Here is a 57,671-nt window from a genome sequence, read left to right on the forward strand (position 1 = left end):
GGCTGCCGATCCGGGCATTGGCATTCGCATTGCTGCCAGATCCCGCATCGAGAAGCGCCTGCAGCCGGGAACGCTCGTTTTCGGATGCGGCAAGGGTGGATTGCAGGCTCGCGAGCGCGTCCTCAATATCCTGCTTGTTGCCTTTTTCCATGGCCAGAAGTTCGGTCAGCTCGGCGATCTGGCTGTTGAGGCGTGTCAGCACCTCGTCCTTGCCGGTGATTTCCCGCGACAGCACGAATTGCGCCAGCACGAAGACCGTGAGCAGAAACATGATGGCCATGAGCAGCGTCGACAGCGCATCGACGAAACCCGGCCAATAATCCACACCCCTGTCGCGGCGGCGGTTGCGCGCAAGCGCCATGGCTACTCGCTCCCGTTATCGTGCCGGGTGCGTCCGGAAGATTTCGTGTCGCTGTCGATCCGCGCCGACAGCCGGTCGAGCGTGCGGCGGAGCGATTTCGATTCTTCCTGCTGCGCTTCGATCCAGTCTCGCAACATCTGCTGTTCGCTGCGCATGTTCTTGACCAGACCCTGAATGCCTTCGGCAAGGCTGGTCATGGCCGCAAGCGAACGCTCGGTGCTGACCACGGCGCCGGGTTCGCCCTTGAACTCCCTCGGCCCTTCCGTCGTATCCGTCACCGAGGAAAGCCAGTTTTCAAGCTGGGTATAGAAACGGTTCTGGGCGCGACCGGCCTGAAGATCGAGGAAGCCGAGAATCAGCGAACCCGAAAGACCGAGCAGCGACGAGGAAAAGGCCGTTCCCATGCCCGCCAGCGGCGCGGTCAGGCCGGCCTTGAGGGAGCCGAGAATATCGTTGCTGTCGCCGGCGCTCGGATCGAGCGACTGGATGACATTGCTGATGGCGCCAATGGTGCCGATCAGGCCCCAGAAGGTGCCGAGCAGGCCGAGAAACACCAGCAGACCGACGAGATAACGCGATGTGTCACGCGTCTCATCGAGGCGCGTCGCGATGGAATCGAGGATCGTCCGCTGCGTAACGGCAGAAAGCCGGACTTCGCCGCGCTTGCCGATCAGCGTGCTCATCGGCGCAAGCAGCTTGGGCGCACGGCCGACCTTTTCGACGCTGCCGGCAGCGCGAAAGGCATTGAACCAGCGAACTTCGGAACGCAGGCTCATCGTCTGCGTGAACACCAGAATGATGCCGATGGCCAGCACGCCGAGAATGAAGCCGTTGAGCCCCGGATTGGTCATGAAGGCGGTGTGGGCCTGCCGGTAAAGAATGGCCGCCAGGAAGCCCACGAGGATCAGAAACAGAACCATCGTCCAGAGAAACGGTGTCGGGCTGGACAGCTTGTGACTGTATTGCCGTGTGGTCACCGGTTTCTCGACGCCAAGATCGAGCAGCTCCGAATCCGCCATAACGTTCGCATTCCCTCTGGTCAGCTATCCAGCGGAAGCTATTTGAAAATTGCGACGATTTGAAGCGAAAAGCCGGTCTTTCGTCACAGGCGTTTCACGAAAACAGCCTTGAACCGGGTGACGGAAAAGAAAAACACCCGGCGAATATTCGCCGGGCGTCTAAAACTTGCAGAAAACGGCAGGTTTTCCGCCGAAAACCAATCAGCGGCCCGGAATGGGACGGTTGGCGACCTCAACGAGCGCCTTGTGGATATATTCATTGCCGGCAGCGACGGAGCTGCTGCCGAAGATATCCGTGCCGCCCTTGATGTCGGAGGCGAAACCGCCGGCTTCACGAATCAGCACCAGACCTGCCGCCATGTCCCAGGGCGAAAGATCGGCTTCCCAGAAACCGTCGAGACGACCAGCGGCGACATAAGCGAGGTCGAGCGAAGCCGCACCCATGCGGCGGATGCCGGCTGCCTCACCCATGACGTGGCGAAGTTCGACCAGGAACTTGCCATGATTGCCCCGGCCGAGATGCGGCACCCCGCAGCCGATGACGCAATCGGTCAGCGCCTTGCGCGCAGCGACGCGGATGCGGCGATCGTTGAGGAACGCACCGCCGCCGCGCTCGGCAGTGTAGAGTTCGTCGGTGGCCGGATTGAAGATCACGCCGGCGACGACTTCACCGTTACGCTCGAGCGCGATGGAAACCGCGAAATGCGGAATGCCGTGCAGGAAGTTGGTGGTGCCATCCAGCGGATCGACGATCCAGCGATGTGCGCCGTCCGTGCCCTTTTCCTCGCCGCCTTCTTCACCCAGGAAGTCATAGGTCGGGCGGGCCTTCATCAGCTCATCGCGCACGATCTTCTCTGCTTTCAGGTCCGCCTGCGAGACGAAATCGCTCGGTCCCTTGACCGAGACCTGAAGGTTCTGCACTTCACCGAAGTCACGCGACAAAGACTTACCCGCCTTGATGGCGGCCTGAACCATGACATTGAGAAGGGCTGAACGGGCCATCGATGTTGTTTCCTGGAAAGCTTGCGAACCGCCCGGAAGCTCACCGGGCAGGCACGTCATTATTTTCTTGAATTGAAAGTTTGCGGTTCAAGACCACAAAACGCGCGGAAATTCAAGGCAAAAAGCCCATGGGTCAGCGTCAGCGTGGCAAGGCCACCCTTCCATCACGTCGGGCGGAAACGATTTGCCGCCTCAATCGCCTTCTTCTGCTGCTCGTCGGTGATGCCGAGATAAAAGTCCTCGAGAGACGGATCCTTCAGCCCGGCGCGGCGGGAAAGCACATACCATTTGGCCGCTTCGACCGGATCGGGCCGGGTGCCGAGCGCCTGAATGTAAAGATGCGCCACCTTGTTCTGCGCCACGACATTGCCGCGCTGGGCCGCGCCGTAGAGCCAGCGGAAGCCTTCATCCAGATTGCGCTCGCCGCCGAAACCATTGACCAGCCAGATGCCGAGATCGACCTGCGCGGTATCGTATCCAGCCTTTGCGGCCCGTGTCAGCCAGTCCCGCGCCTTTGCCTTCTTCTCGGCCGGCACATCCTTGAGCGACCAGTAAATCTGCGACACCGCATATTGCGCATCGGCAATGCCCTGTTCCGCGGATTTCTCATAGAACGGCAAAGCCATCAACAGGCCCTTGGCGCCGGGATTTTCCGAAACCAGTATCTGACCCCAGTTGAACTGGGCAGAGGCGTTGCCGGCTTCCGCCGCACGGCGCATGAAGTCGTCGGCCTTCGCCTTGTCGCGGGTGACGAATTTGCCTTCCATCAGGATCAGGGCGAATTTGAACATGGCGACGGGATCGCCACCCTGAGCCGCCTGCTGGTACCAGAAAGCGGCGGTCTTCTCGTCACGGGCGATGCCCAGACCACGCGACATCATTTCCGCCACCAGCGTCTGGGCGGCTGCGTCACCGTTCTGCGCGCGATTCAGCGCCTTGTCGAGCGCCTGCACATATTCGCCGCGCTGGAAATGCCCGTAAGCTTCGTCCACCCGGCCCTTGAATTCCTTTTCAGGCGGCAGCGCCGGCAATTCCGCGCCCATGCGCTGATAGACATTCACGCCTGCCGATGGCTGCAAGTCCTTCTGCTCTTCGGATTGCACCCTGCCCTGACGGGTAGGCTGAGCCTCATTTTCCAGCTGGCGGGACAGCGCATTGCTTTCGCTCTGCGGCCCGGACTGGGCTAAAGCGACACCCACCGGCGCGCCGAAAGCGAGCGCCAGCAGCGAAACGGAAAGGCAGAGGTGAACCGAGCGCATGATCATCGCCTGTATCAACCGTCAAACCGTGGCGCTTTTTCGTCAAGCAGGGCGTTGATTTCAGAAACGGCCTGGGCAGCGCCAGTAGCATTATCGAAAACACCGCTGCGCATCGCCACGAACTCCACACCGGTTTCCGCCACGGCAACCACCGAGGAAATATCCGTACCACCCATGACGATCGCCGGGATTTCGATCATCGAGGCCCACCACTCGCCAAGCGCCAGGTTTTTGGGGTGCGCTTCCGGCTTGATGTCGCCTTCGAGCTTTCCGAAAAACACATAATCCGGATTGGCCTCGCCCTGCTCCAGCGCCTTGTGACGGTCATCCGCATTGCCGCCGCCGACGATGAGCTTCGGCGTGAATTTTTCCACGGCCTCGGCAAGCGCCTCGGCATTGCCAGCCACATGCAGACCGTCCGCCTTCACGCGACCGGCAACGCGGCTGTCACCGGCGATGAGCGCTGCCGCACCTGCCTTCTGGACAACCGGCACGATCAGCTCGGCGCGTTTCTGGAAAGCGGCGTCATCCAGACCATATTGCGGAATGATGACGGAAGCGACATCGCCGCCCCGCAATGCGTCTTCCACCTCTGTCGCCTGCTTTTGCGCGTCGTCCGATTGCGGAACGATCAGGACAAGGCGGCAACGATCTTCAACTAGGGTCATCGGTTCGTCCATTTCAGACAGAAGACGCTTACCGCGCAATCTGCACTCGTTTTCATATGACAAATCCGATAAACCGGACCGGCGAAAGGATCAACCGTCCATCCATGCTCACCGATTTTCATTTTTATCTCGTCGCCATCCCCGCAGTCGTGCTCGTCGGCCTTTCCAAGGGCGGGCTGGGCGGTGCTCTCGCCCTTATGGGCGTGCCGTTGATGGCGCTTGCGGTATCGCCGGTGCAGGCGGCGGCCATCTTCCTGCCGATCCTGATCGTCATGGATATCGTGGCGCTTTTTGCCTGGCGGCATCACAACCACCGGGAAACGCTCCTCATCATGCTGCCGGGCGCAATCGCCGGTATCGCGCTCGGCTGGGCGACCTCGAGCCTCATTTCCGCGGACGCCATGCGCCTCGTCGTCGCCTCTGTCACGATCCTGTTCGTGCTCCGTTATTTCCATGAGAGCTTCAAAAGCCGCAAAGGCCAGGAAATTCCGGCCAAGCCGCAAAGACCGGCGGCTGCGACCCTCTGGTCCAGCCTGTCGGGTTATGCCAGTTTCGTGGCACATGCGGGCGGTCCGCCCTTCCAGATCTATGTTCTGCCGCTGAAGCTCGATCCAAAGACCTATACCGGCATGAGCGTGCGCTTCTTCGCCATCATGAATGCGATCAAGCTCATTCCCTATTTCGCGCTCGGCGCGCTGGACGCCACCAACCTCAAGACATCGGCAAGCCTGCTGCCGGTGGCGATGCTGGCGACGCTTGCCGGCGCCAGGGTGGTGAAATATCTGAAACCGGCGGTGTTTTACCCACTCATGTATGCCATGGCGCTGATTGCGGCACTTAAACTGCTGTGGGATGGACTACCGTTCTAAATCCGACAATAAAAAAGCTCTGGCAGCAGGTTTTCGCCGCCAGAGCTCGAAAGGCTCAGACCGTCGACCCCTCATTCATCGAGGGTCGCGATCTGGCATAAATCAATGTCTTGTCGAGGCCTTGAGCCTCTGCAGTTCATCCTTCAGGCGCAGTTTTCGACGTTTAAGGTCCGCGATCTCTCTATCGTCAGACGACGGGGAAGCAAGAATACTTTCGAGCTCCTCCTCCAGAGCACCGTGTTTCTTTTCGAGCGATGCAATATGAGCCTGAATGGTCATGCGGCACGTCCTTCCTTTTTGAACCTACCTCCAGCTCTCCATCGCTGGAGTTTCAGGTTTGCGACGACAATGTGACACGGATCGACCGGCTTGTCGAAGGCGAAATGAAGGCAATAAGTGGGCAATTTGGTCGCAAGGGATAACTTCCCGTTACCGCGATTTGATGATAGAGCCTCCAGAACGGATGACATACGCGCCGGACACTCTCCGGCTGGCATAAAATGGGGATGACGAGATGCCCGATCAGGACCAGGCGGACATCAGGCTCACGCTGGCGCGGCTGCGCCAGGAGCATGAGGATTATGACGCGGCGATCAACGCGATGATCCAGACCAGCTGCGATGCGCTGAGAATACAGCGCATGAAAAAGAAGAAGCTGGCCGTCAAGGACAAGATGACCCAGCTCGAAGACCAGGTCATTCCCGATATCATCGCCTGAGCCCGGAGACATTACGTGACAGCAGAAACGCCCCCCGTCGCCATCATCATGGGCAGCCAGTCCGACTGGGAGACCATGAAGAACGCCGCCGATACGCTGGATGCGCTCGACATCGAATACGAAGCCCGCATCATTTCCGCCCACCGCACCCCGGACCGGCTTTATGACTTCGCCAATGGCGCGAAGGACGAAGGCTTCAAGGTCATCATCGCCGGTGCGGGCGGCGCCGCCCATCTGCCGGGCATGACGGCCGCCATGACACCGCTTCCGGTGTTTGGCGTTCCGGTTCAATCGAAGACGATGTCCGGTCAGGACAGCCTCTATTCCATCGTGCAGATGCCCGCCGGCATTCCGGTCGGCACGCTCGCCATCGGCAAGGCTGGCGCGATCAATGCGGCCCTTCTTGCCGCCGCGGTGCTGGCGCTGATCGACGAGGACCTCGCCGACCGGCTGGATGCCTGGCGTGCGCGCCAGTCGGCGGCTGTCGCGGAATATCCCATGGACAGCGCCCAGTGACGACAGAAGTGATGGCAAAGACGACCGACCTGACCATCGGCATCATCGGTGGCGGGCAGCTTGGGCGTATGCTGGCGATGGCCGCAGCCCGTCTCAACCACCGTACCATCGTACTGGAACCGCAGGCCGATTGTCCGGCTGCGCAGGCCTGCAACGAGCAGATCGTGGCGGAATATGACGATGAAAACGCGCTTGCGGAACTCGCAAGCCGTTGCGATGTCGTAACCTACGAATTCGAGAACGTACCTGTCGCGGCCGCCGAAAAGCTCAGCCTCTCCGTTCCCGTCTATCCGCCTCCGAAAGCGCTCAGCGCCTCACAGGACCGGTTGACGGAAAAACGCTTCCTCAACGGCTGTGGCATCCCAACTGCCGATTTCCGCGCCGTGGACAGCGAGGAAGAGCTGGAGGCCGCATTGGCCGCCTTCAGTGGCAAGGGCGTGCTGAAAACCCGCCGCATGGGTTATGACGGCAAGGGCCAGCGTCTTTTCCGCGGTGGGGAAGACCTCGCAGGCGCTTTTGCGGCGCTCGGCGGCGTGCCGCTGATTCTCGAGAGCTTCATCTCCTTCGAGCGGGAAATTTCGATCATTGCCGCCCGTTTCCTGGATGGGACCGTCACCTGTTACGATCCCGCCGAGAATGTCCATCTGAACGGCACTCTGCACACATCAACCGTTCCGGCAGCGCTCTCCAATGCCGCGAAAGCGGTCGCCGTGGAGTCGGCAGAGAAGCTTCTGGCGGCGCTCGATTACGTCGGCGTCATCGGCATAGAATTCTTTGTCCTGCCGGATGGTTCGCTGGTCGCCAATGAAATGGCGCCGCGCGTTCACAATACGGGCCACTGGACGGAAGCGGCCTGCGTGATCTCGCAATTCGAGCAGCATATACGGGCCGTATCGGGCCTCACGCCCGGCAGCACGGATCGCCATTCGGATTGCGTCATGACCAACCTGATCGGCGACGACATCGATGATGTGCCGGCATGGCTGTCGAAAAAAGACTGTCTCGTGCATCTCTACGGCAAGACGGAAGCACGGCCGGGCCGCAAGATGGGCCATGTGACCGAGCTTTTGCGCACAGGAAAAGCCTAGTCTTTTAAGGCAAAGACACGGGCAAGTGTTGACAGGCAGGGCTCAAACGGGTATCTGCCTGCCAACCGAAAAGAGCGCGCCCCGTTGCGCGCTTTTGATTGTTTGAATAAGCACGGCAGAAACCGTGCAAAACTGCGGACCAGTAAAATGAAGATCAAGAATTCGCTTAAAGCGCTTAAGGCCCGTCATCGCGATAACCGCCTGGTTCGCCGCAAGGGCCGCGTCTACATCATCAACAAGCAGAACCCGCGCTTCAAGGCTCGTCAGGGCTGATTGACTGCGACTGCGGTTCGCGATCAAGCTCGCGGATCACTTTGTTGACAGAGTAGAAGTTTGCATTTGATATTGGGCGCAGTCGGGTTAAGCTTTAACCCATGCGCCCAAATCGTTTTTGCACGGCTATCATCCTCGCCCAGGGCTTCCTGTTTTCAAGCCTCCCGCTTCCGGGAATGGCTGCCATTGCCCATGCGGCGGACGGGCAACCGCCTGCTGTTGCGGACGCCGCGCCTTCACCCGCCAAGACGATCGACACGCTTTTCGCATCGCTGAAAAAAGAACGGAATGCGGTCAAGGCGCGCAGCATCGCCAACCAGATCGCCTCGGAATGGAATGATTCCGGCAGCGCGACGGTCAACCTGCTGATGCAATGGGCGGGCGAAGCCGCAGACGAAAAGCGCAACGCCGCCGCTTACGATTTTCTCGACCAGGTCATTCTGCTCGATCCGGACTATGTGCAGGCGCCCTATCGCCGCGCCATGGTGCATTTTGCCGATGGCGACACCCGCAAAGCGATGGCGGATATCAACCTGACACTGGAAAGGGAACCGCGCTATTTCCCAGCGCTGGCAAGCCTCGCCAACATCCTCGAAGCCTCGGGCCGCGAGGAGCTGGCACTGAAGGCCTGGGAACGTTATCTGGCGCTTTACCCCGCCGACAAGGACGCCCGCAAGGAAGCCGTCGACCTTTCGGAAAAGCTGGCCGGCACGCGCGGCTGATATCGATACCAGTGATTTTATTTATTGGATTTAGCAGGGCTTTATTTTGGCAGAGCAGAATGAATTTAAAGCAGCCGAAAGTCTTTTAAACTCCATCGGAGACAATCCAAGTTTCGATATAAGCGAGTTCATAGATCGAATTTCCGTGACTGAGGATTGGGGGAAACTCATCGTCGCCCATATCTATCTGGATCACATAGTCACTGAAGTTTTGAACACGCATCTCGATCATCCCGCCTCATATTTCAACGGCCACAGATCATTCGCTGAGAAACTCAGCCTATGTCAGGCGCTGGGATATTTTCGTGATGAATTCGGCAATGTTCTAAGGGCAGTCAATAACTTACGGAACAGGTTTGCACACAAACTGGTATTCCACGTTTCGGACGAAGAGAAGCGCAATTTGTTTCGTACTCTCACGACGGAACGCGCCACATCCGAAGTGACCCGGTCAGGCGGTTTCGAGGAGTTTCTGTTTACAGTCGTTATGTTTGCAGAGATTTCGCGATCCGCGGAAGAGCGCCAAGCCGAATTGTCAAAAGAGCACAAATTCGTAAGTGAAAAAATCCTGGAGCTTCTTATCGCCAACAAGGACGTTTTGGACAATAAGATTTAGCTGCAGGGCGCACCCGGAAGGCGCCCCACAGCTTGCCGTTGATTATTCCATGCCAAGCGCAGCCATATACGTCTGAAGAATGGTTTCCTCCTCGATACGCTCGTTGGCGTCCTTCTTGCGCAAGCGGATAATGGTGCGGATCGCCTTGGTATCGTAACCACGGCCTTTGGCCTCACCGATTACGTCCTTGATATCGCCCTGAATGGCAGCCTTTTCTTCTTCCAGACGTTCAATCCGTTCAATAATCTGGCGCAGTTCTGCGGCGGCGACGGTTTCGGTGGTGCTGGTATCGTCCATCATATCATCCTTCATTGGCGGCCCGCATGCGAGCCTTGTTCATTATATCCGGGCGAAGCCTTCGCCGGTCGCTGCCGGCGGGCAGCAGAATTCCGGCCTGTGAACTGCCCACTGAAAGGCGTCGCGTCAAGTCGTTTCCGTCGATCGGGGTTATTCCCTGGGCCTGTTCTGCTCAAAGGCGGCTTTCTGGGCATCACTCGCCTCCGCCTGATATTTTTCCTTCCAGTCCTCATAGGGCATGCCGTAGACGATTTCCCGGGACTCTTCCTTGCTGAGCGGAACACCGGCCTCCTCGGCTGCCTCCCGGTACCAGTTGGACAGGCAGTTGCGGCAAAAGCCGGCGAGATTCATCAGGTCGATGTTCTGCACGTCGTGACGTTCGCGAAGGTGCTGCACGAGACGGCGAAATGCCGCCGCCTCGAATTCGACCTGCCGATTGTCGTTTTCATTCGTCATGGCAAAACTCCAGGCTCAATAGGGGCCGGTGCGGGAGGCGAACAGCTGATATTCATGCAGGACGGGATCGTCGTTCATTGCGGCGAAAATGGGAGCGAGCCGGTCCGACCATTCGGCGATTCCCTCTTCATTCGCGATCAGATCCTGCCGAACCTCGAGAAGCGCATGCGGTATGCCCTTCATCATGCAATGGCGATACATGGTGTCGCCCTTGAGTGCTCCGTCATAGGGTTCGTTGTCACCGACGAGGATGTCGCCCGTGGCCCGCAGATGCGCCAGAAGCGGATCGACCGCGCGATGATCCGTATCCCACAGAACCGCCGCATGCCACGGCCGCGGCGTTTCCTTCCAGAACGGCGTATAGGAATGCAGCGACAGAACCAGCGGCGCTTCTTCCGAGGCCTCGGCCACGCCGGTCAGCACACGGTCCACGGCATTGTGATAGGGCCGGTGAAAAATCTCGATCCGCCTCTGCCATTCCTCGTCCGAAATCGGATGGTTGCCGGGGATGATCGCCCCGTCCGAAATCTTCATGATGAGAGTGGGATCATCCTCGCCGCGATTCGGATCGATCAGCAGCCGGGAAAACCGCCCAAGCACTGCCGGCACGCCCAGGCGCGCGGCAAGTGAGCGCGTCAGCCCCTCTATACCGATATCAAATGCGATATGGCGATGAAAAGCGGTTTGCGGAAGGCCAAGTTTGCCGTAGTGTGCCGGCAGGAGGTTCATGGCATGGTCCGCCAGAAGAACCATGCCTTTGTCATAATCGCCTTCTATGATTTCATAGGGTATGAAGTCGTTCATCGATGATTTTCTGGGGCAGGATTGAGGAGAGAAGCTTGATGGCATGGCTTGAGGCCGGGCGCAAGTTGCGGCGAAAGAACAGCCATCTACCTTATCGCACTCACGATCCCACGAACAATATAATCGATTAAAATCGCGTTGACTTTCTTGGGCGGCCACGCCAAGAAGTGTGTTCATTATAACCATGGAATCCGGATGGAAGCCGTGACTCAGTCATCTCTCGCTCTTCCTCGCCACTTTCGGCATATCGCCCGTCTTTTTTCCGCAGCGGCATTGTTTCTGACCCCGTTCATGATCGCGGCACCCGCGCATGCGGATTTTCGCGTGTGCAACAGCACGCAGAACCTCGTGGGGGTCGCAATCGGCTACCGGGCACAGGAGGGCTGGGTCAGCGAAGGCTGGTGGCAGGTCCCCTCCTCGACCTGCGCGACGCTGATCGAGGGTGAGCTGCAGTCACGTTATTATTATCTCTATGCCGAAGACGCCGCCCATGGCGGCCGCTGGACCGGTGACGTCAACATGTGCGTGGCGGAAAACGAGTTCAAGATCAACGGCGTGGACGATTGTTTTGCCCGCAGCTTCCAGAGAATGGGTTTCAAGGAATATGACACGGGCAGACAGGGCAGCTGGATGGTCCAGCTCTCCGATACGCCAGGCACACAGGGAAATCAAAACTGATGAAGCGTAACCGCAAAGTCAAAATTCTTGCAACTCTCGGCCCGGCCTCTTCCGAAGAGGCGATGATCGAGAAGCTGCATCTTGCTGGCGCAGATCTTTTCCGGATCAACATGAGCCATGCGAGCCACGACGTGATGCGGACGCTCATTCAGCGTATCCGTTCCGTCGAGAGTCGTACCGGCCGTCCCATCGGCATTCTGGCCGACCTGCAGGGTCCCAAGCTGCGCGTCGGAAAATTCGCCGAAAGCAAGGTCGAACTCGTTCCAGGCCAGACCTTCACGCTGGACAATAACGAGACGCCCGGTGACAACACCCGCGTTTTCCTTCCCCATCCGGAAATTCTCGAAGCGGTCAAGCCCGGCCATCGCCTGCTGATCGACGACGGCAAGCTGCATCTGCGCGCTGAAAAGAGCGACGGCAAGAGCATCGTCACCACCGTCATTTCCGGCACCCGCATTTCCGACCGCAAGGGCATCAGCCTGCCGGATACGCTGCTCGGCGTCGGCGTTCTGACCGACAAGGACCGCGTCGATCTCGACGCCGTTCTCGCCACCGGTGAAGTCGACTGGGTGGCGCTTTCCTTCGTCCAGCGCCCGGAAGACCTTGCGGAAGTTCGCAAGATCGCACGTGGCCGCGTCGGCCTGATGTCCAAGATCGAAAAGCCGCAGGCTGTCGAGCGCATCGAGGAAATCATCGAGCTTTCCGACGCGCTGATGGTCGCCCGTGGCGATCTCGGCGTCGAAATGCCGCTGGAAGCCGTTCCGGGCATCCAGAAGCAGCTGACCCGCGCCTGCCGCCGCGCCGGCAAACCGGTCGTGGTCGCCACGCAGATGCTGGAATCGATGATCACCGCGCCTGTGCCGACCCGCGCCGAAGTCTCAGACGTCGCCACCGCCGTCTTCGAAGGCGCGGACGCCATCATGCTTTCTGCTGAATCCGCCTCCGGCGACTACCCGGTCGAAGCGGTTTCCACCATGGCCTCCATTGCGAGCACCGTGGAGCAGGACCCCTATTATTCCAATATCATCTATGCGCAGCGCGCCCAGCCGGAACCGACCGGCGCCGACGCCATTTCGCTTGCCGCGCGCCAGATCGCCGAAACGCTGAAGCTTGCGGCAATCGTCACCTATACGTCCTCGGGCACGACCGGCCTGCGCGCCGCGCGCGAACGGCCGCAGGTTCCGATCATCGCGCTGTCGCCGATCATCCAGACCGCCCGCCGGCTGTCGGTCGTCTGGGGCCTGCACTGCGTCGTCACCGGCGATGCAAGCGACCTCGACGACATGGTGAACCGCGCTTGTCGCATCGTGGTTTCCGAAGGCTTCGGCAAGCCGGGTGATCGTATCATCATCTCCGCAGGTGTGCCGCTCGGCACCCCCGGCGCAACCAATATGGTCCGCATCGCCTATATCGGCTCGGACGGCCAGAGCGGCGTCTAAAGCTTCAATATCCCGCATAAAAAAACCCGCCGGTAACGGCGGGTTTTTTGTTGGCCTCTCGGCCGTCTTATGAAAACAGGCTCAGTGCATCTTCACCGGTGTGCTGAAGCGGCTGGATTCGATGGCCACTGCACCGGGCTTGAAGCTCGCCGAGGTCGCGGAAGCCGACATGTCGTTGCTGAGCATGCGGTTGGCGACAACACGCGGCGCCTTTACCGAGCGTCCGGTCGTACCCTTGTTCTGGTTAAGCGCCCAATCCGAAATCAGATCCTGCGTCAGGCGTCCACCGCCCACCATGGCCTGCTGGGAAACGGCGGCATCCTGCCTGCTCGGGCGCGAACCCTTGGTCGGCATGCCGGCGCTGAGGCCGCCATTGATGGCGGGCTTCAGGTCGAAAGCATCACCGAAGCCAGCCTGCGGTTCGGCCTTGGCCGTTTCGGCGGGTGCGACGGTAACCTTGTGGTTGACGGCGGCCGGGAATGGCGCGGCTGTCGGCATGGCAGCCGACTGGACCTGCGAGCGGGCAGCCTGGCCGCTCTGTTCAAGAGCGGCAACCACCGTCGGCGAAAGCGTATCCTCCTGCGCCTCGGCGAGATCGTCCTCACCTTCAGGGTCGGCATTGGCCGCCGCCAGCAGGGCTTCCGCCACGGCCGGCCGATTGGCGGGAACCGGAACAGAGGCAAGTTCACCGCTCGCAGCCGGTGTCGCACCATCTGCGGAAGCCGTCAGGATCGATCCTTCCGCATCACCTCTCATGCCACGCGGCCCGAGAAGTGTAGGCACCGGCACGGATACTTCAGCCAGATCGGCAAATTGCTGGCGCTCGGCCGGCGCGGAAGCCGGGGTTGGCGTGGTCGCTGCCTGCAGGGCATCCTGTGCGGCATTGCGGGCCGGCGAATAAAGCGCGGTCGCAAGGCCTGTATTGGCCGGAGGCTGGTTACCGAAGGCGGGACGAGCCGTCGGCAGCGGCGCATCGTTCACGCCGGGAAGCGCCTGTGCCGAAGCAACTGCAATGGTGGGTTCAGGCTCGGGAGCCGCCTGCTGCGGCGCCGCCGGACGGGCGACGGCCGGGCGTTCCGCGGGCTCCGGCGCTGCGATGCTATCGGGATCTTCATCCTCGTCACCGCCACCGCCAAAGAGCGCCTGCAACAGGGTCTTGCGCTTGCCGCCGCCAGATGAGGCAGGGCCGGCACCGGCACTGGAAGCAACCTGAATGGAGGAGGAGCTGACGCGCTTCTTGTAATCGGCAAGCGCCTGCTCATAACCGGGAAGCGGCTTGCCGTCGGAAGGAAGATGCAGCGTATTGCCGTTCGGGAAGATGCGGACGAGTTCCTGACGGCTCATGCGCGGCCAGGCGCGAACGCCGCCGACATCCATGTGCACGAAGGGAGAGCCCGACGTCGGATAGAAACCGACGCCACCGATCTGCATCTGCATACCGATTTCACGAAGGCGGGCAAGCTTCACCCCGGGGATATAAAAATCCATGGCCTTACCGAGCATGTGCTGGCTTTTTTCCGCGACACCCTTGGTGCGCGTCCGCAGCAGACCGTTGGTCTCCGGCGAGCGGAAGGCCGAAACGACGTTGATATAGTCGGTCGCGCCGCTGCGGCGATAAACTTCCCAGACGAGATCGAAAAGGCGCGGGTCCATGCGTGTCGGCTGGTTACGACGCCAGTCGCGCAGGAACCGGTTCAGTTCCTGCAGACCTTTCTGGTCATATTTTCCATTGCGCTTGAAGGTGATGACCGCCTTCTCGCGTGTATGGATATAATACAGTTTGAGGCTGCGCGTCTCGGCGGCGGCTTCCGTCGCCGAAACACCTACGAAAGGCATTGCGGCGAGCATCAGGCAGGCAAAGGTGACAGCGCGTGCCGACAGCTTCGTGCATATATCCTTGATCAAGCCGCGCGCGATCTTGGTCGAAAGCGCGTTATTCCGATGCAGATATGGCAATTCGATCCCCGCCTGGAAGACAATTTCTGTCACATTGCCTCAAATGAACGTCAAATACGGTGACACGATGGCAAAATTGCCACACACATACAACCTTCCTCTACATAGTGAATCAGCCACTAACAAGAGGTTTATAGACGGTAAGCGGATATCCTTGCTCAGAAGTTAACGAATTTACGATCTGCCTTCGAATACGGGGTTTGTGCGTTCAGGCTGCATCTCGAAGGGGATCGTCGGGATCGATGCCATAATCCTTCAGCTTTCGGTAAAGAGTCGAACGGCCGATACCGAGCTTTCTGGCGACCTGACTCATCTGCCCGCGATAGAAGCGCAGGGCGAAGCGGATGAGCTCCTCCTCGATCTCGGCCAGTTTGCGGATATTGCCCGACTCGTCCATGCTGGATATCAGGTTTCCGCCCCGGTAGATGGTGGTGGAAATATCCGACGGTTCCTCGATCACAGCGTGGTTTTCAGCGGCCGGCGGCGGGGCCGGCGAATAGGCCGCAAGCTTCAGCGACGCCCCGGACGGCGAGCGAATGACATCGTCCGCATCGTCGCCGGTCGAAAATTCCGGCAACTGAAGCGCGATCTGCGGAAAATCGGAATCCGACAGTTCCTCGCCCTGGGAGAGCACCACGGCGCGGAAGACGGCGTTTTCGAGCTGGCGGATATTACCGGGCCAATCATAGGCCGTCAGCAGCGCCAGCGCGCTGGCGTTGAGGCCGACGGGATTGGGCAATTTCTGTTCCGCCGAAAAGCGCTCGGCGAAAACCCGCGCCAGATGGGGAATATCTTCCTTGCGGCGACGCAGCGCCGGAATGGTGATCGGGAAGACGTTGAGGCGATAATAAAGGTCTTCGCGGAAGCGGCCTTCCTTCACCTCTTCGATAAGGTTCTTGTTGGTGGCGGAAATCAGCCGCACATTCACCTTCTGCACCCGTGCGGAGCCGACGGTTTCGATTTCGCCCTGCTGGACCGCGCGGAGCAGCTTCACCTGCACGTCCAGCGGCAGATCGCCGATTTCATCGAGGAACAGCGTGCCGCCATCCGCCTCCATGAATTTGCCGACATGTTTTTCCGTCGCGCCTGTGAAGGCTCCCTTTTCGTGGCCGAAGAGAATGCTTTCCACGAGATTGTGGGGAATGGCGCCGCAATTGACGGTGATGAACGGCTTGCTCGCCCTGTCGCCGGCCGACTGGATGGCGCGGGCGACCATTTCCTTGCCCACACCGGATTCGCCTTCCAGCACCACGGGAATGCTGGACTGGGCGGCGCGCTGCGCGAGTTCAATGACCCTCAGCATTGCAGGGCTTGCGGAAACGATATCGGTAAAATTCACTGCATTGCTCCGTCCGCGCCGGCCCGTGCGGGCCTTTGCCTCTCTCCTGTCGAGCTTGAGCGCATTGGAGATGGCAGCGCCGATCCTTTCCGGCGAAACCGGCTTGACGACAAAGTCGAAAGCGCCGGCGCGCATGGCCTGCACAACGGTATCGATGCCGCCCTGCCCCGTCTGGACAATGACGGGAACATCGGTGCCGAGTTCGCCGATAGCTTTGAGAAAGGTAAGCCCGTCCATTTCAGGCATCATGAGGTCGAGGACGATGACATTGATCTCGCCGCTATATTGCTTGAGCAGTTCCAGCCCCGCCTTGCCGTTTTCGGCGAGCAAGGCGAGATGCCCATAACGTTCCACCGCATTTTTGAGCAGGCGGCGCTGGACGGGATCATCGTCTATCACGAGAACATGCGCGGTCATTTTTAGCTCCGGTTTCCGGTTTATGGACCTGCTTCATGCGGTCCCTTATTCCGCACTCTGGCATGGGAGACTTGAACATCCAGTTTTGAGAATTGCTTGCATTTTATCCATTGCCGCGAGAAACAAGGTCCCCATATGCTTCGCACGCATAATCAGAAGGACACGTTCGATGACCCTCAACCGCCCTACCCCGCAACCCGTCTTCTCCCTTGCCGAAACCGCCGGTCCGGCGCTTGGCGACCTGCCGGGCTGGAAGCTCTCGGACCTCTATCCGTCGGGCGATTCGCCGGAATACAAGGGCGATCTTGAGAAGGCCGCGTCAATGGCGGCGGCTTTCGAGAAGAAATGGAAGGGCAAGCTTGAAGCTGCTGCGAAGGCAACGGGCGAAAACGGCATCGGCGCTGCGCTCAAGAAATATGAAGCGCTGGACGATCTCATCGGCCGCATCGGCTCCTTTGCCGGGCTCACTTATTTTTCCGATACGTCGAACCCGGCAAACGGCAAGCTCTACGGCGATGCCCAGGCGAAGCTGACGGATATTTCCTCCCACCTCCTGTTCTTCACCCTTGAGCTCAACCGCATCGATGACGCCACGATGGACGCCTCCATGGCGAATGACGCCGCGGCGGGTCACTACCGCCCTTGGCTGGTGGATTTGCGCAAGGACAAGCCGCACCAGCTCGACGACCAGCTGGAGCAGCTGTTCCTCGAAAAATCGATGACCAGCGCGGCGGCCTTCAACCGCCTGTTCGACGAGACGATGGCCGATCTGCGTTTCGACATTGACGGCGCGAGCCTGCCGCTGGAAGTGACGCTCAACATGCTGCAGGAGCCGGAACCGGAAACCCGAAAGAAAGCGGCTCAGGCGCTGAGCGCCACCTTCAAGGACAATCTGCGGGTCTTCACGCTCATCACCAACACGCTCGCCAAGGACAAGGATATTTCCGACCGCTGGCGCAAATTCGAGGATATTGCCGATAGCCGTCATCTCGCCAACCGCGTCGAGCGCGAGGTGGTCGATGCCTTGGCGGCGGCGGTCAAGAAGGCCTATCCGCGCCTCTCGCATCGTTATTACGCCATGAAGGCGAAATGGCTCGGCATGGAGCAGATGAATTATTGGGACCGTAACGCGCCGCTTCCCGATACATCGAACACGATCATTCCCTGGGACGAGGCAAAGGATACCGTGCTTTCCGCCTATGGCAATTTCGCCCCCGAGATGGCCGATATTGCCCGCCGTTTCTTCGATGAAGAATGGATCGACGCGCCGGCCCGCCCCGGCAAGGCGCCGGGCGCCTTCGCGCATCCGACCGTTCCCTCGGCCCATCCGTATGTGCTGGTCAACTATCTCGGCAAACCGCGTGACGTGATGACGCTTGCCCACGAACTCGGCCACGGCGTTCATCAGGTTCTGGCCGGCGAACAGGGCGCCTTGATGTGCGCGACGCCGCTGACGCTTGCCGAGACCGCCTCCGTCTTCGGGGAAATGCTTACCTTCCGCAAGCTGCTCGACGACACGAAAGATATCCGGGAACGCAAGGCCATGCTCGCCCGCAAGGTCGAGGACATGATCAACACGGTCGTGCGCCAGATCGCTTTTTATGAATTCGAGCGCAAACTGCACACCGCCCGCAAACAGGGCGAACTGACCTCCGAGCAGATCGGCGACTTGTGGCTGTCCGTTCAGGCCGAGAGCCTGGGTCCGGCAATCCGGATTTCCGAAGGCTACGAGACATGGTGGACCTACATCCCCCATTTCATTCACTCGCCCTTTTATGTTTATGCCTATGCCTTCGGCGACTGCCTGGTGAACTCGCTCTATGCGGTTTACCAGAAGGCAGAGACCGGTTTTCAGGAGAAATATTTCGAGCTTCTGAAGGCGGGCGGCACCAAGCATCATTCGGAGCTTCTGAAACCCTTCGGCCTCGATGCGACCGATCCCTCCTTCTGGGACAAGGGGCTTTCGATGATCGAGGGGCTGATCGACGAGCTGGAAGCGCTGGATAACAAACAGGCTTAATCTCTTCCACCGGCAGGGCTATCCTATTTCGGACAAGCTTTGCCGGTTGATATTGCCGGCAGAAGACACCGGCAACAATTCAGGCGACGAGCACAGGCAATGAAACGCAAACCCGCCGATCTGACCTTGAGGGAAACCCTGCGCTGGGAGCCGCAGACCGGCTTTCAGCGCATCGACCAGCATATGCGCCGATTGCTGCGCTCCGCCGACGCGCTCGGTTTTCGCGCGCCGGTCAATGCGGTTCAGGTACTGGAAAAGAAGGTGGGCGGCGAAAAGCCGCTCTGCGTCAGGCTGGTGATGAACTACAAGGGCGAACTCGATATCGAAACCGCCGACTTCCAGCCCTTGCGGCAGGATGCCGTCTGGCGGGTTCGCATCGCCCGGCAAACCACGCTTGACTCCTCCGATACCTTCTATCGCCACAAGTCCTCACGCCGCGAGCCCTATGATGCCGCGCGGGCCGAGTTTTCAGCCGGGGAAGCCGACGAGGTGCTGCTGCTCAACGAGCGCGGCGAGTTGTGCGAGGGATCGTCGACCAGCATTTTCGTCGAAATGCCGGATGGGCAATTGCTGACGCCGCCGCTCGACAGCGGCATTCTGCCGGGTGTGCTGCGCGCCGATCTGATCCGCGAACGCAGGGCACGCGGACAGGCGCTGAAACCGGAAGACATTGCCGGTCGGAAACTCTTCGTCGGCAATTCGCTGCATGGGTTGATTGCGGCGGAACTCGTCTAAACAGTCACCGCCAGAAGCCGGTCGCGGCCTTTTTCCTTGGCCGCATAAAGGGCCTGATCGGCCCGCATGAAAACATCGTCGGCGCTTTCTGGCGCGCGATAGACCGTCAGCCCGGCCGAGCAGCTATAGGAAAAATCCGGGAACTCGGAGAGCGGCCTCGAAAGACGTACCTTCTGCAGCAGTCGTTCGACGATCTCCCGGCCCTCGGCCACCGTGCTGCGCGGCAGGATGAGCATGAATTCCTCGCCGCCGATCCTGCCGAAACAATCCACCCGCCGGATGACGGAATGGGCGATGCCGACGAAATCGCGAAGCACCGCATCCCCGCATTTATGACCGAAACGATCGTTGATCTGCTTGAAGAAATCGATATCGAGCGTGCACAGGCAAAAGGGCGCCTCAAGCTCCCTGGCAACCCGTTCCACCTGCAAAGCCAGCTTGGCGAAGACGAAACGGCGATTTGCCGTTCCCGTCAATTCATCCGTCTGCGAGGCGCGGACTGCCAGATCCCGGTCCTGCCGCAGCGTTCTGTAACTCTGGCGCAATTCGGTGACGTCGCTTGCAACGCACAGCATCCAGCCATCCTGCTGCACCGTTTCCGTCATCCAGAACCAGCGGCCGTCATGCATATCCATCTCAAAGGCGCGGTAAGGCAGCTTGCCGCGCCGGGACTGCGCCGACAGCAGCCATCCCTCGAAATCATTGTTGCGGACGACGACACCGGTGCGCAACCGGTGGTTCAGCCGCATGATATCCGCCCAGGTCGGGAAATCGCCGGCGGCGAGCTGAAAGCTTTCCCGAAACGACGGATTGGCATGGCGCAACCGGTCCTCGGAATCGTAAAGAGCAATAAGAACGGGGGTGGTACTCTGAAGCGCTGCGACACGCTCGATAAGATTATTCAACAGGCAACTCCCCCGTGATGGCGAAAATTCCCCCGTCGTCATCCGGCCAAAGCCCCCAAGCCTTTGGACATACAGAGGAAAAGAAGAACTTAATTATAAACGCACTCTCTAAAATGCGAAGAGGCAGAATGCGGTGGAAAGGGTGCGCGCGACCGTCGCGCCATCGCTATCGTCATATGTCCGTCATCCACCTGCCCTTTATTGTGGCACGCTTTTGTGATCTAGCTTACTTATTGGCTGAAAAAGGAAAATTGACGAATGACGGACGCAAACCACCCGATTTACGGCGATATTGACGGCCCCATCATCATGATCGGCTTCGGCTCCATCGGGCGCGGTACTCTTCCGTTGATCGAACGTCATTTCAATTTCGACAGGACCCGGCTCGTCGTCATCGACCCGCGCGAAGACATCGCCGCCTTTCTGGCCGAGAGGAACATCCGCCATATCCAGACGCATCTGACCAAGGAAAATTACCGCGAGATTCTCAAGCCGCTCCTCAAGGGCGTGCAAGGGCAGGGCTTCTGCGTCAATCTTTCGGTCGATGCGGCCTCCGTCGATCTGATGCGGATCTGTCGCAAGCATGGCATGCTTTACATCGACACCGTCGTCGAACCCTGGCCCGGTTTTTATTTCGACGCCGATGCCGACAATGCGGCCCGAACCAACTATTCGCTGCGCGAGACCATGTTGAAGGAAAGGGCGCGAAAGCCCGGCGGCACGACGGCGGTTTCCACCTGCGGCGCCAATCCGGGCATGGTGTCCTGGTTCGTGAAACAGGCACTCGTCAATCTCGCCAAGGATACCGGCCTCGACATCGAGGAGCCGCAGCCACATGACCGGGAGGGCTGGGCAAACTTGATGAAGCGGCTTGGCGTCAAGGGCGTGCATGTGGCCGAGCGCGATACCCAACGGGCGAAAGAGCCGAAACCCTTCGGCGCTTTCTGGAACACATGGTCGGTCGAAGGTTTTATCGCGGAAGGTTTTCAGCCTGCCGAACTCGGCTGGGGAACGCATGAAAACTGGATGCCGAAAAACGCGAAAAAGCAGAAAAAGGGAAGCAAGGCGGCGATCTATCTCGACCAGCCCGGCGCCAATACGCGGGTGCGCACCTGGTGCCCGGGGCTCGGGCCGCAATATGGGTTTCTTGTCACCCATAATGAAGCGATTTCGATTTCTGACTATTTCACTGTCCGAAACGATGATGGCGATGTGACCTATCGGCCCACCTGCCATTATGCCTATCACCCCTGCAACGACGCCATCTTGTCCCTGCATGAGCTGTTCGGCAATGGCGGTAACCCGCAGCCGATCCAGCATGTGCTTGGCGAAGACGAACTTGTCGACGGCGCCGACGAGCTGGGTGTCCTGCTCTACGGTCATGATAAGAACGCCTATTGGTTTGGTTCGCGGCTCACCCTGCAGGAGGCGCGTTCGCTTGCCCCCAGCCAGAATGCGACCGGATTGCAGGTCAGCTCCGCTGTGCTCGCGGGCATGGTCTGGGCGATTGAGAATCCGCAGGCCGGCATCGTCGAGGCGGATGAAATGGATTACCGCCGTTGCCTCGAGGTGCAGCGCCCCTATCTCGGACCCGTCGAGGGACATTACACCGACTGGAAGCCGACCGATGGCCGCCCCGGCCTGTTTCCCGACAATATCGATACGTCCGATCCCTGGCAGTTTCGCAACATCCTCGTGCGCTGACGGGACGGAGTCTCATATTTGTCACGCCGGGGCTTTCCTGCACGACATCAGGAACCGGGGAGAGCGAACAACGTTGCCTTGAAATAAGCAACGCTTCGCGGCATGGTCGAAGCACAAAAGGTTTCATCGAATCGCAGGAGAACAGGCTCATGAACTTCAAGACAAGCGCTGCTTTGCTTTCAGCCGCCATCGCGGTGTCTTCATGCGTCGCGCCGGGTCCCTCCCAGCAGACCTCGATGGCGCCTTCGCTTGCCCGCGGCCCGGCCGTCGACGGTCGCTGGATCGACCGCAACGGCATCGTATCGACATTCCAGAACGGCGCCTTCTCCACCCGTTCCACCGATACCAACACGCTTCTGGCCTCCGGCACCTATGTGACGATTTCACCGACGCTTTACGAAATCAACATGACCTCGCTGGTGCGCAACACGCAGTCGCGCGTCAACTGCGCCCTCGTCTCCCCGTCACAATTGAACTGCACGACAGACACGAACAGTCAGTTCTCGCTGACGCGCCAAGGCTGATAACGTCACCTTTTCAAGGGGATGATCTTCTGGAACGCACGCCTCAGGCGTGCGTTTTTGTTTATTGTGCGCCTGTCATAATTTCGCTTGCGGCGATTGCCGCTAAATGGAAACATCGTGCTTTGAAAGACTGACATGATTTCAGATTAGAAAATGAGCACGGCCGGAGGATGATCGACCCGCCCGGGCTTCCGCTTTGAACAGGAGAGAGGGACCATGAAGAAAATTTTGGGACTGGGCATGCTGAGCGTTTCGGCGATAACGCTTTCCGCCGGAGCGGCTCTGGCCGATTACGAGCTCAACATTCTTCACATCAACGATTTCCACTCCCGTATCGAATCGATCAACAAGTTCGACTCGACCTGCTCGGCGGAAGAAGAAGGCAAAAACGAGTGCTTCGGCGGCGCCGCCCGTCTTCTGACCGCAATCAATCAGACCCGTGATGCCCTGAAGGCTGAAGACAAGAACGTTCTGCTGCTCAATGCCGGCGACAATTTCCAGGGATCGCTGTTCTACACCACCTACAAGGGCACGGTGGAAGCGGAAGTGCTGAACGCCATGAAGTTCGACGCCATGACCGTCGGCAATCATGAGTTCGACGACAGCGAAGACGGGCTTGCCGGCTTCCTCGACAAGGTGCAGTTCCCCGTCGTGACCGCCAATGTGGTGGCCACCGCTGCCTCGAAAATCGGCGACCGCGTCAAGCCGTCCATCGTGCTTGAAGTCGGCGGACAGAAAATCGGTATCGTCGGCGCGGTCGCGAACGATACGGCGGAACTGGCAACGCCCGGTCCCAATATCACCATCGCCGAAGATGTCGCGAAAATCAGCGAGCAGGTGCAGAAGCTGAAGCAGGACGGCGTCGACAAGATCATTGCGCTGACCCATGTCGGCTATCCGCGCGATCTCGAATTCATCGCCAAAATCCCTGACGTCGACGTCGTGGTCGGCGGCCACACACATACGCTGCTTTCCAACACCGACCAGAAGGCCGAAGGCCCCTATCCGACCCTCGTCGACAATCCCGGCGGCTACAAGGTTCCGGTCGTTCAGGCCGGGCAGTACAGCAAATATCTGGGCGACCTCAAAGTGGTCTTCGACGACAATGGCGTGGTCAAGGAAAGCAAGGGCGATCCCATCCTGATCGACTCCTCTTTCAAACCGGATGAAGCCACGCTGAAACGCATCGATGAGCTGAAGGCGCCGATCGAGGCTCTGAAATCGAAGGTCGTCGGCTCGTCGGAAGGCCCGATCGAGGGAGACCGCAAGGTTTGCCGCGTGAAGGAATGCTCCATGGGCAATCTGGTGGCCGATGCGACACTGGCGCGCGTCAAGGATCAGGGCGTGACCATCGCTTTCGCCAATAGCGGCGGCCTGCGTTCCTCCATCGATGCCGGCGATGTCTCAATGGGTGAAGTGCTGACGGTTCTGCCGTTCCAGAACACCGTCGCGACCTTCCAGCTGAAGGGCGAGGATATTCGCGCCGCCCTCGAAAACGGCGTCAGCCAGATCGACGACGGCGCAGGTCGTTTCATGCAGGTCTCCGGCCTGAAATATTCCTTCGACCGCTCGAAGCCGGCCGGCGGCCGTGTCGTTTCGGTCGAGGTCAAGGAAGGCGACGCCTTCGTGCCTGTCGATCCCGCCAAGACCTATATTGTCGCGGCCAATAATTACGTTCGTACCGGCGGCGACGGCTTCAAGGTCTTTGCGACCAAGGCCATCAACGCCTATGACTTCGGCCCCAACCTCGAGGAAGCCGTTGCGGCCTATATCACCGCCAACAGCCCCTATAAGCCCTACACGGATGGCCGCATCAGCGAAGTGACGCCTGCCGGTTATGTCGCTCCTGCAAAGCCTGCGGCACCCGCGCCGGCCGCAACCGCACCTGCGCCGGCCGCCGCACCGGCCCCTGCTCCCGCAGCACCTGCTGCCACAGCACCGGCCGCCACGGCTCCGGCCACGACGACGCCTGCCGCAGCCGCTGCTGCCGCCAGCAAATATGTCGTTGAAAAGGGCGACTCTCTCTGGAAGATCGCAGCAGAGAAATATGGCGACGGCGCTCTCTGGAGCAGGATTGCCAAGGCAAACACGCTGAAGCATCCGAACCACATCGAGATTGGCGAGGAGCTGGAACTGCCGGCTCAATAAGCCGGACGGGAGCAGACAGGGCAATTTGCCGCAGACAGGAAGCCGGCCTTCGGAGATCGGGGCCGGCTTCTTATTTTCCTTTTGAAAACAAATCCTTACAGATCAAATTTTGGCAAAGGGCATCCTGCGGCTCCCTCCGCCCCGGAAATAGCCTCCGCCGGTGGTTTAATCCTGAAAAATTTCGTCTAGAACACGTGAACAAATTGACGGCACGAGCGTATAGCTCGGGCATTGCCGGCCCAACCCCGTCGCGGTTTGCGTTCGGCGCGCATAAACAGAAGATGGAGCGTTTCCGCCCTTGTCCGAAACGGAACCGCTCCTCACACAACCAGTCCGAGTTTCAGGGTGTCATTCATGGCGACAGAACTATCCGCACTCCCCGCAAACCATCCCCGCACGGCATTTGGCAAGGTCGGCGTCCTGCTCGTCAACCTCGGCACGCCTGACGGTACGGACTATTGGCCGATGCGCCGTTATCTGGCGGAATTCTTGAGCGACAAGCGGGTAATCGAATGGTCGCGTCTCTACTGGTATCCGATCCTTTACGGCATTGTCCTCAACAAGCGCCCGCAGAAAGTCGGTAAGGCCTATGAGGAAATCTGGAACCACGAGCGCAATGAAAGCTATCTGCGCACCTATACTCGCAGCCAGGGCGAACTGCTGGCGGAAGCGCTGAAGGACCTGCCCAATGTCGCTGTCGACTGGGGCATGCGTTACGGCCAGCCCTCCATCGCCTCGAAGATCGACGCGCTGAAGGAACAGGGTTGCGAAAAAATCCTGCTTTTCCCGCTTTACCCGCAATATGCCGCATCGACCACGGCAACCGTGAACGACAAGGCTTTCGAGCATCTGATGAAGCTGCGCTGGCAGCCCGCCATCCGCACCGTACCGCCCTATCACGACGATCCGGCCTATATTGAGGCGCTCGCCGCCTCCGTCAAAAACCATCTGGCGACGCTGGACTGGGAACCGGAGATGCTGATCACCTCTTTCCACGGCATTCCGCAATCCTATTTCAAAAAGGGCGATCCCTATTATTGCCACTGCCAGAAAACCGCCCGTCTGCTGCACGAGGCGCTGGGACGGACAGGGAAAAATTTCATGATCACCTTCCAGTCCCGTTTCGGGCCGGAAGAATGGTTGCAGCCCTATACCGACAAGACCGTGGAAAAGCTGGCGTTGGAAGGCATCAAGCGCATCGCCGTGATGAATCCCGGCTTCGTCTCGGATTGTCTTGAGACACTGGAAGAAATCGCCGGTGAAGCGGGCGAGATTTTCCTGCATAATGGCGGAGAGAAATTTACCCATATTCCCTGCCTGAACGACAGCGCCGAGGGCATGAATGTTCTCGAAAAGGTTGTGCGGCGGGAGTTGCAAGGATGGGTGTAATCTTGCCATAACGATGCCGGGGTAAAACCCGGACGGTTCTGATCAGGAGGAAAGTGATGATTGCATTGGGCGGTTTCGACATCGTCGTCATAGCAGCGGTGGTTCTCGTTATTCTGGTGCTGTTTGCCGGCATCAAGACCGTGCCGCAGGGGCATCGCTACACGGTTGAACGGTTCGGGCGCTACACCCGCACGCTCGAGCCGGGCCTGAACCTCATCGTGCCGTTCTTTGAAACCATCGGTTCGAAAATGAACGTGATGGAGCAGGTCCTTCATATACCGACACAGGAAGTCATCACCCGCGACAATGCCAGCGTCTCCGCCGACGCCGTCACCTTCTATCAGGTCCTCAATGCCGCGCAGGCCGCTTACCAGATCGCCAATCTGGAAATGGCCATCGAAAACCTCACCATGACCAATATCCGTTCGGTGATGGGCTCGATGGACCTCGATGAATTGCTGTCGAACCGCGACGCCATCAACGACCGCCTGCTGCGCGTGGTGGACGAGGCGGTGGGACCATGGGGCATCAAGGTCACCCGCATCGAAATCAAGGACATCGCGCCGCCGAAGGATCTCGTCGATTCCATGGCGCGGCAGATGAAGGCCGAGCGCGAAAAACGCGCGCAGGTGCTGGAAGCCGAAGGCGCCCGCAATGCCCAGATTCTGCGCGCGGAAGGCGCAAAGCAATCCGCCATTCTGGAGGCGGAAGGCCAGCGCGAAGCTGCATTCCGCGATGCCGAGGCGCGTGAGCGTCTGGCCGAGGCCGAGGCCAACGCAACCCGCATGGTCTCGGAAGCCATCGCCGCCGGCAATGTCCACGCCATCAACTATTTCGTCGCCCAGAAATATACCGAGGCTCTGGCGGAGATCGGCACGGCGAAGAATTCCAAGATCGTGCTGATGCCGATGGAGGCTTCGGCGCTGATCGGCTCCCTCGGCGGTATCGGGACGATTGCGAAAGAGGTTTTCGGCGACAGGGGCGATGCGCCGACTGCGCCTGCCGCCTCCACACCGTCCCGCTCCGTGCCGCCGACGCGGCCTTCCGGCCAGAGCATCAACGTCACGATCCCCGGCAATCCCTTCGGTTCCTCGTCGGAGAAGTGATGATGCTGCAACGGCTTGCCACTGAGCTGGGACCATGGAGCTGGTGGATCGTCGCCTTCGTGCTTCTGGCCGCCGAACTCATCGCTCCCGGCGTGTTCCTGATCTGGATCGGCCTCGCCGCGCTGGTTGTCGGCGCGGTCTCGCTGCTTTTGTGGGATGCGGCATTCTGGGCCTGGCAATTGCAGCTGGTGCTGTTTGCCGTGCTTTCCGTCGTCTTCGCCCTGCTCGGCCGAAAATATTTCGGCAGGAACCGGGCGGCGAGCGACGAGCCCTTCCTCAACCAGCGTGAGGCAAGCCTTGTCGGCCGCACCGCGACCCTTCAGGAACCGATTGTCGAAGGGCGTGGCCGGATCAGACTGGACGATACCTGGTGGCCGGTCAACGGCGAAGACCTGCCGGCCGGCACCCGGGTGAGGATCGCTTCCGCACGCGGACGAACGCTGACAATCGAGCCGTTAGATCGATAGGTTTTAGGATCAGCTTTGTCAGGATCGGCGGTGGCTTCAAGCCACGCCAATTCTCAAGAGATCGTGGAAATGCACCAGCCCTATGGGCCGGTTGTCGTCATCGATGACAATCAGCGCGCCAATGTGGAATTTTTCCAGCGTCGCCAGTGCGCTGGTCGCCAGCACCGATTTTTTGACGGTCTTCGGCGTGCGCGTCATGATATCGTCGACCGTCATCTCGGCGAGGTTGCGCGACAGGTTGCGCGCCATATCGCCCTCGGTGACGATGCCGCACAGGCGGCCATCCTCGTCCAGAATGCCGACGCAGCCGAAATGCTTGCGGGAGAGAACCCCGACCGCTTCCGGCATGGCCGTTCCCTTGTTGACCAGCGGCACACGATCGCCGGTATGCATGATATCGCTGACCAGCGTCAGGCTCGCCCCCAGCTTGCCGCCGGGATGAAACACCTTGAAATCGCCCGCGGTGAAATTGCGCGCCTCCAGCAGCGCAACGGCAAGGGCATCGCCCAGCGCAAGCTGCATCAACGTAGAGGTCGTGGGCGCAAGGCCGAGCGGGCAGGCTTCCTGTTCATTGGGAACCAGCAGCACGATGTCGGAAGCCTGTGCCAGCGATGAATTTTCCGAACAGGTGAGCGCGATCAGCGGAATGGAGAAACGGCGCGAATAGTTGATGATGCTGCGCAGTTCCGCGCTTTCGCCGCCCTTGGAAATGGCCAGCACCACATCATCGCCGCCGATCATGCCCAGATCGCCGTGATTGGCCTCCGCCGCATGCACAAAAAAGGCAGGCGTTCCCGTGGAGGCGAAGGTGGCGGCAAGCTTCGCGCCTATGTGGCCGCTTTTCCCAACCCCGGTAATGATAAGGCGACCATTCGACTGGCCGATGGTCTCGATCGCCTTGCAGAAGGGGTCGGAAAGACCGTTCCTCAGAGCATCCTCAAGGGCGGCAAGGCCAGCCCGCTCCATCGAAATCGTCCGCACGGCGGATTCGATGGCATTGTCTTCGACCAGTTTGACGGCGCGCGTAATCATGGCCGACTGTTACTCTTTCAGCCGGAATAAGTCCACTCTCCAGCCGACAGGCACCGGGTTTTAGTAGATGTCGCCCGAAAATGCTCAACGGTGTGGGTACAACGGCATGTCATCAATGACGCCGGTCCGGCGGAGAAATCTCCTCCATCGTTCCAAGCCGCTTGAAAGGGATGTTTTCCTCGTCGACCAGATATCGGCCGAGCGTCCTTACCCATGAGACCGAGCCGTCGCTGCGGCGCACGGCATATTCCTGATTATAAAAACTCGCGGCCTTCAGGGTAATCAATGCCGTTTCGATCACACGGTTTCGGTGATCCAGGTCGACTTTTTCAAGCATCTGAAAAATGCTGATGCCCTGCATAGCCTGCCGCAGTGGAATCCCGAAGAGTTCAGCACATACTTCGTCTAGATAGAAACGGTCATTGGTAATATCCCAACAATAAAAACCGACCTGCTTGGCGTTCAAAACGGGATTCATGAAACGACGCTGTCACACAAAATAAAATTCAATACCACTTGCTGAGCAATAGAAGATCAGCCCCTATAAACTATAGGGCGATTCCGTGCCAAATTGAAACGTTTTAATCTTCTCATATTAGAATTTTTTTGCATTTATGACTATTCTTCTCCAGTAATCGAGGTGAGTGAAATCGAGCCGCCCGATTCAGCGATGGATGTCGCTGCTTTTCCCTCGCCTGCCATAACACTGAAATCCCAGCGATCTTTATCAACTGTTAACCATAAAAACCTATTGTTAAAGCGATGTTAAAACTTGCGTCGCCTGTCTGGTCCCTGGTTTCTTCATGTCATTTCATCAGCCTGCCACTCATCGGGCCTGAGGAGATGTCTTGGTGGTCCTTCGATCCGGCATCGGCCAAACTCGCCGGGTGAAAAGGAATGAATGTGAAGGGCACCGCCACACGTCTGCCGACGTCGCGGAAAGCAGCAACCCTGCTGCTCGCCTGCACGATTTTTTACCCGCAGGGAAACACCTTCGCGCAGACTGCAACGACAGCCATACCCGTCTTGCCGGGCGCCGCTTCTGCCGTCGACGGAGCAGCTTCCTCCATACCGGCGACGGACAGTAGGGTGAGCACTGGCACTGGCACTGGCACTGTCCCGGCCACAGCTACGCCCACGCCCGCACCGCAACTGTGGCGTCCCTCCAACAATCCCGGCGATCCGATTTACGAACAGCAGGACGAAGCGGGCCAACCCTATGCCGAGGCCGAAAACCCCTATGAGCCGACAGTGGACGGGGGCGAAAATCCCCGGATAGCGACCGAACCCGGGCAGACGCCCGGCATCCGGCTCGGCACATTCCTGCTACGGCCTTCAATCAGCCAGACGATCAATACGGAAAAGCAGACGAATACCGGCGGTCCTTCCAGGCGGAATTATCTGACGACGGGCATACGCGGTACGCTCACCAGCGACTGGTCCCGTCACGCTTTGACGGTGACCGGCGACGGCGCCTGGGAGAGAAATTTCGGCAGCGACAAGGACGGCGAAGAACCCCGGGCCAGGATAGAGGCCGATCTGCGCCTTGATCTCGGCGAAGAAACGACGGCCAATCTCAAGGCCGGTTACGAATTCAGCCGCGAGGACACGACGGACCCCAATGCTCTCACCGGCGCTGCCGTGCAGGGCGGCGAACACCGCTTCACCAGCAGCGCGTCGATAGAGCGGGATTTCGGCAAGTTGCGCGGTCTGGCGGCGCTCGATCTGTCGCGCACGGTCTATACGGATGCGAAAGGCGTCGACGGCCAGCCGATCAGCCTCAGTGACCGCGATCAGAACGGCGCGAACCTGCGCGGGCGCATCGGCTATGAATTGTCGCCGGCGCTTATCCCCTTCCTCGAACTGAATGCCGGCACGACCAAATATGACAGGCGTCTCGACAATTCGGGCTATGCCCGCTCCTCCAATGCCTATGGGGCAAAGGTCGGCGCGGAAGTCGATCTTGGCGAGAAGACCCGCGGCGAGGCCGCCATCGGTTATCTGCGCAAGCAATATGACGACGATCGCCTCGCCTCGATCGGCGCATTGACGCTGGATGGCGAACTCAACTGGTCACCCCAGCGCGGCACCAATGTCAATCTCGGCCTGCGCACGACGATAGAGGACTTTGCCGGCGGACCGCAGGGTGGCTGGATTTCCTATCGGCTGGATGCCGGCCTGACCCACGAATTGCGCAGCAACCTCGTTGCCCGCCTGACGGGGCAGATCGTGCATCGCACATTCCCCTCTTCCGACATGGAAAATGCCGTTGAATATACCGCAGGCGCCGGCCTGACCTGGGGGCTGAACCGCTATCTCGACCTGACGGCGGACGTCAGCTACCAGTGGACACCGGTTTATGACAGCAGCGAGCTGCGCGTCGGCGCAGGACTTGTCCTCAAGCGATAGGCTTCGGCCAAAAAGAAATCCCGGCGCTGAGGCCGGGATTCCGTTGTTGTTCTGTTGGATTACTTCAGCCCGTCGATCAGCGACTTGATCGGTTCTTCGATCGCCGGGCGAATATCGCCACGCTCCAGCGCAAAGGCGACGTTGGCAAGGATGAAACCATCCTTGGCGCCGCAATCGAAGGTCTGGCCACGGAAATGATAGCCGGAGAACTGCTGCGACCTGGCAAGCGTCAGCATGCCGTCCGTCAGCTGGATTTCGTTGCCGGCGCCACGCTCCTGATTTTCGAGAATGTCGAAAATCTCGGGCTGAAGAATATAACGGCCGTTGATGTAGAAATTCGACGGCGCCGTACCCTTGGCAGGCTTTTCGACCATTTCAGTGATCTTGAAACCTTCACCCACGGCATCACCCACACCGACGATGCCATATTTATGCGTCTGGTCGGGAGCGCATTCCTGCACCGCGATGACGTTGCCCTGGGTCTGGTCGTAAAGTTCGACCATGCCCTTCAGGCAGCTTTTCTGCGAATGCATGATCATATCGGGCAAGAGCACCGCGAAAGGCTCGTCGCCGACGATATCACGGGCGCACCAGACCGCATGGCCAAGACCGAGCGGCACCTGCTGGCGCGTGAAGCTCGCGGTGCCCGCCTTGGGCAGAAGGCCGGCCAGCAATGTCAGCTCGGCATTCTTGTTGCGCTCGCGCAGCATCTGTTCAAGTTCAAATTGAATATCAAAATAATCTTCGATCACCGCCTTGCCGCGGCCGGTGACAAATACAAAATGCTCGATGCCCGCTTCCGCCGCCTCATCGACGACGTATTGAATGACCGGCTTGTCGACGACAGTGAGCATTTCTTTCGGAACCGCCTTGGTTGCGGGCAGGAAACGCGTGCCGAGACCTGCGACCGGAAATACGGCCTTCCGAATTTTCTTCTGTTCTACCACATATCCCTCCTGAGAGATAAAACTTGATCACAATCCCCGCACGCTGTTGTTATTTCAAAAATAACAACGTTTTGTAAAGGGTGACGCTACCATCTATTAATGGTAAAGAATTTGTTGACGTTCTTTTGTTATCCATGATGACGCCCGATGCGTTTTCGCAATCGAAATGACATTCGAGAGAACGAAAGACAGACGATGACAAAGATGATCCTTTCAGATGTCCGCAAATTCGGCTGCATGGTGGTTGCAGGCCTGGCAATCTCGCTGGCGCCCGTTTCGGCCCGCGCCGATCAGGGATTCCGTCAGTGGATCAACCAGTTCTATGCAACAGCCGCGAAAGAAGGCATTAGCAAGGCGACTTATCAGAAGGCCTTTGCCGGTGTCAGCGAGCCGGATCCGGATGCGCTGCGCAAGGCCACCTTCCAGCCGGAATTCACCACGCAGATCTGGGATTATCTCGATTCCCGCGTCAATCCGTACACGGTGCGGATCGGCCGCGAGATGAAGATGAAACACGCGACGACCCTCAACTGGATCGAGCGTAACTTCAATGTCGACAAGCACATCATTCTCGCCATCTGGTCGATGGAATCGAATTACGGCGCGGTTCTCGAAAAACCGGAGCGGCTGCACAATATCCCGCAGGCGCTGGCAACGCTCGCCTATTCCGATCCCAAACGCGCCAAATTCGCACGCACGCAATTGATCGCCGCTCTGAAGATTCTCCAGGCGGGCGATGTCACGCCGAAACAGCTGACAGGCTCCTGGGCGGGCGCGATGGGTCACACCCAGTTCATTCCCACCAGCTACCTGCTTTATGCGGTGGATGCGGATGGCAACGGCAAGCGCGACATCTGGCACTCCGTTCCGGACGCGCTGGCAACTGCTGCCAATCTTCTTTCCAAGAACGGCTGGGAGCCCGGCCGGACCTGGGGTTATGAAACCGCCGTTCCGCGCGGCGGCGCCCGTTATGAAGGGCAGACGAAGACCATTGCGGAATGGACGAAGCTCGGCTTCGCCCGCCCGAACGGCAAGAACTTCACGCGTGGCTCCGATCGCGCCATGCTGAAATTGCAGGGCGGAGCAAACGGCCCCGGCTTCCTGATGATGAAAAACTTCTTCACCATCAAGAAATACAACGCCTCCGACAGCTATGCGCTCGCCGTCGGCCTGCTTGCGGATGAGATCGCCGGTTATGGCGGCATGCAGCAGAAATGGCCGCGCCCCGATGGGACGCTGGACATTCGTGAAAAATTCGAGCTGCAGACCCGCATGAAAGAACTCGGCTATTATGACGGCGAAGTCGACGGGAATTTCGGTTCCGGCTCGAAGGCCGCCATCAGCGCCATCCAGTCGCGCATGGGTATGGAAACCGACGGCCAGCCGTCGCAGCGGTTGCTGAGAGCCCTTCGCAACTGATAATGTGCCGGCGAATTCGGCGGCTGTTAAGAAACGCCGCCGAAATATCCGGAAGGGTCGATGTCATGAGTAGGAAACCTGCGGAAAAAAACGGAAGAACCGGCTGGCGTTTCTGCGCCGTCCTTCTTTCCGCTGTCCTTGCCGTGCCGCTCGTTCCTTCCGAAAGCTTCGCCCAGGAGCAACGGCGCACCCTGTTTGAAATGCTCTTTGGCAGGCCGGTGGGCCGCGAAGGCGGATCCGGGCGCGAATACCAGCCCCGCAACCGCCGCGACTTTCCGTCTGCTCCCCGTGAAAGATCGGTCACCCGCCCGCAACCCGCCAGAAAAGCGCCCTCGGTGGTGCAGATGCGGACCGCAAAGCCGGAGCCTGCCGCCAAGCTTGAAAATGCGCGGCGCGTTCTGGTTATCGGCGATTTTCTTGCCGGCGGCATGGGGGAAGAACTGGTCAATGCCTTCGCCAGTTCGCCTGCAATCGCCGTCGATGTGCGTGCCAATGGTTCTTCCGGCCTCGTCCGTACCGATTATTACGACTGGTTCACCAACCTGCCGCAATTCATCAACGAGACCAAACCGGCCACCATCGTCATCATGATGGGATCGAACGATCGCCAGCAGATGCAGATCGGCGATATCAGGGAAAAATTCGGCACAGAGGTCTGGTTCAAGGAGTATGAGCGGCGGATCGACGAGCTTCTGGCCCTTGCCGGACGCCAAAAGGTGCCGCTCTTGTGGGTTGGCCTGCCCGCCTTCCAGTCGCCGTCGCTCTCGGCCGATCTCGTCGGTTTCAACCGGCTTTATCGCAGCCATGTCGAGAAATATGGCGGCGAATTCGTGGACGTCTGGGACGGTTTCGTCGATGAGGCGGGAAAATTCGTCATCACCGGTTACGACATGAACGGCCAGCAGGCGCGCCTGCGCGAGGCTGATGGCATAGGCATGACCCAGGCCGGCAAACGCAAGCTTGCATTCTACGTCGAAAAATTCGTGCGCCGGCACCTCGATAGTGCCGGGCCGGACCTCGTGAAACTGGACGGCAGCAATCTGCCGGCGCTCACCTCCCTGCCCGCACTTGGCATCGATGCCGGGCAGGTACGCACGCAGCCTATCAGTCTCACTGACCCCAATCTCGATGGCGGCGACAAGCTGCTGGGCGATGCCCCTTTGGCCGCCGGACCGACACGCGTATCCGTGGTGGAATCGCCACGCGAAAGGTTGACCAAGCGGGGCGAGATGGCCGATGCACCGGCAGGCCGCATCGATGACTATCGTGTGGCGCCCGATACCACACAGGCAAAACAATAAGCGCTTTCGCAGCGGCCTGACGGCCCGCAGCGGGCGTAATGTTTAGGCAATCCCCACATGACAGGATAGGTACAGCTTTGCAGGAATGCAGGGTTGGCCATCCACCATCCCCCGCTCCCCTTTTTGCATGGCGACATCTATTTGACGGCGACGCCTCGTTTGTTCGTAGCGTCAGCGGCGCCGTCGTTTTTTGCCTTTCGCCGCGCCCCTTTCCGGAAGGTACGCCGGACAATACCGAGATGAATTCATGCGCCTGCTGCTTGTTGAAGACGAACGCGAAATGGCAGCAGCCCTGTCCGCCGCGCTCCACCGGTTCGATATTATCGTGGATACGGTCGGCACGCTCGACCTTGCCCGTCACGCCATCATGGACGGCGTCCACGACCTTGTCGTGCTCGACCGGCAATTGCCAGATGGTGACGGCATCCAGCTTATCGAAGATTTGCGGCTCCTGCCTGTCACCCCGCCCGTCATCGTGCTGACGGCGCAGGGGGCGCTTGTGGATCGGGTGAATGGCCTGAACCTCGGTGCGGACGATTATCTGGCCAAGCCATTCGCGGTCGAGGAACTGCTTGCGCGCATCCGCGCCCTGATGCGCCGGCCGGCCGGTGCCGTGACGATGACGGCAAAACTGGGCAGGCTGGAATTCTGCTTCGAAACCCGCGAAGTGCGTATCAAGGGTGAATTCCTTCCGCTGACCAGACGCGAACTGCTGATCCTCGAAGCCCTGTTGCGGCGACAGGGCAGAACGGTGCTGCGCTCATTGCTCGAGGAAGCCGTTTATAATTTCGACGATGAGATCCAGTCCAATGCACTCGATTCCCATATTTCCCGCTTGCGCCGCAAATTGGCGGCAGCAGATGCGGGCCTTGAGGTCCACGGCATTCGCGGCGTCGGTTATCTGCTGAGGGCAACCTCGTGAGGCTGGCCAGAAGAAAATCGCTCAAGCGCCGGCTCACCATTCAACTGCTGCTGTTCCAGATCGGCAGCCTGTTCTTCGTCACCGCCGCCATTGTCACCTATATGTCGAGCGGTGGCGCAGGCAGCGCGCTGCTCAGCCCGGAGGCTGCCCAGATAACCGCCAACGCGATCATACGGAATGAGGACAATCGGCTGGTTCTCCAAGAAACGCCCGAATTCATCAACCTGCGCAGCAATACCTCCGATTTCTGGTTCGTCGCGGTCAGCGAAAAAGGTGAGATCGTGCAGGGTGGGCAGGTGCCCGAGGCATTCAGCAACATGGATCAGCAGCTGAGCGACATCAGGGTCTCCGACGTGCGCGACGCGGCGCTGTCCTATTCCTACCTCGCCGTGGTGCGCATTGCCGTCGTTCGCCGTGCTTCGGGACCGGCGGGAGAATTCGTCATGATCGGCAAAGGCGGGCCGTTCAGCATGACCTTCCCCGTTCTGATGTTCTCGAACATATTGATCATGCCTGTCCTCATTCTCATGTCCATCGTGACGGTCGTGACCATCCCCTGGATCATCCGCAGGGAATTTCGCGCCCTTTCCACCATTGCCCGCACGGCGGAAACCATCGATATCGACAGACGCGGATACCGATTGCCGGATGGCGATATTCCACGGGAGGTGCAGCCGCTCGTCCATGCCGTCAACGGCGCGTTGAAGCGGCTGGACGATGGCTACGAACGCCACAAGCGCTTCATTCTCGATGCCGCCCATGAATTGCGAACCCCCGTCGCCATCCTCCAGACCCGGGTGGAAACCTTGCTGGACGGCCCGGCCCGCAGCAGAATATTGGCGGATGCAAGCCGTATCGCCGTGCTGGCCGAACAATTGCTCGATTTGCAGCGCCTTGGCGGGCAGAAGGCCCCTCTGGTTCCCCTTGATCTTGTCACCCTGTGCAGATCGGTCGTCGCCGATATGGCCCCGCTCGCCATATCACAGGGATATGCGCTGTCCTTCGAACCGGAAGAAGAGCCTATCCTCGCCCTTGCCGACGACGCTTCGTTGCAGCGCGCCCTGATGAACATCGTACAAAACGCCATCGAACATGGCGGCAATCGCGGCACGATCACGATAAGGGTGGCGACAAACCGGGTGATTGAGATAGCCGATGAAGGCAATGGTATTCCCGAGGAGGACCGGGAACTGGTTTTCGATGCCTTCCACCGCCTGCGACCGAAAGATCGCGGCACCGGGCTCGGGCTCAACCTCGTGCAGGAAATCGTCCGTTATCACGGCGGAGAGATTACCATCAGCGATGCTTCCACCGGTGGCGCCTGCTTCCGTATCACCCTTCCCTATTGCTGAAGAAGAAGCCCTCATTTTCGCAGCCAATAGAAAAGGCCTGTTGTGTTTGCAACAGGCCTTTCCGGTTCGTATTACCGTCGGTGCTTAGCGCGGAAGAACGGTCGCACCCATCAGCGCTTCATCGATCGCACGCGCCGCCTGGCGGCCTTCGCGGATCGCCCAGACCACCAGCGACTGGCCACGGCGCACGTCGCCCGCCGCCCACAGCTTGTCGACCGAGGTCTTGTAGTCCGTTTCGTTGGCGATCACATTGGTGGAGCCGCGACGGTCAGTGTTGAGCGTCAGCTTGCCGTCCATTTCCTTCAGCACGCTGTCCGTGAAGGGACCGGAAAAGCCGATGGCGATGAAGGCGAGATCGGCCTTGATGATGAATTCCGTGCCGGCAATCGGCTTGCGGCGGTCATCCACCTGGCAGCACTTCACGCCGGTCAGCACGCCGTCTTCGCCAACGAATTCGAGCGTCGCCACCTGGAACTCGCGGATGGCGCCTTCGGCCTGCGAGGACGAGGTGCGCATCTTGGTCGCCCAGAAGGGCCAGACCGCCAGCTTGTCTTCCTTTTCCGGCGGCATCGGGCGGATGTCGAGCTGTGTGACCTTCACCGCACCCTGACGGAAAGCCGTACCGACGCAGTCAGATGCGGTATCGCCGCCGCCGACAACGACGACATGCTTGCCGCCGGCAAGAATCGGATCGGCCGGCCAGCCGACGCTATCGATATTTTCGCGACCGACGCGGCGGTTCTGCTGCACGAGATAGGGCATGGCATCGTAGACGCCATGCAGATCGGCGCCGCCGATACCGGCCGGGCGCGGGGTTTCCGAACCGCCGCAATAAAGCACGGCATCGTGGTCGGCCAGAAGCGCCTCGACCGTCACGTCGACGCCGACATTGACGCCGCAATGGAAGGTGACGCCTTCACCCTTGATCTGCTCGACACGGCGGTCGATGAAGTTCTTCTCCATCTTGAAGTCCGGGATGCCGTAACGCAGCAGGCCGCCGGGCTTGGATTCGCGCTCATAGACATGAACCTCGTGGCCGGCGCGGCCAAGCTGCTGCGCAGCCGCCATGCCCGAAGGACCAGAACCGATGATGGCGACTCGTCTGCCGGTGTGGATCGTCGCCGGCTTCGGCACGATGAAGCCCAGCTCATAGGCCTTGTCGGCAATCGCCTGTTCCACGGTCTTGATGGCGACCGGCGCATCCTCGAGGTTCAGCGTGCAAGCCTCCTCACAGGGCGCGGGACAGACGCGACCGGTAAATTCCGGGAAGTTGTTGGTGGAATGGAGGTTGCGGATCGCCTCTTCCCAGTTGTTGTTATAGACCAGATCGTTCCAGTCGGGGATCTGGTTGTGCACGGGACAGCCCGTCGGGCCATGACAGTAGGGAATGCCGCAATCCATGCAGCGCGCCGCCTGCTTCTGCACCTCGGCATCCGACATCGGAATGGTGAATTCGCGGAAATGGCGGATACGATCCGATGCGGGCTGATACTTGCCCACCTGCCGGTCGATCTCCAGAAAACCTGTAACCTTGCCCACGTTTATGTCCTCACATCAAAGCGGAGCGCCTGTCGGGCCCCAGTACCAGTAAGCGAAACCAAAAGCCGCCCCCAGCACGATGAACTCAAATCCGGTCTCGCCACTCGTCCAGGTGATCGCCGTGGGAACGGCGACCGCGATCATCAGCGAGACCAGTTGCTGTATTTTCCTCACGCGGCGGATTACTCCGCCGCCACGCCCATGCGCATGCGCTCCATTTCCTCAAGCGCACGACGGTATTCGACCGGCATGACCTTGCGGAACTTCGGACGGAACTCGCTCCAGCGGTCGAGTATATCCTTGGCGCGCGACGAGTTCGTGTAATGGAAGTGGTTCGAGATCAGCTGGTAGAGACGCTCCTCGTCGTGGCGCGTCATGTCCTCGGAAACGTCCACACGTCCCTTGTGCATGAGGTCGCCGCCGTGATGGTGCAACTTCTCCAGCATGTCGTCTTCTTCCGGAACCGGCTCCAGCTCGACCATGGCCATGTTGCAGCGGGTGGCGAAATCTCCCTTTTCGTCGAGAACGTAAGCCACGCCGCCGGACATGCCGGCCGCGAAGTTGCGGCCCGTTTCACCGAGAACAACGACGATGCCGCCGGTCATATATTCGCAACCGTGGTCGCCGACACCTTCGACAACCGCGACCGCGCCGGAGTTGCGCACCGCGAAACGCTCGCCAGCCACGCCTCGGAAATAGCACTCGCCGGTGATCGCGCCGTAAAGAACGGTATTGCCGACGATGATCGAGTTTTCCGCAACGATACGGGTGTTTTCCGGCGGGCGCACGATGATGCGGCCACCCGAAAGGCCCTTGCCGACATAGTCGTTACCGTCACCCACCAGATCGAAGGTGATGCCACGGGCGAGGAACGCGCCGAAGGACTGGCCCGCCGTCCCCTTGAGGGTGACGTGGATCGTGTCGTCCTTCAGGCCCTTGTGACCCCATCGCTTGGCAAGCGCACCCGACAGCATGGCGCCAGCGGAACGGTCGACGTTCTTGATCGGCACTTCGAACACGACAGGTTCGCGGTTTTCGAGCGACGGCAGCGACTTCTCGATCAGCTTGCGGTCGAGAATATCGTCGATCGGATGCTTCTGGCGCTCGGTCCAGAAGGTTGCTTCCTTCGGAGCTTCGACCTTGTGGAAGATGCGGCTGAAATCCAGCCCCTTGGCCTTCCAGTGCGCCAGCATCTCGTCCTTCTCGAGCAGCTCGGAAGCGCCGATGATCTCGTCCAGCCTGGTAACGCCAAGCGAAGCGAGGATTTCGCGCACTTCTTCGGCCACGAAGAAGAAGTAGTTGATGACATGTTCCGGCGTGCCCTTGAAGCGCTTGCGCAGAACCGGGTCCTGCGTGGCCACGCCCACCGGGCAGGTATTGAGATGGCACTTGCGCATCATGATGCAGCCGGCCGCGATCAGCGGCGCAGTGGCAAAGCCGAATTCATCCGCACCGAGCAGCGCGCCGATGATGACGTCTCGGCCGGTCTTCAGACCGCCATCCACCTGCAGGGCAACGCGCGAGCGAAGGCCGTTCAGCACCAGCGTCTGCTGGGTTTCGGCAAGACCGATTTCCCATGGTGAACCGGCGTGCTTCAGCGAGGTGAGCGGCGAAGCACCCGTGCCGCCATCGAAACCGGCAACGGTGATATGGTCGGCACGCGCCTTGGCGACACCGGCCGCAACCGTGCCGACGCCGACTTCCGACACCAGCTTCACCGAAACATCGGCTTCCGGGTTGACGTTCTTCAGGTCGTAGATCAGCTGCGCCAGATCTTCGATGGAGTAGATATCGTGATGCGGCGGCGGCGAGATGAGGCCGACGCCCGGGGTCGAGTGACGGGTCTTGGCAACCGTCGCATCCACCTTGTGGCCGGGCAGCTGGCCGCCTTCGCCGGGCTTTGCGCCCTGCGCCACCTTGATTTGCAGCATATCGGCATTGACGAGATATTCCGTCGTCACACCGAAACGTCCGGAAGCGATCTGCTTGATGGCCGAGCGTTCCGGGTTCGGCTTGCCGTTCAACAGCGGCATGTAACGGTCGGATTCTTCGCCGCCCTCACCCGTGTTGGACTTGCCGCCGATGCGGTTCATGGCAATCGCAAGCGTGGTATGCGCCTCACGGCTGATCGAGCCGAAGGACATGGCGCCAGTCGAGAAACGCTTGACGATATCAGCCGCCGGCTCGACATCGTCGATGGAAACCGGCTTGCGGCCGAGCGCTTCCGCCGACTTGACCTTGAACAGGCCGCGAATGGTGTTCATGCGCAGCGCCGTCTCGTTCACCATGCCGGCGAATTCGCGGTAACGATCCTGGCTGTTGCCGCGCACGGCGTGCTGCAGCGAGGCAACCGCATCCGGCGTCCAGGCGTGGCTTTCGCCGCGCATGCGATAGGCGTATTCGCCGCCGATATCGAGCGTGTTGGCAAGGATCGGGTCCTTGCCGAAGGCAGCCGTGTGGCGCGTTACGGTTTCTTCGGCAATCTCCGTCAGGCCGACACCTTCGATGGAGGTGGCAGTGCCGAAGAAATACTTCTCGACGAATTCCGAGGAAAGGCCGATGGCGTCGAAAATCTGCGCGCCGCAATAGGACTGATAGGTGGAAATGCCCATCTTGGACATGACCTTGAGGATGCCCTTACCCACCGCCTTGATGTAGCGATAGACCACTTCATCGTCGGAGACTTCCTTCGGGAAGGCGCCGTGCTTGTGCATGTCGAGCAGCGTATCGAAGGCGAGATAGGGGTTGATCGCCTCGGCACCATAACCGGCGAGCAGACAGAAATGGTGGATTTCGCGCGGCTCGCCGGTTTCCACGACGAGGCCGACCGAGGTGCGCAGACCCTTGCGGATCAGGTGATGGTGCACGGCGGCCGTCGCCAGAAGGGCGGGGATCGCGATACGGTCCGGGCCGAGCTGGCGGTCGGAGAGAACGATGATGTTGTAACCGCCGCGAACGGCCGATTCCGCACGCTCGCACAGGCGGTCGAGCATTTCAGGCATGCCTTCGGCACCACGCTCCACATCGTAGGTGAAGTCGAGCGTCTTGGTGTCGAAACGGTCTTCCGTGTGGCCGATGGAGCGGATCTTTTCCAGATCGCCATTGGTCAGGATCGGCTGGCGCACTTCCAGACGCTTGGCGCGGGCGGCACCTTCATGGTCGAGAATGTTCGGGCGCGGACCGATGAAGGACACGAGGCTCATGACAAGCTCTTCGCGGATCGGATCGATCGGCGGGTTCGTCACCTGCGCGAAATTCTGCTTGAAATAGGTGTAAAGCAGCTTCGACTTTTCCGACATGGCCGAGATCGGCGTATCGGTGCCCATGGAGCCGATGGCTTCCTGACCGGTGGTCGCCATCGGCGACATCAGCAGCTTCGTATCTTCGCTGGTGTAGCCGAAGGCCTGCTGGCGGTCGAGCAGCGACACGTCGCGGCGCAGCGCGCGCGGTTCCACCGGCTTCAGCTCTTCGAGGATGAGCTGCGTGCGGTCGAGCCAGGTGCGATAGGGGTGCTTGGCGGCAAGCTCGTGCTTCACTTCCTCGTCGGAAATGATCGAGCCCTTTTCCATGTCGATCAGCAGCATCTTGCCGGGCTGCAGACGCCACTTCTTGACGATGCGCTCTTCCGGCACCGGCAGCGTGCCGGCTTCCGACGCCATGATGATGCGGTCGTCATCGGTGACGAGATAGCGCGCCGGACGCAGGCCGTTGCGGTCGAGCGTCGCGCCGATCTGCTTGCCATCGGTGAAGGCGACGGCGGCCGGGCCATCCCACGGCTCCATCAACGCTGCATGATATTCGTAGAATGCCTTGCGCTCAGCAGACATCGACTGGTTGCCGGCCCAGGCTTCCGGGATCAGCATCATCACGGCATGGGCCATGGAATAACCGCCGCGCACGAGGAATTCGAGCGCGTTGTCGAAGCAGGCGGTGTCCGACTGGCCTTCATAGGAGATCGGCCAGAGCTTGGAGATATCGTCGCCGAACAGCACGGAGGAAACCGACGCCTGACGCGCCGCCATCCAGTTGACGTTGCCGCGCAGCGTGTTGATTTCGCCGTTATGGGCGACCATGCGGTAGGGGTGCGCCAGCTTCCAGGACGGGAAGGTGTTGGTCGAAAAACGCTGATGCACGAGGGCGACGGCGGATTCGAAGCGCGGATCGGCCAGATCCTTGTAATAGGCGCCCACCTGATAGGCGAGGAACATGCCCTTGTAGACGATGGTCGAGGAAGAGAGGGAAACGGGGTAGAAATCCTGCGTTTCCTTGCCGCCGCCCTCGTCATAGATGCGGTTGGAGAGCACCTTGCGGATCAGGAACAGCTTGCGCTCGAAATCGGCATTGCTCGCGGCATCGCGGCCGGCACCGATGAAGACCTGCACGTGGTGCGGTTCGGTCGCTGCGATATCCGGCGCCTTGGAGAGCGAGGAATTATCGACCGGCACATCGCGGAAGCCGAGGAACTGCTGCCCCTCTTCGCCGATGACGTCGACAATGACCTTCTTGTAATGCTCGATGCGGGAAGGATCGCGCGGCATGAAGATGTGGCCGACGGCATATTCACCGGCCTTCGGCAACGTCACGCCCTGCGCCGCCATTTCCTCGCGGAAGAAACGGTCGGGAATCTGCACGAGAATGCCCGCGCCATCGCCCATCAGGGGATCGGCGCCGACGGCGCCGCGATGCGTCAGGTTTTCAAGGATGAACAGGCCGTCCTTGACGATCTGGTGCGACTTGGCGCCCTTCATATGGGCAACGAAGCCGACGCCGCAGGCGTCATGTTCATTGGCGGGATCGTAAAGACCCTGCCTTTCCGGCAAACCGCCCGCGAAACGCGCTTTCGCAGAAACGGGTGCGGCCGCAGCCGCGGTGGGACAGTCTGTGGTCAGGGTGGCGGCGGCGATTTCCGCCTGCGGCTTGTTCGTCATTTTTGTCCCTCCTGCAAAATTACTTGCATGGTTTCATGCGAAGATCCGGCTCGACCACGAATTTTCGCTTCCCGCAAAATCCGCATTCAATCCGGCTCGATCAAATTTAGGACAGCAAAGCTGTCTCAATTCACGAGGATTTTGGCAGAAACAGGCGAATTTAGCAAGGGTGCGAATCCAATTAGTGAAAGCCCCATTTTGCAGCGAAGTTTCGATACTGACCTATTGCGCGAAACTTTCTTATCGCAAGACCCGCAGAGCCATTGCTTTCATTGCCGGATTTGCCAATCGCGATCTTAGGTCATAGAACTTTGCCGTTCATCGCGCCACGCATTCCCAAACCAGAACCCCAGCCATCGGAAAGCCTTCAGAGATGTTTTTTGCTTCAGACAATTGGGCCGGCGCCCACCCTGCCGTCAACGAACGGCTTTCACGGGAATCCACGCGCTTTGCCGCCGCCTACGGCACCAGCGAACTCGATCTCTCCATCGAAAAGCGCTTCAACGAGATTTTCGAGCGCGAGGTCGCAGTGTTTTTCGTAGCCACCGGCACGGCAGCCAATTCGCTTTCGCTGGCCAGCATCGCCCGCGCCGGCGGCCTGACCTTCTGTCACTCCGAAGCGCATGTGATCGAGGACGAATGCGGCGCACCGGATTTCTTTTCCGGCATGCGCATGGTCGCCGTGGAGGGACCGAACGGCAAGATGCTGCCGGAGAACCTGATCGAGCGCATTGCGCGTTATCCGCAGGATGCCGTGCATCACGGCCGCGCCGCAGCCATCACCATGACGCAGGCGACCGAGGCCGGCACGGTCTACACACTCGATGAAATCGACGCCATCGCCAAAATCGCCAAGGATAATGGCCTGCCGCTGCATATGGATGGCGCGCGTTTCGCCAACGCGCTGGCTGCCCTCGACACCACGCCCGCCGAAATGACCTGGAAACGCGGCGTCGACGTCCTGTCTTTCGGCGGCACGAAAAATGGCTGCTGGTGTGCGGAAGCCATCGTCTTCTTCGATCCCTCGCTCGCCCGGGATTTTTCCTTCCTGCGCAAGCGCACCGCCCAGCTTTTTTCCAAGTCGCGCTTCATCGCCGCGCAGTTCGAGGCCTATCTGCAGGACGACCTGTGGCTTGGCCTCGCCAGCCACGCCAACGCCATGGCCAACCGGCTGCGCGCCGGTTTCGCTTCGCTGAACAGCGCCCGCCTTGCCTGGCCGACCCAGGCCAATGAAGTTTTTGCCATTCTGCCAAAGGCCGCCGCAGAAGCCGCCACGGCAAAGGGTGCGAAGTTCTATGACTGGCTGGAGCCGCGCGACATGCCGGAAAAGGTCGGCAAGGACGAAGTGCTGATCCGCATGGTCACCAGCTTTGCGACGACCGAGGCCGATGTGGATGAATTCCTGTCGATCTGCGCCGCCGTTTAAACTATCGGAGGGCGTCGCCTTGCGGCGCCCTCATACCTCCTGCAGCCGGTAACCGACCCCGGTTTCTGTCAGGATATAGCGCGGCTGATCCGGGGTTTTTTCGATCTTCTGGCGAAGCTGGCGCACATAGACCCGCAAATATTGCACATCGGTCAGTTCGTCCCATACATGCTCCAGCAGAAAACGGTGCGTCAGCACCTTGCCGGCATGCTGCACCAGAACCCGCAGGATGTCATATTCCTTGGGCGAGAGCTTCACCTCCCGGTCCTCCACCTTGACGATGCGCCTGACCAGATCGACGGAAAGATCTCCGGTCTGGAACACCGGCCTCTCCCCCTGACTTTGCAGACGATGGCGCAGGGCGACGCGGATGCGGGCAACGAGTTCGTTCATGCCGAAAGGCTTGGTGATATAGTCATCCGCCCCCAGTTCCAGCGCCTTGACGATACCCGCCTCATCCGTGCGGCTGGAGAGGATGATGACCGGCAGCGCCAGCCCTTCGCCGCGCCATTTCGCCAGAAGATCATGCCCCGACATATCTGGCAGGCCGAGATCGAGAACGACGAGATCGGGCTTGTCCTCACTGACCAGTTCCATGGCGACCTTCGCATTCATCGCCTCGCTCACCGCATATTCCTGGGTCGACAGGCCTACGCGCAAAAGCTTGCGGATCGGCGGTTCGTCGTCGACGATCAGAATACGAACGGCGGAATTGGTCATTCCCGATCTCCTTCAGCGGCATAGCGGCTTGTCGCCGGCAATCGCGCCTTAATCATGGTCTATCACCGGCGCATCGGCGGGAACCGGCAGGCTGACGGTAAACTGCGCACCGGCACGGCCCGGCCTGTTTTCCGCGCGGATCGAACCGCCCATGGCCTCGATAAACCCCTTGCAGATGGACAGCCCCAGGCCCGTTCCGGCCTGCACATGATCCGCCTTGCGCACCCGGTAGAAACTGTCAAAGACCCGTTCCGCATCGTCGGGTGGAATACCCGGCCCCGCGTCTGCCACCGAGAGGAAGATATTTTTTCCCTGCCGCCAGCCGCGAATCTCGATGGCGGTATGTTCGGGAGCGTATTTGGCGGCATTGTCGATGAGATTGAACAGGACCTGTTCGAAAAGCACGGGGTCGACCTTCAGCATCGGCAGGTCGGAGGGGATATCCAGAACGATCTCATGCCTGACGACGATTTTCGCGGCGCGCGAAAGTGCGGTTCCGACCATATCGCCCACGAAATGCAGACCGTAATTCGGCTCCATCGCGCCCGACCCGATCCGCGTCATATCAAGAAGATTGGAGATGAACCGGTTCAGCCGCTCGGATTCCTCGACGATCGTCGAAAGCAGTTCGGCGCGCGCATCCGGCGGGATGTCCTCGGCGAAATCCTTCAGCGTTCCGGCCGAGCCCAGAATGGCCGCAAGCGGCGTCTTGAGATCATGGGAAATGGATGTCAGAAGCGCGGTGCGCAGCCGGTCGGTTTCCGCCGCAAGCCTCGCCCGGTCGACATCCGAGACGAGCTGGATTCGCTCGATGGCAAGTGCCGCCTGATCGGCCAGGGCATCGAACAGGCGCTGCTGTTCCGGTGTCAGAAGCGGGCCAAGCCGGTCATCGTCCAGCCCCACCACGCCGACGGCGCCGCTGCCGGTGCGCAGGGGCAGATAAAGCCGTTTGGCGCCGGGCAGCGTATCCGCGCCCCTGCCCGCAGCCTTGTTATGTTCCCAGGCCCATTGCGCGGCGGCAATATCGGCATCGACAAGCGTATCGTCCGGCGGATACCCCGCCTTGACCGTGATCGTATTGTTTTCCGGCAGAAGCAGAACGATCCGAACCTTCAGCATCGAGGCCATCTGGAAAGCGGCCGCCCACAGCACATCGTCCAGCGTTCCTGTCACCGAAAGCTTCTTGGAGAACAGATATAAATCTTCCGTCGTTCGCGCCCTTGCCCGTGCGGCGGCGGCCTGCCGTTGTACGGCCGCCGTGAGATTGGAGGCGACAAGCGCCACGCCGAGATAAAACAGCAGCGCCACGACACTTTCCGGATCGCGAACGGTCAGGGTGTAACGCGGCTCAAGGAAGAAAAAATTGAATGCAAAAGCGCCGAGCAGGGAAGCATAAAGCGCTGGCCCCAGCCCGCCGCGCACGGCGGCGGCCAGAACCGCCATCAGGAACACCAGCGCCAGATTTCTGACATCGAGCGTCTGGTCGAGCACGATGCCGGCCACGATCGCCAGGCCGACGAACAGGGTGCTGTTAAGATAGGGCCGTATGGAACGATACGATTGCGCCGAGGCCGGCTTTGCGGCCTGGCCCGGCTTCTCTTCTTTTTTATCGCCGGAAATGACGTGAACGCTGATATCGCCAGCGTGGTCGATCAGATCATGCGTCAGCGAACGCTGAAAAATCCGCTGCCACCAGGATTTTCGCGGGCGGCCGATGATGATGTGGGTGAAATTATTGGCGTTGGCGTAGGAGATGATCTCCCGCGTCAGGTCGAGCGCCGGCAGGGTCACCGTCTCGCCGCCAAGCTGCTGGGCAAGCCGCATCGTGCCGGCCAGCCGGTCCTTTTCTGCCTCCGACAATTGTTGCGAACGCGGCGTATCGAGATGCAGCGCCGTCCATGGTGCGCGCAGACGATCTGCCTGCCGGCGGGCATAACGTACCAGACCCGGGCCATTGCCGCCGTGGTCCAGGCAAACCAGAACCCGGTCTCCAGCGGCCCATGGGCCGGAAATGGCATGGGACTGCATGTGGTTGAGCAATTGCTCATCCACCCGTTGCGCGGTGCGGCGAAGCGCGAGTTCGCGCAGCGCCGTCAGGTTGCCGCGAGAGAAATAATTCTCGATGGCGCGCCGGGCGGTGCGGGGCAGGTAAACCTTGCCATCCTGCAGGCGCTTGATCAGATCGTCTGGCGTAATATCGATGATTTCGACATCGTCGGCCCGGTCGATGATGCTGTCGGGCACCGTTTCGCGAACGCGGATGCGGGTGATCTGCGCAACAATGTCGTTCAGGCTTTCGACATGCTGGATGTTCAGCGTCGTATAGACGTCGATACCCTGCGCAAGGATTTCCTGAACGTCCATGTAGCGCTTGGGGTGGCGGCTGCCGGCGGCATTGGTGTGGGCCAGTTCATCGACCAGAACCAGGGCGGGACGGCGGGCGAGAATGGCATCGAGATCCATCTCTTCCAGCACCTGACCGCGATAATCGATACGCCTCCGCGCGATGATCTCGAAACCCTGCACCAGCGTTTCGGTTTCCCGGCGGCCGTGGGTTTCCACGACGCCGATGACGGCATCCACCCCATCGGCGAGCTTCGCACGGCCGGACATCAGCATTTCATAGGTCTTGCCGACGCCGGGTGCCGCCCCCAAAAATATCTTCAGCCGGCCCCGCGCCTCTCGCCGGGCGTTTTCCAGCAGCGCATCGGGCGATGGTCGGCTCGGCATATCGCGATTGTCGTCAGGCATTTAACCCACCAGTGTCGAGGCTATGGCTTGCGAACAAGCCATAGCCATTTCAGTTCATGAGCCGGCTGCGTCAAGAGCCATGTTCAGCGCAAGCACATTCACGACCGGCTCTCCCATGAATCCGAGTTCCGGTCCTTCGACATGGCGCTCGACGATGGCGCGCAGGGACGCCTCATCCATGCCCCTTGCTTTGGCGACGCGCGGCACCTGAAAATAGGCCGCCTCCGGCGAAACATGCGGATCAAGCCCGCTGCCCGAGGCCGTCACCAGATCGGCCGGAACCTCGGCCGCCGGATTTTCGGCTTTTGCGGCCTCGTAATCCTGTTTCACCCGGTCGATGAGCTTGGCGCTCGTCGGCCCGAGATTGGAGCCGGACGACGAAGCGGCGTTGTAACCATCGCCGGCAGCCGATGGCCTGCCATGGAAATATTTCTCACTGGCAAAGGGCTGCCCGATCAATTGCGAACCCACAACCGCACCACTCTTTTCGATGAGGCTGCCATTGGCCTGAAAGGGGAATATCGCCTGTGCGAGACCCGTCATGCCCAGAGGGTACGCAAGGCCGGTGATGGCGGTGGTGGCGAGGATGAGCATCAGTGCGGGACGAAGCTGTTTGAACATTGTCTTTACTCCTCAGGCGAGACCGAGCGCCGTGACGGCGAGGTCGATGGCCTTGATGCCGATGAAGGGAACGATGATGCCGCCGAGGCCATAGATGACCAGATTACGCGACAGCAATGCACCCGCCCCGATCGGCCGATATTTGACGCCCTTCAGCGACAGCGGGATGAGCGCGATGATGATGAGTGCGTTGAAGATGATTGCCGACAGGATGGCGCTCTGCGGTGTCGAAAGCCCCATCACATTCAGAACGCCAAGCTGCGGATAGAGCGCCAGGAACATTGCGGGGATAATGGCGAAATATTTGGCGATATCGTTGGCGATGGAGAACGTCGTCAGCGCGCCGCGTGTCATCAGCAATTGCTTGCCGATTTCGACGATCTCGATGAGCTTGGTCGGATCGCTATCCAGATCGACCATATTGCCGGCCTCGCGGGCCGCCACAGTGCCGGTGTTCATGGCAACGCCGACATCGGCCTGCGCCAGCGCCGGCGCGTCGTTGGTGCCATCGCCGCACATGGCGACAAGCTTACCCTTGGCCTGTTCCTCGCGGATAAGCTCCAGCTTGTTTTCCGGCGTCGCCTGAGCGAGGAAATCATCGACCCCGGCTTCGGCCGCAATCGCTGCCGCCGTCATCGGGTTGTCGCCCGTGATCATGACGGTGCGGATGCCCATGCGGCGAAGCTCTGCGAAACGCTCGCGAATGCCGCCCTTGACGATGTCCTTCAGCTGCACCACGCCGAGCAGTTTTCCATCCCGCACGACGGCGAGCGGCGTGCCGCCGGTCTTGGCGATCTCTTCCGCAATTGTCCGGATGCCGCGTGCGGCGTCCGTTTCGATTTTGACGGCAAGCGCCACATTGCCCTGTTGCGAAGCGCCGCCATTAACATAGGCAAGAACGGCGTCGACAGCGCCCTTGCGAATGGAGGAACCTTCGAAATCGACACCGCTCATGCGGGTCTGGGCGGTGAAGGGAACGAAATTCGCATGCAGCTTCTGCATGTCGCGCGCGCGGATGCCGTATTTTTCCTTGGCGAGAACCACGATGGAACGGCCTTCCGGCGTTTCGTCGGCAAGGGAGGCAAGCTGGGCCGCATCGGCCAGTTCCTGCTCGGAAACACCGGCAACGGGGCGAAACTCGGTCGCCTGCCGGTTACCGAGGGTGATGGTGCCGGTCTTGTCGAGCAGCAGTGTATCGACATCGCCTGCCGCCTCGACAGCGCGGCCGGACATGGCGAGTACGTTGAAACGAACCAGCCTGTCCATGCCGGCAATGCCGATGGCGGACAGAAGCGCGCCGATGGTCGTGGGGATAAGCGTCACGAACAGAGCCACCAGCACGATGATCGGGATCGAACCATCGGCATAGGATGCAAAGCTCGGAATGGTCGCCGTAGCCAGCACGAAGATCAGCGTCATGCCGGCGAGCAGAATGTTGAGCGCGATCTCGTTCGGCGTTTTCTGGCGTTCAGCACCTTCGACCAGCGAAATCATCCGGTCGAGGAAGGTGGAGCCGGCAGCGGCGGTGATGCGAACCCTGATCCAGTCCGACAGCACCTGCGTGCCGCCGGTGACGGCAGAGCGGTCGCCGCCGGATTCCCGGATGACGGGCGCGGATTCGCCGGTGATTGCCGCCTCGTTGACAGAGGCGACACCTTCGATGACCTCACCGTCGGAGGGGATGATATCACCCGCCTCGACGAGAACGACATCGTTCACCTTCAGGCTGGTGCCCGCCACCATCTTATACTGGCTGCGATCATCGCCGGTGAGCAGTTTCGCCTGGGTTTCGGTGCGGGTCCGACGCAGCGAATCCGCCTGCGCCTTGCCGCGCCCTTCGGCGACGGCTTCCGCGAAATTGGCGAACAATACGGTAAACCAGAGCCAGAGATTGATCTGGAAGGAAAAGCCGAGATTGGCGCCGCCCATGATGAGATCGCGGATGAACAGCACTGTTGTCAGCACCGACACCGTCGCGACCACGAACATGACCGGGTTGCGCGCCAGCGTGCGCGGATTGAGCTTTTTGAATGCGGCGGCAATCGCCGGCACGAGAATGCGAGAATCGAGGATGCTCGCTTGTTTGGACTGGCTCATGAAGAGGCTCCAGCGTTTGAAACAGGGCGACCGATGAAGGTCGATCAGCCCGTGATAACTTCGAGAGCGATAACGGCGGCGACGAGAGCCGCCATCATCGCGAGAATGAGATTGGAAGCGCACCAGCCCCCGGGCGTGGCGCTCCCTTTGACGGGAGCGCCTTTGCGGGCGGAGACGATGCGGTTACTTCGGGACTTGTCGTTCATGGCATAACCTCAGAAGAGCTGGCCTGCCGCCATCACCAGATGTTCGGCAACGGGGCCGAGCGCCAGCGCAGGCAGGAAAGTAAGGCCGCCGACGATCAGGATCGTGCCGACCAGCAGGCCGACGAAAAGCGGACCATCCGTCGGGAAGGTGCCAGCCGAGGCCGGAACGGTCTTCTTGGTGACCAGCGAACCGGCAATGGCGAGTGCCGGAATGATCACCAGAAAACGGCCCATCAGCATGCCAAAGCCAAGCGTGATGTTGTACCAGGTGGTGTTGCCGGTGAGGCCGCCGAAGGCCGAGCCGTTATTGGCGGCCGCCGAGGTATAGGCATAGAGGATTTCGGAGAAGCCGTGCGGCCCCGCCGTGCCGATTGACGCGACCGCCGAGGGCAGAACAGTGGCCGTTGCCGTGAAGACCAGCATGGCGAGCGGCAGGCAGAGAATGGCCAGAACCGCCATCTTCATTTCCTTGGCCTCGATCTTCTTGCCCAGATATTCCGGCGTGCGCCCGACCATCAGACCCGCCACGAAGATGGCGATGACGATGAAGAGCAGAATACCGTAAAAACCCGCGCCGACACCACCGACGATCACCTCGCCCAGCTGCATGTTAATGAGTGGGATAAGACCGCCCAGCGCCGTGAAGCTGCCATGCATGGCGTTGACCGCGCCGCAGGAGGCGGCGGTGGTGATGACCGCGAAGAGCGATGAGAGCGCCACGCCGAAACGGACCTCCTTGCCCTCCATATTGCCGCCGGCAAGACCGAAGCTGTGCATCAGCGGGTTTCCGGCCGCTTCCGCCCAATAGGTGACGGCGACGCCGGCGATGAACAGCACGCCCATGGCGGCGAGGATCGCCCAGCCCTGGCGCTGGTTGCCGACCATGCGGCCGAAGACATTGGTAAAAGCTGCCCCGACAGCGAAGATCGACACCATCTGGAGCATGTTGGAAATGGCATCCGGGTTCTCGAAGGGATGCGCCGAATTGGCGTTGAAGAAGCCGCCGCCATTGGTGCCCAGCATCTTGATCGCCAGCTGCGACGCGACGGGGCCGACGGCAATCGTCTGCTGCGCGCCTTCCAGCGTCTGCGCGTTCACGTAGGCGCCGAGTGTCTGCGGCACACCAAGCCAGACGTAAACGAGGGTCAGCACGATGCAGAGGGGTAAAAGCACGTAGAGCGTGGAGCGGACCATATCCACCCAGAAATTGCCTATCGCCTTGCCGGAAGCGCGGGAAAACGCACGGATGAGGCCGATGGCGATGGCCATGCCTGTTGCGGCGGAAACGAAGTTCTGTACCGTGAGACCGGCCATCTGGGTCAGATAGGACAGGGTGCTTTCGCCGCCATAATTCTGCCAGTTGGTGTTGGTGACGAAGCTGACCGCTGTGTTGAAGGACAATTCCGGTCCCACGGCCGCCATTCCCTGCGGATTATAGGGCAGCACCGCCTGAAAGCGCATCAGGGCATAAAGCAGGGCAAAACCGAGCAGGTTGAAGAGAAGCATGGAGAAAGCATAGGTCGTCCAGTGCTGCTCCTCACGCTCGCTTGTCCCGGCAAGGGCATAAAGGCCGCGCTCGACCGGTGCGAGAACCGGCGACAGCAGGGTGCGCTCGCCATTAAAGACACGCGCCATATAGAAGCCGAGCGGCTTCACCAGCGCAAAAATGATCCCGCAGAAAAGCAGGACCTGAAACCATCCATTGAGGGTCATGGTATTGAACTTTCAATAGCCGCCGCTTCCCGATCAGAAACGTTCGGGGCGAATGAGAGCATAGGTGAGATAGGCGGCGATAAAGACCGTGACGGCACCGCTCAAGATATAGTCGAATGTCATCGCAGCCTCCGCCTAAAGCCGGTCGCAGGCGCGCGTATAGGCAAAGCAGAGGGCGAAAAACACCGTCGCTGCGCCGATCAGAACAACATCCATCATCGATGGGACTCCTTTTATTCGAGGAGCCGGACAGGAAGAAAAGCGCCGTCATGTGGGACGTCGCTTTTCATTCTTTCTGGCTTAAGAAGGGAACACCATCCCTTCCCGCACAGAAGAATGCACCCGAACCGCATAAAGGTTCGAGACGGCCACGGAGGCAATAAAATAGGAATCCTATAGGAATTTCGATGCCCGCCGGTCGCGGGCATCGCTGCCGCTACTTAGAGTTTTGGCGCATTTCCGGACGAAAACCGGGTCCACTTTTCCTGGAAATGCTCTAACAGAGCGGGCTGTCATCGAAAACGGAAACGATGGTTTCCGCCGAACTTTTGCCGGCCAGCAGCGCTGCCAGCAAAATCCGGGCCTGGCCCGGGCGAAGCGTGGATGAATGCACGGCGCCCGCCGCGACAAGGTCATGCCCGCCGCCGCCGCCGCCATAGGTCGCCACCAGCCGCCCTTCCGGCACACGGCTGGAAACGATGACGGGAACGCCGCGTTCGGCGCAGCGCTTCACAGCTTCGGCGATACGCGGATTGGCGTTGCCGGAACCGAGTGCGGCAAGAACGATGCCTTTCGCGCCCGCCTGCAGGCTCGCATCGATATGGGTTGCGTCACAGCCGGGATGAATGGCGACGATATCGACGCGCTGATCGGTTACCGGGACGGAAAGCCGCAGCGTTGCGGCGGCAGCCAACGGCCGGGCGGAGCGGAAGGCGTCCGCCTCGTCCGCGCTCAGTTTATAAAGCCCCCAGGCCGGCAGACAGCGGCCGCCGAAGGAGAGGAGCACGCCTTTTGCGGCATTCGTTCGATCAAGCGCTGTTTCTATGGCCCGGGCCAGATTGGCCGGCCCGTCCGCGTCCTTATGGTCTGCGGTAAACTGTGCGCCGGTGAAGACCACCGGCTTTGTGATGGCCCGCTGCAAATGCACGAGCAGCGAGGATTCTTCCATGGCGTCGGTGCCATGCAGAACCACGATGCCGGTAACGGCGGGATCATCGAGCTCAGCACCCACCGCTTCGCTGATGCGCTGCATGTCGGCCAATGTCAGGCTGGAGGAATCCTTCGCCATCAGATCGACCGGCTTCAGCCGGGCGTTGATCTGCGGAACCAGCGCCAGCAGGTCCTCCCCCGAAAGGCTGGGCGTGCTCACGCCATCGGCACCACGCCGGCTGGCGATGGTGCCGCCGGTGGCGATGACCGCCACCAGAGGCGTTGCGTCCTGCCCGCTCACTGCGATGCTCCCGCACGCTCGTCCGCAAGGCGGTAGATGCGGTCACGCAAGAGATACCAGCCGATGACGAGCGCCGGGATGATGATCAGCAACGAAGCGATGGTCCAGGAGCCGACAGGATAGTCGAAAGCCATCAGCACCAGCACGCCGAACAGGAAGATGAGCGTGAGAATACCGGTGTACGGCGCGCCGAACATGCGGAAATCCGGACGCACGAGTTCACCACGCTTGGAAAGCTGCCAGAGCTTCAGCTGGCAAAGCACGATAACCGCCCATGCGCAGATGATGCCGAGCGCCGAGAGGTTAAGCGCGATTTCGAAAGCGGCGGAGGGAACGACCGCATTCAGGGCCACGCCGAGAACGGTGACGACGGCCGTGACTGCAATGCCGCCATAAGGCACGCCATTCTTGTTCATCTTCGCCAGCGCCGCCGGAGCAGAGCCGGAAACCGCCATGGAATGCAGGATGCGGCCGGTGGAATAAAGCCCGGCATTGAGCGAGGACAGCACGGCGGTCAGAACGACAAGGTTCATGATCACGTCAGCGCCCTGCACACCAATGGAACCGAAGAAGGTGACGAAGGGGCTCTCGCCGGCCTTGTAGGCGGTGTAGGGCAGAAGCAGCGCGAACAGCAGCACCGAACCGACATAAAAGACCACGAGACGCAGGACCACGGCGCGGATGGCGCGGGGCATGACCTTGCGCGGGTCTTCCGTCTCGCCTGCCGCCGTGCCGATCAGTTCGATGGAGGCATAAGCGAAGACGACGCCCTGTATGATGACGAAGGCTGGCAAAATACCGTTGGGGAAGAAGCCGCCATTATCGGTGATGATGCTGAAGCCGGTGACATGTCCTTCGATGGGAGTGCCGAAGATGACGAAATAAATGCCGACAACGAGGAAGATCGCAAGCGCCAGCACCTTGATGAGGCTGAACCAGAATTCAAGCTCGCCGAAGACCTTCACCGACAGCATGTTCATCGCCAGCACGACCAGAAGCGCCGTCATCGCGAAGACCCACTGGTCGATACCCGCAAGCCACGGAACATATTGCTTGAAGAAATTCATGTAGAGAGCGACGGCGGTCACATCCGCCACCGAGGTCATGGCCCAGTTCAGCCAGTACATCCAGCCGGCCGCGAAGGCCATTTTCTCGCCGTAGAATTCGCGAGCATAGGACACGAAGGAACCGGAGCTCGGGCGATGCATGATCAGTTCGCCGAGCGCGCGCAGCACCAGAAACGCGAAGAAACCGCACAGCGCATAAACGAAGACCAGCGCGGGACCTGCCTGCGCCAGACGCCCGCCCGCACCGAGGAAAAGCCCGGTGCCGATGGCGCCGCCAATGGCGATCATCTGGATCTGACGCGGCTTGAGGGCCTTGTGGTAACCGAGATCTTCTTCGACGAAGACCTCACGGTCGGCAGACGCCGTTTTCCCAGAATGCATGGATATTTATCCTCCCGATAAAGTGCTTGCAGTCGGCGATAAGCCGGAAATGAAAATGAAACTGGCACAGTCCGCGCTGGAATATGGCCAGCATGCATGCTCATGCGCGCTGTAAAGCTGCATGACAGATTTTCGCCCCTCATAATGGCAGATAATGCCGTTCGTCAAGCGTATTCGATATGATTGACCTTCTCCCCTACCCCAATTAAGGTCAAAAAATCTGTAAGACAGCTTTACAGATATAGCAACGCTTAAAAGCCAGTGGAGGAAAAAGTGAGCGTGACGCGCAAGGAGCATGATTTGCTCGGGACGAAGGAAATTCCGGCGGATGTCTATTGGGGCGTGCACACGGCACGCGCTGTGGAAAACTTCAAGATCACCGGGGTGACCATCGGCCACAACCCCTATCTCGTCCGGGGACTGGCCTACGTGAAGGAGGCGGCGGCACGCGCAAATCACGAGCTCGGCCTTCTCGACACGGAACGCATGGAAGCCATCGCCGAAGCCTGCCGCGAAATCCGCGCCGGCGCGCTGCATGAGCAGTTCGTGGTGGATGAAATTCAGGGCGGAGCCGGCACCTCCACCAACATGAATGCCAATGAGGTCATAGCCAACCGCGCGCTCGAACTGCTCGGACACGAAAAAGGCGATTATGCCCGCCTTCACCCGAATGACCATGTCAATCTCAGCCAGTCGACCAACGACGCCTATCCGACCGCGATCAATGTCGGGCTGATCGAGGCCATCGACGATCTGGCCGCTTCCATGGGTGTGCTGAAGGATGCCTTCGACCGCAAGGCGCAGGAGTTTGCCGGCTTCATCAAGATCGGCCGTACGCAATTGCAGGACGCCGTGCCGATGACGCTCGGCCAGGAATTCCGCACCTTCGTGGTGATGCTGGGAGAAGATCAGGCGCGCCTCATCGAATCCGCCGCACTTCTGCACGAGATCAACCTCGGCGCCACCGCCATCGGTACCGGGCTGAATGCACCGCGTGGTTATGCCGAGCTTGCCTGCCAGCATCTGGCGGAGCTGACCGGACGCCCGCTGGTGACGGCGGCAGACCTCATCGAAGCCACACAGGACCCCGGCGCCTTCGTGCATCTCTCCGGCGTGCTGAAACGCGTTGCCGTGAAGCTGTCGAAGACCTGCAACGACCTTCGCCTGCTCTCTTCCGGCCCGCGCGCCGGTATCGGCGAGATCACCCTGCCCTCCGTTCAGGCGGGTTCCAGCATCATGCCGGGCAAGATCAATCCGGTCATTCCCGAAGTGGTCAATCAGGTGGCCTATGCGGTGATCGGCAATGACATCACCATCACCATGGCCGCCGAAGCCGGGCAATTGCAGTTGAACGCTTTCGAGCCAATCATCGTGCGAGCCTTGTCGCAGAGCATCAGCCAACTCAGCGCCGCCTGCCGCACGCTGGCGGAACGCTGCGTGGACGGCATCGTCGCCAATCCGACGATCATGGCGCAGCGCGTGGAAGAATCCATCGGTCTCGCCACCGCCCTCAACCCGTTGATCGGTTATTATGCGGCGACGGAAGTGGCGAAGGAAGCACTGGCCAGCGGCCGCACCGTGCCGCAGGTGGTTCTGGAACGCGGTTATCTCACCGATGCGCAATTGCAGCAGGCGCTGAGCCCGCGGCACCTTGCAAACCTGCCCGCCGTCACGGCTGGCGAAGCCGATCTTCGCCAATAATCGTGGTCACCACCTGCTTCACCTGCCCAAGGTGAAGCTCCATCGCCTCCCGCGCCTCGGGCGCTGAACCCCGCCGGATCGCCTCGACGATCCGGCGGTGCTCGAAATTCGAGGCGACGCGACGACCGGCCATCAGATTGACCATCTCTGACTGTTGGGACAGCGCCTCACGGGCATCGGCCACCACCTTGGCG

The 57,671-nt window shown here is 60.1% G+C and carries 52 protein-coding genes (2 of these 52 only partly in view); 24 read left to right on the plus strand and 28 right to left on the minus strand.

All coding sequences use genetic code 11. The annotated features are described in order from the left end of the window. The 5 genes from ACIK7D_RS16120 to ACIK7D_RS16140 all read right to left on the minus strand — a co-directional run. Positions 1–361: the start of a peptidoglycan -binding protein gene (locus ACIK7D_RS16120; protein WP_003520358.1), read on the minus strand. It extends 671 nt beyond the left edge of the window; only the first 361 of its 1,032 coding nucleotides appear in the window; its start codon is at positions 359–361; its stop codon lies off the left edge, out of view. 2 nt (positions 362–363) lie between these two features. Then, positions 364–1,380: a hypothetical protein gene (locus tag ACIK7D_RS16125; protein WP_003520359.1), complete on the minus strand. Its 1,017-nt coding sequence runs from the start codon at positions 1,378–1,380 to the stop codon at positions 364–366. A gap of 201 nt (positions 1,381–1,581) precedes the next feature. Then, entirely contained in the window at positions 1,582–2,382 is an 801-nt protein-coding gene (locus tag ACIK7D_RS16130) for an inositol monophosphatase family protein (RefSeq protein WP_035262908.1), read from the minus strand. 164 nt (positions 2,383–2,546) lie between these two features. Continuing rightward, on the minus strand, positions 2,547–3,647 hold the full coding sequence (locus ACIK7D_RS16135; protein ID WP_400156792.1) for a tetratricopeptide repeat protein: 1,101 nt from the start codon (positions 3,645–3,647) through the stop codon (positions 2,547–2,549). An 8-nt stretch (positions 3,648–3,655) separates the two neighbouring features. Further along, positions 3,656–4,309, minus strand: a complete 654-nt coding sequence (locus ACIK7D_RS16140) for a thiamine phosphate synthase (protein ID WP_269313234.1) — start codon at positions 4,307–4,309, stop codon at positions 3,656–3,658. Positions 4,310–4,413: 104 nt separating this feature from the next. On the opposite strand from ACIK7D_RS16140, the gene ACIK7D_RS16145 reads away from it, so the two are divergent. Further along, entirely contained in the window at positions 4,414–5,178 is a 765-nt protein-coding gene (locus ACIK7D_RS16145) for a sulfite exporter TauE/SafE family protein (RefSeq protein ID WP_137453632.1), read from the plus strand. Positions 5,179–5,280: 102 nt separating this feature from the next. Here the strand turns inward: ACIK7D_RS16145 and ACIK7D_RS16150 are convergent, their stop codons facing one another. Continuing rightward, positions 5,281–5,457, minus strand: coding sequence for a YdcH family protein (locus tag ACIK7D_RS16150; protein WP_003506164.1), 177 nt, complete (start codon positions 5,455–5,457; stop codon positions 5,281–5,283). Positions 5,458–5,692: 235 nt separating this feature from the next. Between ACIK7D_RS16150 and ACIK7D_RS16155 the strand changes: the two genes are divergently transcribed. The 6 genes from ACIK7D_RS16155 (at position 5,693) to ACIK7D_RS16180 (ending at position 9,111) form a co-directional block, all read left to right on the plus strand. Then, the gene (locus ACIK7D_RS16155; RefSeq protein WP_003497661.1) at positions 5,693–5,896 is read left to right on the plus strand and encodes a YdcH family protein; all 204 of its coding nucleotides are present in this window, start codon (positions 5,693–5,695) and stop codon (positions 5,894–5,896) included. A 48-nt stretch (positions 5,897–5,944) separates the two neighbouring features. Beyond that, a complete protein-coding gene (purE, locus tag ACIK7D_RS16160) occupies positions 5,945–6,412 on the plus strand; it encodes a 5-(carboxyamino)imidazole ribonucleotide mutase (RefSeq protein ID WP_400156930.1) in 468 nt (155 codons plus the stop codon). A gap of 11 nt (positions 6,413–6,423) precedes the next feature. Continuing rightward, positions 6,424–7,500: a 5-(carboxyamino)imidazole ribonucleotide synthase gene (locus tag ACIK7D_RS16165; RefSeq protein ID WP_400156931.1), complete on the plus strand. Its 1,077-nt coding sequence runs from the start codon at positions 6,424–6,426 to the stop codon at positions 7,498–7,500. 147 nt (positions 7,501–7,647) lie between these two features. Then, positions 7,648–7,773 (plus strand): type B 50S ribosomal protein L36, encoded by a 126-nt coding sequence (gene ykgO / locus ACIK7D_RS16170; RefSeq protein WP_003497670.1) that lies wholly within the window; start codon positions 7,648–7,650, stop codon positions 7,771–7,773. A 101-nt stretch (positions 7,774–7,874) separates the two neighbouring features. Next, a complete protein-coding gene (locus ACIK7D_RS16175) occupies positions 7,875–8,495 on the plus strand; it encodes a hypothetical protein (RefSeq protein WP_127755551.1) in 621 nt (206 codons plus the stop codon). A gap of 46 nt (positions 8,496–8,541) precedes the next feature. Then, on the plus strand, positions 8,542–9,111 hold the full coding sequence (locus tag ACIK7D_RS16180; protein ID WP_059755832.1) for a hypothetical protein: 570 nt from the start codon (positions 8,542–8,544) through the stop codon (positions 9,109–9,111). Between the two features lie 42 nt (positions 9,112–9,153). On the opposite strand, the gene ACIK7D_RS16185 is transcribed toward ACIK7D_RS16180, so the two are convergent. The 3 genes from ACIK7D_RS16185 to ACIK7D_RS16195 form a co-directional block, all read right to left on the minus strand. After that, positions 9,154–9,411, minus strand: coding sequence for a DUF2312 domain-containing protein (locus ACIK7D_RS16185; protein WP_026364047.1), 258 nt, complete (start codon positions 9,409–9,411; stop codon positions 9,154–9,156). A 147-nt stretch (positions 9,412–9,558) separates the two neighbouring features. Next, on the minus strand, positions 9,559–9,864 hold the full coding sequence (locus ACIK7D_RS16190) for a DUF1244 domain-containing protein (protein WP_059755835.1): 306 nt from the start codon (positions 9,862–9,864) through the stop codon (positions 9,559–9,561). Between the two features lie 15 nt (positions 9,865–9,879). Beyond that, positions 9,880–10,668 carry an N-formylglutamate amidohydrolase gene (locus ACIK7D_RS16195; RefSeq protein ID WP_020012241.1) on the minus strand — a complete coding sequence of 263 codons (789 nt, stop codon included), beginning with the start codon at positions 10,666–10,668 and terminating at the stop codon, positions 9,880–9,882. Between the two features lie 291 nt (positions 10,669–10,959). On the opposite strand from ACIK7D_RS16195, the gene ACIK7D_RS16200 reads away from it, so the two are divergent. After that, positions 10,960–11,346: a DUF1036 domain-containing protein gene (locus ACIK7D_RS16200; RefSeq protein WP_020012242.1), complete on the plus strand. Its 387-nt coding sequence runs from the start codon at positions 10,960–10,962 to the stop codon at positions 11,344–11,346. Continuing rightward, entirely contained in the window at positions 11,346–12,785 is a 1,440-nt protein-coding gene (gene pyk / locus ACIK7D_RS16205) for a pyruvate kinase (RefSeq protein ID WP_127755550.1), read from the plus strand. Before ACIK7D_RS16200 ends, pyk begins: the two co-directional genes overlap by 1 nt. A gap of 81 nt (positions 12,786–12,866) precedes the next feature. Here the strand turns inward: pyk and ACIK7D_RS16210 are convergent, their stop codons facing one another. Then, complete coding sequence (locus ACIK7D_RS16210; RefSeq protein WP_400156793.1) at positions 12,867–14,774, minus strand: DUF882 domain-containing protein; 1,908 nt, start codon at positions 14,772–14,774, stop codon at positions 12,867–12,869. Between the two features lie 175 nt (positions 14,775–14,949). Then, positions 14,950–16,497, minus strand: coding sequence for a sigma-54 dependent transcriptional regulator (locus ACIK7D_RS16215; protein WP_137453627.1), 1,548 nt, complete (start codon positions 16,495–16,497; stop codon positions 14,950–14,952). A gap of 169 nt (positions 16,498–16,666) precedes the next feature. Between ACIK7D_RS16215 and ACIK7D_RS16220 the strand changes: the two genes are divergently transcribed. Beyond that, on the plus strand, positions 16,667–18,517 hold the full coding sequence (locus ACIK7D_RS16220; RefSeq protein WP_400156794.1) for a M3 family oligoendopeptidase: 1,851 nt from the start codon (positions 16,667–16,669) through the stop codon (positions 18,515–18,517). A gap of 99 nt (positions 18,518–18,616) precedes the next feature. Continuing rightward, positions 18,617–19,252 carry an aminotransferase class IV family protein gene (locus ACIK7D_RS16225; RefSeq protein WP_269313227.1) on the plus strand — a complete coding sequence of 212 codons (636 nt, stop codon included), beginning with the start codon at positions 18,617–18,619 and terminating at the stop codon, positions 19,250–19,252. Here ACIK7D_RS16225 and ACIK7D_RS16230 read toward each other — a convergent pair. Continuing rightward, positions 19,249–20,157: a diguanylate cyclase domain-containing protein gene (locus ACIK7D_RS16230; protein ID WP_400156795.1), complete on the minus strand. Its 909-nt coding sequence runs from the start codon at positions 20,155–20,157 to the stop codon at positions 19,249–19,251. The genes ACIK7D_RS16225 and ACIK7D_RS16230 overlap by 4 nt on opposite strands. Before the next feature lie 258 nt (positions 20,158–20,415). Here ACIK7D_RS16230 and ACIK7D_RS16235 point away from each other — a divergent pair, with 258 nt between their 5' ends. The 6 genes from ACIK7D_RS16235 to ACIK7D_RS16260 all read left to right on the plus strand — a co-directional run bounded on the left by ACIK7D_RS16235 (position 20,416) and on the right by ACIK7D_RS16260 (position 27,495). After that, positions 20,416–21,861, plus strand: a complete 1,446-nt coding sequence (locus ACIK7D_RS16235; protein ID WP_400156796.1) for a homospermidine synthase — start codon at positions 20,416–20,418, stop codon at positions 21,859–21,861. Between the two features lie 149 nt (positions 21,862–22,010). Continuing rightward, positions 22,011–22,385, plus strand: a complete 375-nt coding sequence (omp10, locus tag ACIK7D_RS16240; RefSeq protein ID WP_003497694.1) for an outer membrane lipoprotein Omp10 — start codon at positions 22,011–22,013, stop codon at positions 22,383–22,385. Positions 22,386–22,601: 216 nt separating this feature from the next. Then, positions 22,602–24,533, plus strand: coding sequence for a 5'-nucleotidase C-terminal domain-containing protein (locus ACIK7D_RS16245; RefSeq protein ID WP_400156797.1), 1,932 nt, complete (start codon positions 22,602–22,604; stop codon positions 24,531–24,533). Positions 24,534–24,887: 354 nt separating this feature from the next. Next, positions 24,888–25,922, plus strand: a complete 1,035-nt coding sequence (hemH, locus tag ACIK7D_RS16250; RefSeq protein ID WP_400156798.1) for a ferrochelatase — start codon at positions 24,888–24,890, stop codon at positions 25,920–25,922. A 56-nt stretch (positions 25,923–25,978) separates the two neighbouring features. Continuing rightward, complete coding sequence (locus ACIK7D_RS16255; protein WP_400156799.1) at positions 25,979–27,028, plus strand: SPFH domain-containing protein; 1,050 nt, start codon at positions 25,979–25,981, stop codon at positions 27,026–27,028. A 2-nt stretch (positions 27,029–27,030) separates the two neighbouring features. Further along, positions 27,031–27,495, plus strand: coding sequence for an NfeD family protein (locus ACIK7D_RS16260; protein ID WP_400156932.1), 465 nt, complete (start codon positions 27,031–27,033; stop codon positions 27,493–27,495). A 36-nt stretch (positions 27,496–27,531) separates the two neighbouring features. Here ACIK7D_RS16260 and ACIK7D_RS16265 read toward each other — a convergent pair whose 3' ends face one another. Together ACIK7D_RS16265 and ACIK7D_RS16270 are read right to left on the minus strand one after the other, a co-directional pair. Then, positions 27,532–28,527 (minus strand): SIS domain-containing protein, encoded by a 996-nt coding sequence (locus ACIK7D_RS16265; RefSeq protein ID WP_003519544.1) that lies wholly within the window; start codon positions 28,525–28,527, stop codon positions 27,532–27,534. A 112-nt stretch (positions 28,528–28,639) separates the two neighbouring features. After that, entirely contained in the window at positions 28,640–29,005 is a 366-nt protein-coding gene (locus ACIK7D_RS16270) for a PAS domain-containing protein (RefSeq protein ID WP_080819538.1), read from the minus strand. A gap of 419 nt (positions 29,006–29,424) precedes the next feature. Between ACIK7D_RS16270 and uppP the strand changes: the two genes are divergently transcribed. After that, positions 29,425–30,936, plus strand: a complete 1,512-nt coding sequence (uppP, locus tag ACIK7D_RS16275; RefSeq protein ID WP_400156800.1) for a polysaccharide biosynthesis protein UppP — start codon at positions 29,425–29,427, stop codon at positions 30,934–30,936. A 59-nt stretch (positions 30,937–30,995) separates the two neighbouring features. Here the strand turns inward: uppP and galU are convergent, their stop codons facing one another. Beyond that, positions 30,996–31,883: a UTP--glucose-1-phosphate uridylyltransferase GalU gene (gene galU / locus ACIK7D_RS16280; protein WP_400156801.1), complete on the minus strand. Its 888-nt coding sequence runs from the start codon at positions 31,881–31,883 to the stop codon at positions 30,996–30,998. Between the two features lie 195 nt (positions 31,884–32,078). Here galU and ACIK7D_RS16285 point away from each other — a divergent pair, with 195 nt between their 5' ends. From ACIK7D_RS16285 to ACIK7D_RS16300, 4 genes are all read left to right on the plus strand, one after another. Further along, positions 32,079–33,302: a lytic murein transglycosylase gene (locus ACIK7D_RS16285; protein ID WP_003519550.1), complete on the plus strand. Its 1,224-nt coding sequence runs from the start codon at positions 32,079–32,081 to the stop codon at positions 33,300–33,302. Between the two features lie 65 nt (positions 33,303–33,367). Next, positions 33,368–34,603, plus strand: a complete 1,236-nt coding sequence (locus ACIK7D_RS16290; protein WP_400156802.1) for an SGNH family hydrolase — start codon at positions 33,368–33,370, stop codon at positions 34,601–34,603. A 247-nt stretch (positions 34,604–34,850) separates the two neighbouring features. Further along, positions 34,851–35,525 (plus strand): response regulator transcription factor, encoded by a 675-nt coding sequence (locus ACIK7D_RS16295; RefSeq protein ID WP_003519552.1) that lies wholly within the window; start codon positions 34,851–34,853, stop codon positions 35,523–35,525. Continuing rightward, entirely contained in the window at positions 35,522–36,877 is a 1,356-nt protein-coding gene (locus tag ACIK7D_RS16300) for a sensor histidine kinase (RefSeq protein ID WP_400156803.1), read from the plus strand. Before ACIK7D_RS16295 ends, ACIK7D_RS16300 begins: the two co-directional genes overlap by 4 nt. An 84-nt stretch (positions 36,878–36,961) precedes the next feature. Here ACIK7D_RS16300 and ACIK7D_RS16305 read toward each other — a convergent pair whose 3' ends face one another. The 3 genes from ACIK7D_RS16305 to gltB are packed head-to-tail and all read right to left on the minus strand — an operon-like array spanning position 36,962 to position 43,344. Continuing rightward, the gene (locus tag ACIK7D_RS16305) at positions 36,962–38,416 is read right to left on the minus strand and encodes a glutamate synthase subunit beta (RefSeq protein WP_127755537.1); all 1,455 of its coding nucleotides are present in this window, start codon (positions 38,414–38,416) and stop codon (positions 36,962–36,964) included. 15 nt (positions 38,417–38,431) lie between these two features. Continuing rightward, a complete protein-coding gene (locus ACIK7D_RS16310) occupies positions 38,432–38,590 on the minus strand; it encodes a hypothetical protein (protein ID WP_400156935.1) in 159 nt (52 codons plus the stop codon). 8 nt (positions 38,591–38,598) lie between these two features. Further along, positions 38,599–43,344, minus strand: coding sequence for a glutamate synthase large subunit (gltB, locus tag ACIK7D_RS16315; RefSeq protein ID WP_400156804.1), 4,746 nt, complete (start codon positions 43,342–43,344; stop codon positions 38,599–38,601). A 373-nt stretch (positions 43,345–43,717) separates the two neighbouring features. Here gltB and ACIK7D_RS16320 point away from each other — a divergent pair, with 373 nt between their 5' ends. After that, on the plus strand, positions 43,718–44,770 hold the full coding sequence (locus ACIK7D_RS16320) for a low specificity L-threonine aldolase (RefSeq protein ID WP_127755536.1): 1,053 nt from the start codon (positions 43,718–43,720) through the stop codon (positions 44,768–44,770). Between the two features lie 30 nt (positions 44,771–44,800). Here the strand turns inward: ACIK7D_RS16320 and ACIK7D_RS16325 are convergent, their stop codons facing one another. The 9 genes from ACIK7D_RS16325 to ACIK7D_RS16365 all read right to left on the minus strand — a co-directional run bounded on the left by ACIK7D_RS16325 (position 44,801) and on the right by ACIK7D_RS16365 (position 55,776). After that, complete coding sequence (locus ACIK7D_RS16325) at positions 44,801–45,490, minus strand: response regulator transcription factor (RefSeq protein ID WP_077983515.1); 690 nt, start codon at positions 45,488–45,490, stop codon at positions 44,801–44,803. A gap of 48 nt (positions 45,491–45,538) precedes the next feature. After that, positions 45,539–48,241, minus strand: coding sequence for a sensor histidine kinase KdpD (locus ACIK7D_RS16330; RefSeq protein WP_137453614.1), 2,703 nt, complete (start codon positions 48,239–48,241; stop codon positions 45,539–45,541). Between the two features lie 54 nt (positions 48,242–48,295). After that, the gene (kdpC, locus tag ACIK7D_RS16335; protein ID WP_400156805.1) at positions 48,296–48,862 is read right to left on the minus strand and encodes a potassium-transporting ATPase subunit KdpC; all 567 of its coding nucleotides are present in this window, start codon (positions 48,860–48,862) and stop codon (positions 48,296–48,298) included. A 12-nt stretch (positions 48,863–48,874) separates the two neighbouring features. Then, positions 48,875–50,959 (minus strand): potassium-transporting ATPase subunit KdpB, encoded by a 2,085-nt coding sequence (gene kdpB / locus ACIK7D_RS16340; RefSeq protein WP_400156806.1) that lies wholly within the window; start codon positions 50,957–50,959, stop codon positions 48,875–48,877. 44 nt (positions 50,960–51,003) lie between these two features. Beyond that, on the minus strand, positions 51,004–51,165 hold the full coding sequence (locus ACIK7D_RS16345; protein ID WP_400156807.1) for a hypothetical protein: 162 nt from the start codon (positions 51,163–51,165) through the stop codon (positions 51,004–51,006). Between the two features lie 9 nt (positions 51,166–51,174). Then, on the minus strand, positions 51,175–52,878 hold the full coding sequence (gene kdpA / locus ACIK7D_RS16350) for a potassium-transporting ATPase subunit KdpA (protein ID WP_400156808.1): 1,704 nt from the start codon (positions 52,876–52,878) through the stop codon (positions 51,175–51,177). A gap of 33 nt (positions 52,879–52,911) precedes the next feature. Then, complete coding sequence (gene kdpF / locus ACIK7D_RS16355) at positions 52,912–53,001, minus strand: K(+)-transporting ATPase subunit F (protein WP_003506089.1); 90 nt, start codon at positions 52,999–53,001, stop codon at positions 52,912–52,914. Between the two features lie 373 nt (positions 53,002–53,374). Beyond that, positions 53,375–54,328 carry an asparaginase gene (locus ACIK7D_RS16360; RefSeq protein ID WP_400156809.1) on the minus strand — a complete coding sequence of 318 codons (954 nt, stop codon included), beginning with the start codon at positions 54,326–54,328 and terminating at the stop codon, positions 53,375–53,377. Beyond that, positions 54,325–55,776: an amino acid permease gene (locus ACIK7D_RS16365; protein WP_127755529.1), complete on the minus strand. Its 1,452-nt coding sequence runs from the start codon at positions 55,774–55,776 to the stop codon at positions 54,325–54,327. Before ACIK7D_RS16365 ends, ACIK7D_RS16360 begins: the two co-directional genes overlap by 4 nt. Positions 55,777–56,049: 273 nt before the next feature. On the opposite strand from ACIK7D_RS16365, the gene ACIK7D_RS16370 reads away from it, so the two are divergent. Next, positions 56,050–57,477 carry an aspartate ammonia-lyase gene (locus tag ACIK7D_RS16370; protein ID WP_400156810.1) on the plus strand — a complete coding sequence of 476 codons (1,428 nt, stop codon included), beginning with the start codon at positions 56,050–56,052 and terminating at the stop codon, positions 57,475–57,477. On the opposite strand, the gene ACIK7D_RS16375 is transcribed toward ACIK7D_RS16370, so the two are convergent. Beyond that, a protein-coding gene (locus ACIK7D_RS16375) for a FadR/GntR family transcriptional regulator (RefSeq protein WP_127755527.1) crosses the window boundary here: on the minus strand, positions 57,446–57,671 show its 3' portion. 491 nt of this gene lie beyond the right edge of the window; the window shows 226 of its 717 coding nt (coding positions 492–717); its start codon lies off the right edge, out of view — the gene reads right to left on this strand; it ends in the stop codon at positions 57,446–57,448. The two genes, ACIK7D_RS16370 and ACIK7D_RS16375, sit on opposite strands and share 32 nt — an antisense overlap.

Source organism: Agrobacterium sp. P15N1-A, from assembly GCF_044626815.1.
In the GTDB taxonomy this organism is placed as follows: Bacteria; Pseudomonadota; Alphaproteobacteria; order Rhizobiales; family Rhizobiaceae; genus Agrobacterium; species Agrobacterium leguminum.

Excerpts from the sequence above, each read along its gene's own strand:
- ACIK7D_RS16125 (WP_003520359.1), bottom strand. The coding sequence starts at position 1,380 with ATGGCGGATTCGGAGCTGCTCGATCTTGGCGTCGAGAAACCGGTGACC.
- ACIK7D_RS16130 (WP_035262908.1), bottom strand. The coding sequence starts at position 2,382 with ATGGCCCGTTCAGCCCTTCTCAATGTCATGGTTCAGGCCGCCATCAAG.
- ACIK7D_RS16135 (WP_400156792.1), bottom strand. The coding sequence starts at position 3,647 with ATGATCATGCGCTCGGTTCACCTCTGCCTTTCCGTTTCGCTGCTGGCG.
- ACIK7D_RS16140 (WP_269313234.1), bottom strand. The coding sequence starts at position 4,309 with ATGACCCTAGTTGAAGATCGTTGCCGCCTTGTCCTGATCGTTCCGCAA.
- ACIK7D_RS16145 (WP_137453632.1), top strand. The coding sequence starts at position 4,414 with ATGCTCACCGATTTTCATTTTTATCTCGTCGCCATCCCCGCAGTCGTG.
- ACIK7D_RS16150 (WP_003506164.1), bottom strand. The coding sequence starts at position 5,457 with ATGACCATTCAGGCTCATATTGCATCGCTCGAAAAGAAACACGGTGCT.
- ACIK7D_RS16155 (WP_003497661.1), top strand. The coding sequence starts at position 5,693 with ATGCCCGATCAGGACCAGGCGGACATCAGGCTCACGCTGGCGCGGCTG.
- purE (WP_400156930.1), top strand. The coding sequence starts at position 5,945 with ATGGGCAGCCAGTCCGACTGGGAGACCATGAAGAACGCCGCCGATACG.
- ACIK7D_RS16165 (WP_400156931.1), top strand. The coding sequence starts at position 6,424 with ATGGCAAAGACGACCGACCTGACCATCGGCATCATCGGTGGCGGGCAG.
- ykgO (WP_003497670.1), top strand. The coding sequence starts at position 7,648 with ATGAAGATCAAGAATTCGCTTAAAGCGCTTAAGGCCCGTCATCGCGAT.
- ACIK7D_RS16175 (WP_127755551.1), top strand. The coding sequence starts at position 7,875 with ATGCGCCCAAATCGTTTTTGCACGGCTATCATCCTCGCCCAGGGCTTC.
- ACIK7D_RS16185 (WP_026364047.1), bottom strand. The coding sequence starts at position 9,411 with ATGATGGACGATACCAGCACCACCGAAACCGTCGCCGCCGCAGAACTG.
- ACIK7D_RS16190 (WP_059755835.1), bottom strand. The coding sequence starts at position 9,864 with ATGACGAATGAAAACGACAATCGGCAGGTCGAATTCGAGGCGGCGGCA.
- ACIK7D_RS16195 (WP_020012241.1), bottom strand. The coding sequence starts at position 10,668 with ATGAACGACTTCATACCCTATGAAATCATAGAAGGCGATTATGACAAA.
- ACIK7D_RS16200 (WP_020012242.1), top strand. The coding sequence starts at position 10,960 with ATGATCGCGGCACCCGCGCATGCGGATTTTCGCGTGTGCAACAGCACG.
- pyk (WP_127755550.1), top strand. The coding sequence starts at position 11,346 with ATGAAGCGTAACCGCAAAGTCAAAATTCTTGCAACTCTCGGCCCGGCC.
- ACIK7D_RS16215 (WP_137453627.1), bottom strand. The coding sequence starts at position 16,497 with ATGACCGCGCATGTTCTCGTGATAGACGATGATCCCGTCCAGCGCCGC.
- ACIK7D_RS16220 (WP_400156794.1), top strand. The coding sequence starts at position 16,667 with ATGACCCTCAACCGCCCTACCCCGCAACCCGTCTTCTCCCTTGCCGAA.
- ACIK7D_RS16225 (WP_269313227.1), top strand. The coding sequence starts at position 18,617 with ATGAAACGCAAACCCGCCGATCTGACCTTGAGGGAAACCCTGCGCTGG.
- ACIK7D_RS16235 (WP_400156796.1), top strand. The coding sequence starts at position 20,416 with ATGACGGACGCAAACCACCCGATTTACGGCGATATTGACGGCCCCATC.
- omp10 (WP_003497694.1), top strand. The coding sequence starts at position 22,011 with ATGAACTTCAAGACAAGCGCTGCTTTGCTTTCAGCCGCCATCGCGGTG.
- ACIK7D_RS16245 (WP_400156797.1), top strand. The coding sequence starts at position 22,602 with ATGAAGAAAATTTTGGGACTGGGCATGCTGAGCGTTTCGGCGATAACG.
- hemH (WP_400156798.1), top strand. The coding sequence starts at position 24,888 with ATGGCGACAGAACTATCCGCACTCCCCGCAAACCATCCCCGCACGGCA.
- ACIK7D_RS16255 (WP_400156799.1), top strand. The coding sequence starts at position 25,979 with ATGATTGCATTGGGCGGTTTCGACATCGTCGTCATAGCAGCGGTGGTT.
- ACIK7D_RS16260 (WP_400156932.1), top strand. The coding sequence starts at position 27,031 with ATGCTGCAACGGCTTGCCACTGAGCTGGGACCATGGAGCTGGTGGATC.
- ACIK7D_RS16265 (WP_003519544.1), bottom strand. The coding sequence starts at position 28,527 with ATGATTACGCGCGCCGTCAAACTGGTCGAAGACAATGCCATCGAATCC.
- ACIK7D_RS16270 (WP_080819538.1), bottom strand. The coding sequence starts at position 29,005 with ATGAATCCCGTTTTGAACGCCAAGCAGGTCGGTTTTTATTGTTGGGAT.
- uppP (WP_400156800.1), top strand. The coding sequence starts at position 29,425 with ATGAATGTGAAGGGCACCGCCACACGTCTGCCGACGTCGCGGAAAGCA.
- ACIK7D_RS16285 (WP_003519550.1), top strand. The coding sequence starts at position 32,079 with ATGACAAAGATGATCCTTTCAGATGTCCGCAAATTCGGCTGCATGGTG.
- ACIK7D_RS16290 (WP_400156802.1), top strand. The coding sequence starts at position 33,368 with ATGAGTAGGAAACCTGCGGAAAAAAACGGAAGAACCGGCTGGCGTTTC.
- ACIK7D_RS16295 (WP_003519552.1), top strand. The coding sequence starts at position 34,851 with ATGCGCCTGCTGCTTGTTGAAGACGAACGCGAAATGGCAGCAGCCCTG.
- gltB (WP_400156804.1), bottom strand. The coding sequence starts at position 43,344 with ATGACGAACAAGCCGCAGGCGGAAATCGCCGCCGCCACCCTGACCACA.
- ACIK7D_RS16320 (WP_127755536.1), top strand. The coding sequence starts at position 43,718 with ATGTTTTTTGCTTCAGACAATTGGGCCGGCGCCCACCCTGCCGTCAAC.
- ACIK7D_RS16325 (WP_077983515.1), bottom strand. The coding sequence starts at position 45,490 with ATGACCAATTCCGCCGTTCGTATTCTGATCGTCGACGACGAACCGCCG.
- ACIK7D_RS16330 (WP_137453614.1), bottom strand. The coding sequence starts at position 48,241 with ATGCCTGACGACAATCGCGATATGCCGAGCCGACCATCGCCCGATGCG.
- kdpC (WP_400156805.1), bottom strand. The coding sequence starts at position 48,862 with ATGTTCAAACAGCTTCGTCCCGCACTGATGCTCATCCTCGCCACCACC.
- kdpB (WP_400156806.1), bottom strand. The coding sequence starts at position 50,959 with ATGAGCCAGTCCAAACAAGCGAGCATCCTCGATTCTCGCATTCTCGTG.
- ACIK7D_RS16345 (WP_400156807.1), bottom strand. The coding sequence starts at position 51,165 with ATGAACGACAAGTCCCGAAGTAACCGCATCGTCTCCGCCCGCAAAGGC.
- kdpA (WP_400156808.1), bottom strand. The coding sequence starts at position 52,878 with ATGACCCTCAATGGATGGTTTCAGGTCCTGCTTTTCTGCGGGATCATT.
- kdpF (WP_003506089.1), bottom strand. The coding sequence starts at position 53,001 with ATGACATTCGACTATATCTTGAGCGGTGCCGTCACGGTCTTTATCGCC.
- ACIK7D_RS16365 (WP_127755529.1), bottom strand. The coding sequence starts at position 55,776 with ATGCATTCTGGGAAAACGGCGTCTGCCGACCGTGAGGTCTTCGTCGAA.